Annotated in this window: 48 protein-coding genes and 2 pseudogenes (2 of these 50 cut by a window edge); 37 read left to right on the top strand and 13 right to left on the bottom strand. The window is 65.4% G+C overall.

Annotated elements, in window-relative coordinates; translation table 11 throughout:
- From QX041_RS05140 to QX041_RS05165, 6 genes and pseudogenes are all read left to right on the top strand, one after another.
- Positions 1-62: the end of an enoyl-CoA hydratase/isomerase family protein gene (locus QX041_RS05140; RefSeq protein WP_315827398.1), read on the top strand. Its footprint begins 1,015 nt before the window's first position; 62 of the gene's 1,077 nt are visible here — the last part of the coding sequence; its start codon lies beyond the left edge, outside the window; its stop codon occupies positions 60-62.
- Between the two features lie 10 nt (positions 63-72).
- A pseudogene (gene mmsB / locus QX041_RS05145) lies at positions 73-981 on the top strand (3-hydroxyisobutyrate dehydrogenase); the annotation flags it as partial.
- Complete coding sequence (locus tag QX041_RS05150; RefSeq protein ID WP_316164614.1) at positions 981-2,711, top strand: AMP-binding protein; 1,731 nt, start codon at positions 981-983, stop codon at positions 2,709-2,711. The pseudogene mmsB and the gene QX041_RS05150, both read left to right, overlap by 1 nt.
- 6 nt (positions 2,712-2,717) lie before the next feature.
- A complete protein-coding gene (locus QX041_RS05155; RefSeq protein ID WP_315714434.1) occupies positions 2,718-3,194 on the top strand; it encodes a MaoC family dehydratase in 477 nt (158 codons plus the stop codon).
- A 132-nt stretch (positions 3,195-3,326) separates the two neighbouring features.
- The gene (locus QX041_RS05160; RefSeq protein ID WP_316164615.1) at positions 3,327-4,244 is read left to right on the top strand and encodes an SDR family NAD(P)-dependent oxidoreductase; all 918 of its coding nucleotides are present in this window, start codon (positions 3,327-3,329) and stop codon (positions 4,242-4,244) included.
- 94 nt (positions 4,245-4,338) lie between these two features.
- Complete coding sequence (locus QX041_RS05165) at positions 4,339-5,583, top strand: TIGR03862 family flavoprotein (RefSeq protein ID WP_316164616.1); 1,245 nt, start codon at positions 4,339-4,341, stop codon at positions 5,581-5,583.
- Between the two features lie 427 nt (positions 5,584-6,010).
- Here the strand turns inward: QX041_RS05165 and QX041_RS05170 are convergent, their stop codons facing one another.
- From QX041_RS05170 to QX041_RS05180, 3 genes are all read right to left on the bottom strand, one after another.
- Positions 6,011-7,090: a D-TA family PLP-dependent enzyme gene (locus QX041_RS05170; protein ID WP_316164617.1), complete on the bottom strand. Its 1,080-nt coding sequence runs from the start codon at positions 7,088-7,090 to the stop codon at positions 6,011-6,013.
- Between the two features lie 118 nt (positions 7,091-7,208).
- A complete protein-coding gene (locus QX041_RS05175) occupies positions 7,209-9,020 on the bottom strand; it encodes an ABC-F family ATP-binding cassette domain-containing protein (RefSeq protein ID WP_315714430.1) in 1,812 nt (603 codons plus the stop codon).
- Between the two features lie 4 nt (positions 9,021-9,024).
- A complete protein-coding gene (locus tag QX041_RS05180) occupies positions 9,025-9,528 on the bottom strand; it encodes a YaiI/YqxD family protein (protein WP_315714429.1) in 504 nt (167 codons plus the stop codon).
- Between the two features lie 125 nt (positions 9,529-9,653).
- Between QX041_RS05180 and QX041_RS05185 the strand changes: the two genes are divergently transcribed.
- Positions 9,654-10,454, top strand: coding sequence for a hypothetical protein (locus QX041_RS05185; protein ID WP_316164618.1), 801 nt, complete (start codon positions 9,654-9,656; stop codon positions 10,452-10,454).
- A 374-nt stretch (positions 10,455-10,828) separates the two neighbouring features.
- Here QX041_RS05185 and QX041_RS05190 read toward each other — a convergent pair whose 3' ends face one another.
- Positions 10,829-13,204, bottom strand: a complete 2,376-nt coding sequence (locus QX041_RS05190) for a xanthine dehydrogenase family protein molybdopterin-binding subunit (protein ID WP_315749777.1) — start codon at positions 13,202-13,204, stop codon at positions 10,829-10,831.
- 200 nt (positions 13,205-13,404) lie between these two features.
- On the opposite strand from QX041_RS05190, the gene QX041_RS05195 reads away from it, so the two are divergent.
- The 11 genes from QX041_RS05195 (at position 13,405) to QX041_RS05245 (ending at position 25,632) form a co-directional block, all read left to right on the top strand.
- Positions 13,405-14,478 carry a Ppx/GppA phosphatase family protein gene (locus QX041_RS05195; RefSeq protein ID WP_315714425.1) on the top strand — a complete coding sequence of 358 codons (1,074 nt, stop codon included), beginning with the start codon at positions 13,405-13,407 and terminating at the stop codon, positions 14,476-14,478.
- Between the two features lie 231 nt (positions 14,479-14,709).
- The gene (locus QX041_RS05200; RefSeq protein ID WP_315714424.1) at positions 14,710-15,405 is read left to right on the top strand and encodes an RlmE family RNA methyltransferase; all 696 of its coding nucleotides are present in this window, start codon (positions 14,710-14,712) and stop codon (positions 15,403-15,405) included.
- Between the two features lie 102 nt (positions 15,406-15,507).
- Positions 15,508-15,786 (top strand): DUF3551 domain-containing protein, encoded by a 279-nt coding sequence (locus QX041_RS05205; RefSeq protein WP_316164619.1) that lies wholly within the window; start codon positions 15,508-15,510, stop codon positions 15,784-15,786.
- 81 nt (positions 15,787-15,867) lie between these two features.
- Positions 15,868-16,227, top strand: coding sequence for a hypothetical protein (locus QX041_RS05210; protein ID WP_315739174.1), 360 nt, complete (start codon positions 15,868-15,870; stop codon positions 16,225-16,227).
- Positions 16,228-16,392: 165 nt separating this feature from the next.
- A complete protein-coding gene (locus QX041_RS05215) occupies positions 16,393-17,361 on the top strand; it encodes a Bug family tripartite tricarboxylate transporter substrate binding protein (RefSeq protein WP_315714421.1) in 969 nt (322 codons plus the stop codon).
- Complete coding sequence (locus QX041_RS05220; RefSeq protein ID WP_315714420.1) at positions 17,358-17,852, top strand: tripartite tricarboxylate transporter TctB family protein; 495 nt, start codon at positions 17,358-17,360, stop codon at positions 17,850-17,852. The genes QX041_RS05215 and QX041_RS05220 overlap by 4 nt, the downstream gene beginning before the upstream one ends.
- Complete coding sequence (locus tag QX041_RS05225; RefSeq protein WP_315714419.1) at positions 17,852-19,351, top strand: tripartite tricarboxylate transporter permease; 1,500 nt, start codon at positions 17,852-17,854, stop codon at positions 19,349-19,351. Before QX041_RS05220 ends, QX041_RS05225 begins: the two co-directional genes overlap by 1 nt.
- A 196-nt stretch (positions 19,352-19,547) precedes the next feature.
- Positions 19,548-21,023, top strand: coding sequence for an HlyD family secretion protein (locus QX041_RS05230; protein WP_315749781.1), 1,476 nt, complete (start codon positions 19,548-19,550; stop codon positions 21,021-21,023).
- An 11-nt stretch (positions 21,024-21,034) separates the two neighbouring features.
- The gene (locus tag QX041_RS05235; protein WP_409999261.1) at positions 21,035-22,237 is read left to right on the top strand and encodes a hypothetical protein; all 1,203 of its coding nucleotides are present in this window, start codon (positions 21,035-21,037) and stop codon (positions 22,235-22,237) included.
- Entirely contained in the window at positions 22,237-24,213 is a 1,977-nt protein-coding gene (locus tag QX041_RS05240; protein WP_316164620.1) for a cellulose synthase catalytic subunit, read from the top strand. Before QX041_RS05235 ends, QX041_RS05240 begins: the two co-directional genes overlap by 1 nt.
- A 360-nt stretch (positions 24,214-24,573) precedes the next feature.
- Positions 24,574-25,632, top strand: a complete 1,059-nt coding sequence (locus tag QX041_RS05245; protein WP_316164621.1) for an acyltransferase — start codon at positions 24,574-24,576, stop codon at positions 25,630-25,632.
- On the opposite strand, the gene QX041_RS05250 is transcribed toward QX041_RS05245, so the two are convergent.
- Positions 25,617-27,041 carry an O-antigen ligase domain-containing protein gene (locus QX041_RS05250; protein WP_316164622.1) on the bottom strand — a complete coding sequence of 475 codons (1,425 nt, stop codon included), beginning with the start codon at positions 27,039-27,041 and terminating at the stop codon, positions 25,617-25,619. The two genes, QX041_RS05245 and QX041_RS05250, sit on opposite strands and share 16 nt — an antisense overlap.
- 113 nt (positions 27,042-27,154) lie before the next feature.
- Between QX041_RS05250 and QX041_RS05255 the strand changes: the two genes are divergently transcribed.
- Entirely contained in the window at positions 27,155-28,348 is a 1,194-nt protein-coding gene (locus tag QX041_RS05255; protein WP_316164623.1) for a sialate O-acetylesterase, read from the top strand.
- Between the two features lie 16 nt (positions 28,349-28,364).
- Here the strand turns inward: QX041_RS05255 and QX041_RS05260 are convergent, their stop codons facing one another.
- On the bottom strand, positions 28,365-29,852 hold the full coding sequence (locus QX041_RS05260) for an MDR family MFS transporter (RefSeq protein ID WP_316164624.1): 1,488 nt from the start codon (positions 29,850-29,852) through the stop codon (positions 28,365-28,367).
- Between the two features lie 137 nt (positions 29,853-29,989).
- On the opposite strand from QX041_RS05260, the gene QX041_RS05265 reads away from it, so the two are divergent.
- The 6 genes from QX041_RS05265 (at position 29,990) to guaA (ending at position 37,009) form a co-directional block, all read left to right on the top strand.
- Positions 29,990-30,238 carry a hypothetical protein gene (locus QX041_RS05265; RefSeq protein ID WP_316164625.1) on the top strand — a complete coding sequence of 83 codons (249 nt, stop codon included), beginning with the start codon at positions 29,990-29,992 and terminating at the stop codon, positions 30,236-30,238.
- Positions 30,239-30,501: 263 nt separating this feature from the next.
- Entirely contained in the window at positions 30,502-31,989 is a 1,488-nt protein-coding gene (guaB, locus tag QX041_RS05270; RefSeq protein ID WP_315827414.1) for an IMP dehydrogenase, read from the top strand.
- A gap of 195 nt (positions 31,990-32,184) precedes the next feature.
- On the top strand, positions 32,185-33,207 hold the full coding sequence (locus tag QX041_RS05275) for an NADP-dependent oxidoreductase (RefSeq protein ID WP_316164626.1): 1,023 nt from the start codon (positions 32,185-32,187) through the stop codon (positions 33,205-33,207).
- A gap of 138 nt (positions 33,208-33,345) precedes the next feature.
- Complete coding sequence (locus QX041_RS05280) at positions 33,346-33,687, top strand: MAPEG family protein (protein ID WP_315827416.1); 342 nt, start codon at positions 33,346-33,348, stop codon at positions 33,685-33,687.
- Between the two features lie 13 nt (positions 33,688-33,700).
- Positions 33,701-35,002: an RsmB/NOP family class I SAM-dependent RNA methyltransferase gene (locus tag QX041_RS05285; protein WP_316164627.1), complete on the top strand. Its 1,302-nt coding sequence runs from the start codon at positions 33,701-33,703 to the stop codon at positions 35,000-35,002.
- A gap of 402 nt (positions 35,003-35,404) precedes the next feature.
- Positions 35,405-37,009, top strand: coding sequence for a glutamine-hydrolyzing GMP synthase (gene guaA, locus QX041_RS05290; RefSeq protein ID WP_316164628.1), 1,605 nt, complete (start codon positions 35,405-35,407; stop codon positions 37,007-37,009).
- 13 nt (positions 37,010-37,022) lie between these two features.
- Here guaA and QX041_RS05295 read toward each other — a convergent pair whose 3' ends face one another.
- The 4 genes from QX041_RS05295 to QX041_RS05310 are packed head-to-tail and all read right to left on the bottom strand — an operon-like array spanning position 37,023 to position 39,477.
- On the bottom strand, positions 37,023-37,526 hold the full coding sequence (locus tag QX041_RS05295) for a hypothetical protein (protein WP_316164629.1): 504 nt from the start codon (positions 37,524-37,526) through the stop codon (positions 37,023-37,025).
- A 15-nt stretch (positions 37,527-37,541) separates the two neighbouring features.
- Positions 37,542-38,030 (bottom strand): hypothetical protein, encoded by a 489-nt coding sequence (locus tag QX041_RS05300; protein ID WP_316164630.1) that lies wholly within the window; start codon positions 38,028-38,030, stop codon positions 37,542-37,544.
- A gap of 17 nt (positions 38,031-38,047) precedes the next feature.
- Positions 38,048-39,172 carry a transcriptional regulator gene (locus QX041_RS05305; RefSeq protein ID WP_316164631.1) on the bottom strand — a complete coding sequence of 375 codons (1,125 nt, stop codon included), beginning with the start codon at positions 39,170-39,172 and terminating at the stop codon, positions 38,048-38,050.
- Positions 39,172-39,477 (bottom strand): hypothetical protein, encoded by a 306-nt coding sequence (locus QX041_RS05310; protein ID WP_316164632.1) that lies wholly within the window; start codon positions 39,475-39,477, stop codon positions 39,172-39,174. Before QX041_RS05310 ends, QX041_RS05305 begins: the two co-directional genes overlap by 1 nt.
- Before the next feature lie 1,443 nt (positions 39,478-40,920).
- Between QX041_RS05310 and QX041_RS05315 the strand changes: the two genes are divergently transcribed.
- Positions 40,921-41,067, top strand: coding sequence for a rubredoxin (locus tag QX041_RS05315; RefSeq protein ID WP_409998619.1), 147 nt, complete (start codon positions 40,921-40,923; stop codon positions 41,065-41,067).
- A gap of 70 nt (positions 41,068-41,137) precedes the next feature.
- Entirely contained in the window at positions 41,138-41,782 is a 645-nt protein-coding gene (locus QX041_RS05320; RefSeq protein WP_316164633.1) for an FMN-binding negative transcriptional regulator, read from the top strand.
- A 128-nt stretch (positions 41,783-41,910) separates the two neighbouring features.
- Here QX041_RS05320 and QX041_RS05325 read toward each other — a convergent pair whose 3' ends face one another.
- Both QX041_RS05325 and QX041_RS05330 read right to left on the bottom strand, forming a co-directional pair.
- Positions 41,911-43,446, bottom strand: a complete 1,536-nt coding sequence (locus QX041_RS05325; protein ID WP_316164634.1) for a PLP-dependent aminotransferase family protein — start codon at positions 43,444-43,446, stop codon at positions 41,911-41,913.
- Positions 43,447-43,719: 273 nt separating this feature from the next.
- Positions 43,720-44,655, bottom strand: a complete 936-nt coding sequence (locus QX041_RS05330; RefSeq protein WP_315749806.1) for a LysR family transcriptional regulator — start codon at positions 44,653-44,655, stop codon at positions 43,720-43,722.
- A 136-nt stretch (positions 44,656-44,791) separates the two neighbouring features.
- Here QX041_RS05330 and QX041_RS05335 point away from each other — a divergent pair, with 136 nt between their 5' ends.
- The 8 genes and pseudogenes from QX041_RS05335 to QX041_RS05370 all read left to right on the top strand — a co-directional run bounded on the left by QX041_RS05335 (position 44,792) and on the right by QX041_RS05370 (position 53,379).
- Positions 44,792-46,102, top strand: a complete 1,311-nt coding sequence (locus QX041_RS05335) for a cation:dicarboxylate symporter family transporter (RefSeq protein ID WP_316164635.1) — start codon at positions 44,792-44,794, stop codon at positions 46,100-46,102.
- A gap of 5 nt (positions 46,103-46,107) precedes the next feature.
- On the top strand, positions 46,108-47,139 hold the full coding sequence (locus QX041_RS05340; protein WP_315827424.1) for a PdxA family protein: 1,032 nt from the start codon (positions 46,108-46,110) through the stop codon (positions 47,137-47,139).
- A complete protein-coding gene (locus tag QX041_RS05345; RefSeq protein WP_315749808.1) occupies positions 47,129-48,586 on the top strand; it encodes an MmgE/PrpD family protein in 1,458 nt (485 codons plus the stop codon). The genes QX041_RS05340 and QX041_RS05345 overlap by 11 nt, the downstream gene beginning before the upstream one ends.
- A 17-nt stretch (positions 48,587-48,603) precedes the next feature.
- Positions 48,604-50,040: an MmgE/PrpD family protein gene (locus tag QX041_RS05350; protein ID WP_410051851.1), complete on the top strand. Its 1,437-nt coding sequence runs from the start codon at positions 48,604-48,606 to the stop codon at positions 50,038-50,040.
- A gap of 159 nt (positions 50,041-50,199) precedes the next feature.
- A pseudogene (locus QX041_RS05355) lies at positions 50,200-50,322 on the top strand (MBL fold metallo-hydrolase); the annotation flags it as partial.
- Positions 50,319-51,188 (top strand): transporter substrate-binding domain-containing protein, encoded by an 870-nt coding sequence (locus QX041_RS05360; RefSeq protein WP_315827425.1) that lies wholly within the window; start codon positions 50,319-50,321, stop codon positions 51,186-51,188. The pseudogene QX041_RS05355 and the gene QX041_RS05360, both read left to right, overlap by 4 nt.
- A 265-nt stretch (positions 51,189-51,453) precedes the next feature.
- The gene (locus QX041_RS05365) at positions 51,454-52,752 is read left to right on the top strand and encodes an MFS transporter (protein ID WP_315827426.1); all 1,299 of its coding nucleotides are present in this window, start codon (positions 51,454-51,456) and stop codon (positions 52,750-52,752) included.
- A gap of 246 nt (positions 52,753-52,998) precedes the next feature.
- Positions 52,999-53,379 (top strand): GlcG/HbpS family heme-binding protein, encoded by a 381-nt coding sequence (locus tag QX041_RS05370; protein WP_316164637.1) that lies wholly within the window; start codon positions 52,999-53,001, stop codon positions 53,377-53,379.
- 66 nt (positions 53,380-53,445) lie between these two features.
- Here the strand turns inward: QX041_RS05370 and QX041_RS05375 are convergent, their stop codons facing one another.
- A complete protein-coding gene (locus QX041_RS05375; RefSeq protein WP_315718515.1) occupies positions 53,446-54,417 on the bottom strand; it encodes a LysR substrate-binding domain-containing protein in 972 nt (323 codons plus the stop codon).
- Between the two features lie 156 nt (positions 54,418-54,573).
- Between QX041_RS05375 and QX041_RS05380 the strand changes: the two genes are divergently transcribed.
- On the top strand, positions 54,574-56,028 hold the full coding sequence (locus tag QX041_RS05380; protein ID WP_316164638.1) for an aldehyde dehydrogenase family protein: 1,455 nt from the start codon (positions 54,574-54,576) through the stop codon (positions 56,026-56,028).
- 30 nt (positions 56,029-56,058) lie between these two features.
- Positions 56,059-57,671, top strand: partial view of a thiamine pyrophosphate-binding protein gene (locus QX041_RS05385; protein WP_315718513.1) — the 5' portion only. The gene runs 178 nt beyond the window's last position; 1,613 of the gene's 1,791 nt are visible here — the first part of the coding sequence; its start codon is at positions 56,059-56,061; the stop codon falls past the right edge of the window.

Here is a 57,671-nt window from a genome sequence, read left to right on the forward strand (position 1 = left end):
TGCTGGCGCCATATCTTGCCGAGATTGGCGCCGACGAGCTGACCTTTCCGCAGAGCAGATAACAATCAGGTCGAGGGGAGAGAACGAACCATGGCAACGATCGCATTCATCGGCCTCGGCAACATGGGTGGACCAATGGCCGCCAACCTGGTCAAGGCCGGCCACAGGGTGGTCGCGTTCGATCTGGTCGAGGCCTCGCGCGCCCAGGCCAAGGCCGATGGCGCCGAAATCGCCGACAGCGCCGTCGCCGCGGCCAAAAGCGCCGATGCCGTCGTCACCATGCTGCCGGCCGGCAAGCATGTGCAGGCGGTCTGGAACGAGGTCGTGCCGGCGATGTCCAAGGGCGCGCTGATCATCGATTCCTCGACCATCGACGTCGAGAGCGCGCGCGCCGCGCATGCGCTGGCCACAAGGCACGGCATCGCCGCCGTGGACGCGCCGGTGTCCGGGGGCACCGGCGGCGCCAAGGCCGCAACGCTTACCTTCATGTGCGGCGGCGAGGAGAGCGCGTTCGCTGCGGCCAAGCCGATCCTTGAGAAGATGGGCAAGAAGATCGTCCATTGCGGCGGCGCCGGCGCGGGGCAGGCGGCCAAGATCTGCAACAACATGATCCTCGGCATTTCGATGATCGCGGTCAGCGAGGCGTTTGCGCTGGGTGAAAAGCTCGGCCTGTCGCATCAGGCGCTGTTCGACGTCGCATCGACCTCGTCGGGGCAGTGCTGGTCGCTGACATCCTATTGCCCGGTGCCGGGCCCGGTGCCGGCTTCGCCCGCCAACAACGACTACAAGCCCGGCTTTGCGACCGCGCTGATGCTGAAGGACCTCACGCTGTCGCAGGATGCCGCCAAGGCCGCCGGCGCGGCGACCCCGCTTGGCCAGCACGCGCAGGAGATCTACAAGGCGTTCGAGGCCGCCGGCCATGGCGGCGTCGATTTTTCCGGGATCATTCAGCACGTTCGCAAGCTCGCCGGGACCACCTGATGACGACATTCAAGGACGCACGCGCGTTTCTGCTGGCGCATCGCACCGACTACGATGCGGCCGTGAAGGGTTTCCGCTGGCCCGATGCCGTCCCGTTCAACTGGGCGCTCGACTGGTTCGATGCCGAACTGGCGTCCGATCCGGAGAGCCGCGACCGCACCGCGCTTTGGATCTTCGACGCCGCGCAGGACCGCCAGACCAAGCTGTCGTTTGCGGCGTTGTCGTGCCGCTCCAACCAGGTCGCGAATTTCCTGCGCGCGCAGGGCTTGAAGCGCGGCGACCATCTGCTGCTGCTGCTCGGCAACGTCGTGCCGCTGTGGGAGACGATGTTGGCGGCGATGAAGCTCGGCGTCGTCGTGATCCCCGCGACGACGCTGCTGACCACCGACGAGTTGCGCGATCGTCTGGAGCGCGGCCGCGCCAAGGCCGTGGTCGCGGCGCAGGATCAGGTTGCGAAGTTCGCCGATCTGGGCGCCGATGATCTCGTCCGCATCGTCGTCGGCGCGCCGGCCGCACCTGCCGGCTGGCTGCCGTTCGAGCAGGCGGCGGGCGCGGCCGAGGCGTTCACGCCGGATGGGCCGACGCAGCCGGATGATCCGATGCTGCTCTATTTCACCTCGGGCACCACGGCCAAGCCGAAGCTGGTGCGGCACAGCCATCGCAGTTATCCGGTCGGCCATCTCTCGACCATGTACTGGCTCGGCCTGCAGCCGGGCGACGTGCACCTCAACATCTCCTCGCCGGGCTGGGCCAAGCATGCCTGGAGCTGCTTCTTCTCGCCCTGGAATGCCGGCGCCACGGTATTCGTAGTCAATCAGCCGCGCTTCGACGCCAAGGGGCTGCTCGCGATCATCAAGCGCTGCGGCGTCACGACGCTGTGCGCGCCGCCCACGGTGTGGCGGCTGTTCATCCAGGAGCATCTCGCCGACTTCAAGGTCTCGCTGCGCGAGGCCTGCGGCGCCGGCGAACCGCTCAATCCGGAGGTGATCGATCAGGTGCGTGCCGCCTGGGGGCTGACGATTCGCGACGGCTATGGCCAGACCGAAACCGCGGCGATCGTTGGCAACTCGCCGGGCCAGAAACTGAAGATCGGCTCGATGGGGCGGCCGCTGCCGGGCTATCGCGTCGAGGTCGCCGACATCGACGGCAATCTCTCCGGCGAAGGCGAGATCACGCTGGCGCTCACCGGCGAGCGTCCGGCCGGCCTGATGCAGGGCTATCAGGGCGACGACGGTCAGCTGTCCGGCGCCGATGGCATGCGCTACCGCACCGGCGACGTCGTGTTCCAGGACGATGACGGCTATCTCACCTTCGTCGGCCGCTCCGACGACGTGTTCAAATCGTCCGACTACCGCATCTCGCCGTTCGAGCTGGAAAGCGTGCTGCTGGAGCATGAGGCCGTCGCCGAGGCTGCCGTTGTGCCGTCTCCGGATCCCATCCGTCTTGCTATACCGAAAGCCTATGTGTTGCTGACGGCTGGCGCGGAGCGCTCGCGCGCCACGGCGCTGTCGATCTTCACCCATTTGCAGGCGCGCCTGGCGCCATTCAAGCGCATCCGCCGGCTCGAGCTCGTGAGCGAGCTGCCGAAGACGATCTCCGGAAAAATCCGCCGGGTGCAGCTGCGCCGGCTGGAGCACGAGGACAACCGCACGGACCATCTGCGCGGCACGGAATTCAAGGAAGAGGATTTCCCGGAGTTGAAAACGAGGCCATCCGGGCACGAGGTGTAGGAACGCATGAACAAGATCTGGAAGAAGCCGCCGATTTCGCTTGCAGCCTATCAGGCTATGGTCGGCCAGGAGATCGGCGTGTCGTCATGGCACGTGCTCGATCAGAAGCGCATCGACACCTATGCCGACGTGATCGAGGATCATCAGTTCATTCACGTCGACCCCGAGCAGGCCAAGGCGACGCCGTTCGGCACCACGATCGCGCACGGCTTCCTGACGATGTCGCTGCTGTCGGTCATGTCCTATGAGGTCATGCCGGCGATCGAGGGTACTGCGATGGGCGTGAACTACGGCTTCGACAAGCTGCGCTTCATCTCGCCGGTGAGATCGGGAAAACGCGTGCGCGGCCGCTTCGTCCTTGCCGAAGCCACTCTGCGCAAGCCGAAGGAGCTGCAGTCGCGCACCAACGTCACGGTCGAGATCGAGGGCGAGGACAAGCCCGCGCTGGTCGCCGACTGGATCGGACTCATCTATCTGAGCTAACTCACCTCGTCACAACCCACCCTTCGTCATCGCCGGGCTTGACCCGGCGATCCATCAAGTCCGAGAGTCTTTCGAAGTGGATGGATGCCCGGGTCGAGCCCGGGCATGACGAGCGACAAATAGGAACGACACATGGCAATCAGATTCGACGGGCGCGTCGCCATCGTCACCGGCGCAGGCAATGGTTTGGGGCGCGCGCATGCGCTGGGGCTGGCGAGCCGCGGCGCCAAGGTCGTGGTCAATGATTTCGGCGGCGCGCGCGACGGCACCGGCGGCTCGATGACCGCGGCGGAGACGGTGGTCGAGGAGATCCGCAAGGCCGGCGGCACCGCGATGGCCGACGGCGCCGACGTCTCGAATTTCGAGCAGGTCACCGCGATGGTGGAGCGCGCCAGCAAGGAGTGGGGCAGCGTCGACATCATGTGCGCCAATGCCGGCATTCTGCGCGACAAGTCGTTCGGCAAGATGGAGGTTGCCGATTTCGCCAAGGTGCTGGATGTGCATCTGGTCGGCACTTTCTACTGCTGCAAGGCGGTGTGGAACGGCATGCGCGAGCGCAACTACGGCCGCATCGTCATGACGACATCATCCTCCGGTCTGTTCGGCAATTTCGGCCAGGCCAACTACGGCGCGGCCAAGACCGGCATGGTCGGCCTGATGAACGTGCTGGCGGAGGAGGGCCGCAAGACCAACATCCGTGTCAACATCATCTCGCCGACGGCCGCGACCCGCATGACCGAGGAGCTGCTGCCGCCGCAGGCTCTGGAGCTGATGAAGCCGGAATCGATCACGCCTGCGGTGGAATATCTGCTCAGCGAGGACGCGCCCACGCGCACCATCATGGGCGCCGGCGCCGGCTCCTTTGCGGTGATCAAGATCCTCGAGAGCGAAGGGATCAACCTGCCGCCGGAGGAGTGGACACCGGACGCGATCGCCGCGCATTTTGCCGAGATCAGCGACATGTCGAGGGCGCGGGCGCTGCAGGGTGCGTTCGAGCAGACACAGAAATACGTCGGTCAGGCCGCAGCGCGGCTGGGGATCAAGCTGTAAGGCAGCATACATCGCACCCTCCGCCGTCATGGCCGGGTCAAGCCCGGGCATGACGACCTGTTGTGTGGTGACGCCATGGCCCTAAACTCCAGTCATGACCTTATCCAAGCAAGTTGCCGTCATCGGAGCCGGGCCGGCCGGGCTGATGGCGGCCGAGGTGTTGGCTGAGCGCGGTGCCGCCGTCACCGTCTACGACGCGATGCCGTCGGTCGCGCGCAAATTCCTGATGGCAGGGCGCGGCGGCCTCAACCTCACCCATAGCGAAGAGCTGTCCGCCTTCCTGTCGCGCTATCGCGAGGCGGCGGCGTGGCTGGAGCCGGCCATCCGCGCTTTCCCGCCGCAGCGGCTGCGCGACTGGTGCGAGGCGCTCGGCGAGCCCACGTTCATCGGCTCCTCGGGCCGCGTGTTTCCGACCGCGATGAAGGCCTCGCCGCTGCTGCGCGCGTGGCTGCGCCGGCTGGCCACGCAGGGTGTGCGCTTCGAGCTGCGGCATCGCTGGACCGGCTGGGACGAGGCAGGGCGGCTGATATTCGAGACACCGGCAGGACTGCGCGCGATCACGGCCGATGCGACCGTGCTCGCGCTCGGCGGCGCCAGCTGGCCGCGGCTCGGCTCCGACGGGGGCTGGGCATCGCTTCTCGCCGCGAAGGGGGTCGCGATTGCGCCGCTGCGGCCGGCCAATTGCGGCTTCACTGTCGCCTGGTCGGACATCTTCCGCGGCCGCTTCGAAGGCCAGCCGCTCAAAGGCATCGCGCTGTCGTTTGCTGATCGCAGCGTCCGCGGCGAGGCTATCGTCACGCGCGACGGCATTGAAGGCGGCGCGGTCTATGCGCTGTCCGCCGAGTTGCGCGAGGCAATCGCTCTGGAAGGCGCGGCCATTCTTGACGTCGCGCTGCGACCCGATCTTGCGACCGCCGATCTGGTCAAGCGGCTGTCAGCGCCCCGCGGCAAGCAGTCGTTCTCGAATGTCCTGCGCAAGGCGCTGCAACTGTCCCCCGTCGCGATCGGCCTGCTGCAGGAGGCGGCAAAAGCGCAAGGCCTGTCGCTGTCATCGCTGTTGCCGGACCGTCTCGCTGCACTGATCAACGCCGTGCCGATCAAGCTGACGGGCACCGCCGGACTGGCGCGCGCGATCTCCAGCGCCGGCGGCATCGCGCGTGACGAACTCGACGCCGACTTCATGCTCAAACGCCTGCCCGGCGTGTTCGCCGCCGGCGAAATGCTCGACTGGGAAGCCCCGACCGGCGGCTACCTGCTGCAGGCGTCGTTTGCGACCGGGGTCGCCGCGGGGAAGGGCGTGTTGAAGTGGCGTGCGGGGGAAATGGCAGGCAATGTCTGACCAGCTTCCCGAGCCCTGGTCTTGGATGACGGACGATCAGCTCCGCGCCGCGTTCGAAGAAGAACTTGCGCGCGAAGTAGGTCCCAATCATGCGCTGGCTAATCGGTCCCTCAGGATCGTCGCCCGACGCGAGGACTGCGACGACGTTCTTGTAGCGCTCGGGGGAGGCTGCGTGGCTCAAGTCCATTTGACGTGGACACGGCGCCGCGAGCTTGATCCTCGCTGGCCCGAGGCCGTCATCTACGATTCCATGGAAGATTGGCGGAACAGCTGCAGTGAATAGCCGAGCGGGCGGCCACAAACACCGTCGTCATTCCGGGGCGCCCGGAGGGCGAGCCCGGAATCCATAACCACGATCGGGCGTATGGATTCCGGGCTCAGCCGCTAGTGCGGCTGCCCCGGAATGACGCTGCGAGAGAGTTTCGCCCTACCGCAGCTTGCCGCGGGCGGCGACCGGCAGCGTGCCCAGGATCTCCTCGCCGCGGACCATGACGACCTCGTCCATCATGTTGACGACGACGCAGACGTGGTTGGGGATGATGCGCACGACGTCGCCGACATTGGGACGGGTATTGCTGCGCGACAGGTCGAGGAAGCCGTGCTCCTCGGCGAAGCGCGCGATCTTCGCTTCCGGGTGCTCCAGGATCAGTCCGTGGCCGTCGAGGCCGCCGGTATCCGTCGTCAGCGTCTTAGAGCCGGCGTCGAGGATACCGCGCTCCGGTGCGGCGCGGCTGACGACGGTCGAATAGATGTGCAGCGCGCAGTCGTCCCAGGTCGCGACACCGGCGGCGACCTGCATGCGGTCGTTGTAGATGTAGGTGCCGGGCCGATGCTCGGTGGCGCCCTTGAGCTTGCCGAGATTCTTCAGGTTGGGCGAGCCGCCGGTCGAGACGATGGCCGCGTCCAGCCCGTCGGCGCGGACGCCGGCCAGCGCCTCGTCATAGAACCGCTGCGCCTCGTCCCAGCCGGTCTCGGTCGGATACAGCATGAAGCCGGCGAAGCGCAGGCCGTCTGACGCTGCGATCTGGCGCGCGAGCTGGATCGCTTCCGTCGGCGTCTCGACGCCGGCGCGCTTGCGCCCAGTGTCGCATTCGACCACGACCGAGAGCGTGCGGCCGGATTGTTTTGCCGCCTGCGGCAGGCCGGCGATCACGGTCGCGTTGTCGGCGGCGACCGTCATGTCGGCCTTGGCTTGCAGCGCGGCGAGGCGTGCCATCTTCTCCTCGCCGATCAGGTTGTAGCTGATCAGGATATTGTCGATGCCGGCACCCGCCATGATCTCAGCCTCGCCGATCTTCTGGCAGGTGATGCCTTGCGCGCCCGCCTCGATCTGCAGCTTCGCGAGCACCGGGCTCTTGTGCGTCTTGATGTGCGGCCGGTTGGCGACGCCCGCGGCCTCGCACTGGGCCTGAATGCGCGCGATGTTGCGCTCGACCCTGTCCATGTCGATGACGGCACAGGGCGTGCCGTACTCCCGGGCGATCCTGGCGGCGAGCGGGGTGGTCATGTCATTTACTCCATGTTGCCGTCATTGCGAGGAGCGAAGCGACGAAGCAATCCAGAGTCCGGCTGCAGCCCCGGATTGTTTCACGTCGCTCGCAATGACGAAGTGATTTCGATGAACGTTACGCGCCCTCGATCTCCTCGCGCAGCACTTCGAGCTCGAGCCAGCGGTCCTCGGCGGCGGTGAGCTCGGCTTGCGCAGTGGCGATCGCGAGGGAGGCGGCGTCGAATTTCTTGCGGTCTTTCGCATACAGCGCGGGGTCGGCGAGCACGGCCTGCTGCTTGGCGATCTCGGCTTGCAGCTTGGCGATCGTCTTCGGCAAGGTCTCCAGCGCGTGCTTCTCGTTGAAGGAGAGCTTGCGCTTCGGCGCGCTCGCAGGCGCCGTGGCCGCGTGCTTGGTTTCCTTCTTCTCCTCAGCCGCCTTGGCATGCTGGCGCTTTAGGTCGGCGCCGCGTTGCGCCAGCATGTCGCTGTAGCCGCCGGCGTATTCCTGCCATTTGCCGTTGCCCTCGGGGACGATCACCGAGGTGACCACGCGATCGAGGAAGTCGCGGTCGTGGCTGATCAGGATCACCGTGCCCTCGTAGTCGCCGAGCATGTCCTCGAGCACATCGAGTGTCTCCAGGTCGAGATCGTTGGTCGGCTCGTCCAGCACCAGCAGGTTCGATGGCTTGGCCAGCGCGCGCGCCAGCATCAGCCGGCCGCGCTCGCCGCCGGAGAGCACTTCGAGCGGCGTGCGCATCTGCTCGCGCGAGAACAGGAAGTCCTCCATGTAGCCGACGACGTGCTTCGGCTTGCCGGCCACCATGACGTGATCGCCGCGGCCGCCGGTCAGCGCTTCGGCGAGCGTCGTCCGGGGATCGAGGCTCTCGCGGTGCTGGTCGAGCGTCGCCGTCTCCAGATTGACGCCGAGCCGGATGCTGCCGCTGTCCGGCTCGCTGCCGCCGGTGAGCAGGTTGACCAGCGTGGTCTTGCCGGCGCCGTTCGGGCCGACGATGCCGATGCGGTCGCCGCGCTGGATGCGGATGGAGAAGTTGTCGACGATCTTGCGATCACCAAAGCTCTTCGAAGCGCCCTTCGCTTCGATCACCAGCTTGCCGGACTTGTCGGCCTCGGCCGCGGCGAGGTTGGCGGCGCCCGCCGTGCCGCGATAGTCGCGGCGCTGCTGGCGCAGCGCATGCAGGTTGGCGAGCCGCTTGACGTTGCGCTTGCGGCGGCCGGAGACGCCGTAGCGCAGCCAGTGCTCTTCGTTGACGATCTTGCGGTCGAGCTTGTGCTGCTCGCGCTCTTCTTCCGCCAGCACCTCGTCGCGCCACGCCTCGAACGCCGCAAAGCCGCGGTCGATCTGCTTGATCTGGCCGCGGTCGAGCCAGGCGGTCGCGCGCGACAGATTGGTGAGGAAACGGCGATCGTGACTGATCAGCACCAGCGCCGAGCTTCGGCCGTCGAGCTCGTTCTCCAGCCATTCGATCGTGGTCAGGTCGAGATGGTTGGTCGGCTCGTCCAAGAGCAGGATGTCGGGGTTGGGCGCGAGCACGCGCGCCAACGCCGCGCGGCGCGCCTCGCCGCCGGAAACATGCGCCGGATCTTCCTCGCCGGTGAGGCCGAGCTGCTCGACGAGATAGCGCGCCTGATAGTGATCGTCGCCGGGACCGAGCCCGGCCTCGACATAGGACAGCGTGGTGGCATGGCCGGAGAAGTCCGGCTCCTGCGGCAGGTAGCGCACGGTGGCGCCCGGCTGCACGAAGCGCGTGCCGCTGTCGCACTCGACGAGGCCGGCGGCGATCTTGAGCAGCGTCGATTTGCCGGAGCCGTTGCGGCCGATCAGGCAGACGCGTTCGCCCGGCGAGACCGACAGCTCGACGCCCTGCAGCAGGGCGGTGCCGCCGAAGGTCAGGCGGATGTCCTTGAGTTGGATGAGAGGCGGCGCCATGGGTCTAGCCTTGCTGCTGCATCCGCGCGGCGCGCTGGCGCTGCATGCGGCGGATGGTCTGATCGAGGGTGGAGAGGAAGGTGGAGCGGTCGCGCGGCGTGAACGAGCGCGGCCCGCCGGTGACCTCGCCGGACGAGCGCAGATCGGTCATGAGGTTGCGCACGGCGAGCGTCATGCCGATCGACTCCTCGGTGAACGCCTTGCCGTTCGGCGCGATCACCGCGCTGCCGGCCTTGACGCAGCGGCTCGCCAGCGGAATGTCCGCTGTGATGACGACGTCGTCGGCGCCGGCGCGCTCTGCGATCCAGTCGTCCGCGGCATCCATGCCGCTGCCCGCCGCCACGCGCGTGATCAGGGGATCCTCGGGCACGCGGATGAAGCCGCCCGCGACCACGATCACTGGCAGGCCGTGGCGGATCGCGACGCGATAGATCTCGTCCTTCACCGGACAGGCGTCGGCGTCGACATAGATCGTGACAGGGGCGAGCTCGGCGGTTTCGGTCGTCATCTGGCGTTCTGCTGGGGGTGGCCGGTTGGTACCCCATCGCCAGCCAAATTGCGAGCCAAACGCTGGCCTTGCCAGGACCTTTCCGGCCGTTACCATCGCCCGAAAAGGGTCAAAGGGAGGCAAGGATGGCAGACGGAATCGCGACCTATGCGGTCGAGGCGTTCAACACGGCCAAGCAGTCCGAGAACAAGATGCACGATGACAGCGTGGCGCGCCGGTTCGGCTTCGCGGGCGGCCTCGTGCCCGGCGTCGAAGTGCTGGCCTATATGCTGCATCAGCCGGTTGTGCGCTGGGGCCGGGCATTCCTGGAGCGCGGGCTGATCGAGGCGCGGTTCACCAAGCCGGTCTATGACGGCGAGATCGCCGAGGTCAGGGCGGAGGAGGTCGGCGACGGGCTCAGCCTGGAGGTCGTGAGTAAAGGTGAGATCTGCGCCACCGGTTCCGCGTCGCTGCCCGCGTCAGCGCCCGACATCGCTCTGGCCGAATATCGAGAGGTTCCAGCCGCGGCGGTGCGGCCGCTCGTCAGCGCGGAGTCGTTCGCTGTCGGCAGCTGGCTCGGCACGGCGGCACGCGCGTGGCCAGGGCAGGCGGCCACCGCCTATCTCTCTGAGATTCGCGAGCGCGATCCGATCTATGCAAACGAGCGGCTTGGTCACCCGGGCATGTTGCAGAGGGTGATGAACCGGCTGCTGGTCGACAATGTCGTCCTCGGCCCCTGGATTCACGTCGGCAGCCGAATGCAATTGCTGTCGGCGATTGCAGAAGCCGAGGAGATCACGGCGCGTGGCCGGGTGGTCGCGAACTACGAGAAGAAGGGCCACCGCTTCGTCGAGATCGATGCGCTGGTGGTCGCCAATGGCGACCGCCCACTCGCGCATTGCCATCACGTGGCGATCTATCAGCCGCGCGCGCAGGCGGCCGCCTAGCGGACGGACTTGGCAAGAGGCACGCGGCATCCAAAAGACAGCTGTCATGCTCCGCCTGCGCGGACGATGACGGCGAAGTTCTGGGTACGCTGCTTGCCCCACACTCCCGTCATTGCGAGCGCAGCGAAGCAATCCAGAGTGTTGCCGTGGAGGCAGTCTGGATTGCTTCGCTACGCGCTACGCTCGCAATGACGTGGAGAGGACCCGCGGCCCAATCTCGACAGTCCGTAGCCCGGATGCGCGCACGCCGGCGCCCAGCGGGTGCAGGCGGGAGCGACATCCGGGTTCACCGATACAGCCCGTGAGACCCCGCATGCGGGCTACGGGCTTTTCGTTTGGCAATGAGAGTTTTCGCCTCATCGCGAGCGAAGCGGCTACGCCGCGGTCCTCGCCTTGCCGTCCTGGATCGCGCGCCAGAGCTTTTCGGTGGTCAGCGGCATGTCGAGATGCTTCACGCCGTAGTCGGACAGTGCGTCGATCACCGCGTTGATCACGGATGCCATCGAGCCGGCGCAGCCGGCTTCGCCGCAGCCCTTGGTGCCGAGCGGGTTGGACTTCGCCGGCACCGGATGGTTGTCGACCGTCATCATCGGCACGTCGGAGGCGCGCGGCAGCGCGTAGTCCATCAGAGATCCCGTGATCGGCTGGCCGCTCTCGTCGTAGCGTAGATGCTCCATCAGCGCCTGGCCGATGCCCTGGGCGACGCCACCATGGAGCTGGCCGGCGACGATCATCGGGTTGATCACCGTGCCGAAATCGTTGATCGCGGTGTAGGCGACGATCTGCGCGACGCCGGTGTCCGGTTCGATCTCGACCTCGCAGACATGACAACCATTGGGGAACGTCGATTCCGTTACTGTCGAGTTGTGGTCGACGTCGAGCGAGGCTGGCACGCCGTCGGGCATCTTGCCCTCGCGCAGGCGGCGCGCCAGCTCCATGATGTCGATGCTGCGATCGGTGCCGGCGATGGTGAACTGGCCGCCCGCGAACTCGATGTCGGCTTCCGAGGCTTCGAGCAGATGCGCGGCGGCCTGCTTGCCCTTGGCAATGACGAGCTGTGAGGACTCGACGATGGCCTGGCCGGTCGCGGTGATCGAGCGCGAGCCGCCGGTGCCGTTGCCGAACCGCACGAGATCGGAATCGCTCTGCTCCAGCCTGATCTTCTCGAACGGCACGCCGAGTTGCGCCGACAAGACCTGCGAGAACGGAGTCGCGTGGCCTTGGCCGTAGTCCAGCGTGCCGGTCGTCAGGGTCACGCCGCCATCGGCGTCGAAGGTGATCTTGCCGAGCTCGCCCGAGGGCGGCGCGGTCACTTCGAGATAAGAGCCGACCGCGATGCCGCGCAGCTTGCCGTTCTTGCGGCTCTCGCGCTTGCGCTTGGCGAAGCCGGCGTAGTCGGAGACCTGCAGTGCCTTCTCGAACACCGCGGCGAAGTCGCCGGAGTCGTAGGTGACGCCCGACGCCGCCGGGAACGGCATCTGGCTCGGCTTGATGAAGTTGCGCTTGCGGATGGTGAGACGGTCGATGCCCATCTCGCGCGCGGCGGTGTCGATCAAGCGCTCCATGAAGTAGTTGGCCTCGGGACGGCCGGCGCCGCGATAGGCGCCCATCAGGGTGACGTTGGTCAGCACGGTCTTGATATCGACGCCGAGCAGCGGCGTCTTGTAGACGCTGGCGAGGTTCTTGCCGGTGTTGAGCGACAGCGGCAGCGGTGCGACGCCCATGATGTAGGCGCCGAGATTGCCGTAGCCGGACAGTCTCACAGCGAGGAACCGGCCGTCGGCGTCGAGCGCCAGCTCGCCATGGATGATCTGATCGCGGCCCTGGCTGTCGGACAGGAAGGCGGTGGTGCGCTCGTCGCGCCATTTCACGGGGCGGCCCAGCTGTTTGGCGGCGTGCAGGATGCAGACATATTCGGGATAGGAGACGTTCTTCATCCCGAAGGAGCCACCGACATTGGTGGTGAGGATGCGGACCTTGTCCGGCGCGACGTTCAGAATCTTCGCCAGCGTCGCCTTGTTGCCGGACACGCCCTGGGTCGGCACCTGCAAGGTGAAGCGCTCGGTCTTGCCGTCGAACGCCGCGAGCGCGACGCGCGGCTCCATCGACACCACGGCGACGCGGGTGTTGACGATGTCGAGCTTGGTGACGTGCGCGGCCTTGGCGAAGGCCTCTTCGATCTTGGCCGTGTCGCCGTAATGATAATCGAGCGCGACGTTGTTGGGGATATGGTCATAGAGCTGCGGCGCGCCGGGCTTGGCGGCTTCCTCGGCATTGGTGACCGCGGGCAGGGGCTCGATATCGAGCTCGACCGCCTCGGCCGCGTCGCGGGCCTGGGCCGCGGTCTCCGCGACTACGAACGCAACGGGGTCGCCGACGAAGCGGACCTTGTCGGTGGCGAGCGCCGGCCGGTTGGTCTGCAGCAGCGGCGAGCCGTCCCGGCCCTTCAGCGGCAGGCCGCAGGTGAACGGACCATAATTGGCTCCGGCGAGGTCGGCGCCGGTCCACACCCCGAGCACGCCGGGCATCGCCTTTGCGGCCGCGGTATCAATTCCCTTGATGATGCCGTGGGCGTGGCTGGAGCGCACGATCCAGGCATGGGCCTGGCCGGGCAGGTTGAAATCGTCGGTATATTTGCCGTGACCGCGCACCAGCGTGTCGTCCTCCTTGCGCCGGACCGGCTGCCCGACGCCGAATTTCTGCAGCGCGATCGCGTTTTCGAGGGAGGCCGGGGAGGTGTGATCTTGCATGGATGAGGACCCAAGGGGCTGAATTGGTCGCAAATGCGGGCTGTTCCCAGATAGTGCAGCGCCCGCGGCCGGACAACGGTTGATTAGGAATGGTGCATCACGCCTGATGGAGGGGCTGTTGCGCCGGCGCTATCCACTGATAATGTCTCACGAAAGAGAACTTCCATCTGGGCCGGTTCGGCCAGCGGAAAGACATTTGAATGATCAATGACACGCGGCTGCGGGAGAGTCCCGCGCCGCGCGGGAACTTGGAGCCCGGCTTGCGTCCGGGTCTGGACGTCGCGACGCCTTCCTGCGCCAGCAATGGCAGCAGCGTCTACGCGGCCCTGGACCTCGGAACCAACAATTGCCGGCTCCTGATCGCCTGTCCTTCGGGCGACAGTTTCCGCGTGGTCGACTCCTTCTCGCGCATTGTCCGGCTGGGCGAGGGCATCTCGACCACCGGCTGCATCAGCGACGCGGCGATGGATCGGGCCATCGCGGCGCTCAGCATCTGCCGGGACAAGATCCAGTCGAAGAAGGCCAGGCGCCTGCGGCTGATCGCGACCGAGGCCTGCCGCGCTGCGGCCAATGCCGAGGGGTTCCGCAGCCGGGTTGCGGCCGAGACCGGCATCGAGCTCGAGGTGATCGACCGCGAGACCGAGGCGGCACTGGCCGTCAAGGGCTGCGCGCCGCTGCTCGATCCCGGCGGGCGAGGGGCGATCCTGTTCGACATCGGCGGCGGCTCCAGCGAGTTGGTCCGGATCGAGCGCGATGCGGGCGACCGCAACGCCGAGCCGCGGATCAAGGCCTGGATGTCGATCCCGCTCGGGGTCGTGACGCTGGCCGAACGGTTCGGCGGCCGTGACGTGACGCCGGAGATCTATGCCGCCATGGTCGAGGCCGTGGCCGAGCATGTTGGCCCGTTCGCGGCCGAGAACGGCGGCGATCTCGCCGGCATGCATCTGCTTGGAACCTCCGGCACCGTGACGACGCTGGCGGGCATCCATCTCAACCTCGCGCGCTACGATCGGCGCCGGGTCGATGGCATCTGGATCAACGACGCCGACATCACGACGACGATCGGCAGGCTGCTGGCGATGAGCTACCAGGAGCGCGCCGAGAACAATTGCATCAGCATCGACCGCGCCGATCTCGTTCTGGCGGGCTGCGCCATTCTCGACGCCATCCGCCGGTCCTTTCCGCTGCCGCGGCTGCGCGTCGCCGATCGCGGCCTGCGCGAGGGCATGCTGGTCGAGATGATGCGCGAAGACGGCGCGCTGCGCACGGCGTAGCGACTTCACCCTCCCCTGGAGGGGGAGGGTCGTCTCACATGGAGCGCAATGTGAGACGGGGTGGGGTGAGTTCCACGAGCGGTCTTCGTGCGGCTCACCCCACCCCGATCGCTCGCTTCGCTCCCGATCGACCCTCCCCCTCCAGGGGAGGGTGACCTTTGTAGTTCCGCCAGACCTCGAGCGTGGATGGATTTTCGCCTCCCGCGTCTGGTCACGACGACCGAGAAACACATGGCAAAAGACACCACGGGCCGCATGCATGTGCAGGTCAAGACCGGAGGCAAGCGCAAGCTGTCCTCGAAACTCTGGCTGGAGCGCCAGCTCAACGATCCCTATGTCGCGCAAGCCAAGCGCGACGGCTATCGCTCGCGCGCGGCCTACAAGCTGCTCGAGATCGACGACAAGCATCATCTGCTCAAGCCCGGCATGACGGTGCTCGATCTCGGCGCTGCGCCCGGCGGCTGGAGCCAGATCGCGGCGCGCCGGGTCGGGGCCGAAGCCGGGAAGGGCAGGGTGATCGCGATCGATCTGCTGGAGATGGGCGAGATCCCCGGCGTCACCTTCACCCAGCTCGACTTTCATGCCCAGGATGCGCCCGAAAAGCTCCGCGCGATGCTCGGCGGGCGTGCCGATGTGGTGATGTCGGACATGGCGGCCAACACCACCGGCCACCGCAAGACCGACCAGTTGCGCATTGTCGGTCTCGTCGAACTCGCCGCGCATTTCGCCAGCGAGGTGCTCAAGCCGGGCGGCAGCTTTCTCGCCAAGACGTTCCAGAGCGGCGCCGATGCCGACTTGATGGCGCAGCTCAAGCGCGATTACGCCAGCGTCCGTCACGTCAAGCCGGCGGCGAGCCGGCAGGATTCGTCGGAGCGCTACGTGCTGGCGATGGGGTTCCGCGGCGGAGAGCAGGCCGACCTGTTGTAATGGCGTCATTGCGGCCTTGACGCCCTGGCGATACAGAGCAGGGGCAATCACCGTCTCGGGAATCGGCCTGGGCCGGCGAGACGTCGATTCCGGAGGTCCTGCATGCGTGTCCTCAACTGGAGCGCCCTCGCGCTGGGTTTGGCGGTCGGGTTCGTCCTATCGGGCTCTGCTCACGCCCAGGCCTACGATCCGCGCTATCCCGTGTGCATGAAGGTCTATGAAGGCGGCCGGTTTGGCGGTGGCGAGTGGATCGACTGCAGCTATACGTCGCTGCCGCAATGTCGCGCGACGGCGTCGGGCCGTGCGGCGATGTGCGATCTCAATCCCTTCTACGCCCCACCGTCGCCTCCGCCGCGCCGCGCGCATCGGCGGCATCGCTGAAACATTTCATGACGGAACGGCCGTTGCCATGCCGCAATCGAACTGAAGATTCGAGACCCTCGTATCCATCGGGCTGCCGTGATGCCGCATCGTTTCATCGTCGCGATCGTGATGCTTCTGCTGCTGGTGCCCGCGATCGCGACCGCGGCGCCGTCGCACAAGCGCAAGGCGCACCGTTGGCAGGGCTATGGCTTCCTGCCCGGCTACAAGCAGCCGCCCAACAACAGCCTGCCGCTCTATGCCGACAAGGAGGCCATGCGCAACGGGCCGCGCGGCAGCCGCCGCCATTGGTATATCGACGGTACGCCGAAATACATGCTCTACAACGGCGAGTGGCATTATTTCGGCCAGCCCGGCTTCTATCGCGGCCATTACAATGGCGGCAGCTTCGGCCCGTGCTGGACGCGGACGCCGGTGGGGATGGTCTGGACTTGCGGTTAGGCCGCTCCTCCCACAACCGTCTCGTTCTCCCAAGGCTGCTGCTGCAACGCGGGCGACGGCGCGAGCAATCCCGTCTGGACAGCGGCCGCATTTCCCGCTGAAATGCCGTTCCTCAGAGGCAAAAGAAACGCGAGCCGTTCGTTCGGCCGACCGTGGAGGACCGCTTTGAATTCGTTCTGTACGCGCCTGTTCGGCGCGGTCGTCGCTTTGACTGTGCTTGCCGGTACTCCAGCCTTCGCCCAGCAACTCGAGTTGAAGGTCATGGCGCCGGCCGCGCCCGGCGGCGGCTGGGACCAGACCGCGCGGGCAATGCAGCAGGCCTTCGTGGCGTCGGGCGTGGCACGCAGCGTCCAGGTGACCAACGTCGCCGGCGCCGGCGGCACCGTCGGCATCGCGCAGTTCGTCACCGGCGCCAAGGGCGACGGCAACCAGCTGATGGTCAACGGCTTCGTGATGGTCGGCGCGCTCGCCATGAACAAGTCGCCGGTGACCCTGGAGCAGGTGACGCCGATCGCGCGGCTGACTGAGGAGATCCAGGTCATCGTCGTGCCGGCCGCATCGCCGATCAAGACCGCGCAGGATCTCGCCGCGGCGCTGAAGGCCGACATCGCCAAGGTCACCTTCGCCGGCGGCTCGGCCGGCGGTGTCGATCACGTCATGGCCGCGCTGTTCGCCGGCGCCGTCGGCGCCGACGCCAAGAAGGTCAACTACATCCCGTTCTCAGGCGGCGGCGAGTCGCTGGCGGCGATCCTCGGCGGCAAGGTCACCGCCGGCATTTCCGGCCTGTCCGAGTATGACGGGCAGATCAAGAGCGGCAAGCTGCGCGCGATCGGCATATCCTCGGAGAAGCGCATTCCCGGCGTCGACATCCCGACCTTCAAGGAGCAGGGCATCGATCTCGTGCTCGCCAACTGGCGCTCGGTCGTCGCTGCGCCCGGCATTACGCCGGAGCAGAAAAAGACGCTCAGCGAGGCCGTCGAGAAGATGGTGAAGTCGGATTCCTGGAAGGAGATCCTGAAACAGAAGGGCTGGGATGATGCCTATCTTCCGGGTGACGCCTTCGCCGAGTTCCTGAAGAAGGAGAACGTGCGCGTCACCGACGTGCTGAAGTCGGTCGGCCTCGTCAAGTCATGACGACGGAGCGCGCCGGCACCGAGACACCCGCCTCGGGAGGCGTCGACAAGGCCGGCATCGTCATTGCGGCGCTCCTGGCGGCCGTCGCGCTCGTGCTGGTCTACGACGCCAATCAGATCCCGGCGACCACGATGTACGGCATGGGCCCGCAGGTCATGCCGGTCGTGATCGCGATCGGGCTCGGCATTCTTGCACTGGCCAATCTGATCGATGCCGTCAGAGGCAACCTGCCGCCGCGCGAGAGCTCCGATCCGGTCGCGGTGCTGCTCATTCTTGTCGGACTTGCGCTGCTGATCGCCATCATCGGCTTCGGCGGCGGCTTCATCCTGGCGACGACGGCGCTGTTCGTGACGACGTCGGCGGCGTTCGGCCGGCGCGCCTTTGTCACCGATTTCGTCATCGGCGCGGTGCTGACGACCACGATCTATCTCGCCTTCGACCGCCTCCTGACCTTGAGCCTTCCCGCCGGTCCGCTCGAAAGACTGCTCTGATGGACACCTTTGCCGCGCTCGCGCATGGGATGGCGATCGCCGTCCAGCCCATGAACCTGCTCTATGCGCTGGTCGGCGTGTTCCTCGGCACCGCCGTCGGGGTGCTGCCGGGCATCGGGCCGGCGCTCACGGTCGCCCTGCTGCTGCCGGTCACCTACAAGCTCGATCCCGGCGGTTCGCTGATCATGTTCGCCGGCATCTACTATGGCGGCATGTATGGCGGATCGACCACCGCGATCCTGATCAACACGCCTGGCGAGAGCGCCTCGATGGCGACCGCGCTCGAGGGCAACAAGATGGCCAAGGCCGGCCGCGGCGGCCCGGCGCTGGCGACCGCGGCGATCGGCTCCTTCGTCGCAGGCACCATCGCCACGATCGGTCTCGCCTTCCTGTCGCCTTACCTCGTCGACATCGCTGTGCGCTTCGGGCCGGAGGACTACTTCGCGCTGATGTGCGTCGCCTTCGTCACGGTGTCCGCGACCTTCGGCGATTCACCGATCCGCGGCCTCACCAGCCTGTTCATTGGTCTCACGCTCGGCCTCATCGGCATCGACAAGCTCACCGGGCAGGCGCGGCTCGCCTTCGGCGTGCCGGAGCTGCTCGATGGCGTCGAGGTGACGACCTTGGCGGTCGGCCTGTTCGCGGTCGGCGAGGCGCTCTACGTCGCCTCGCGCCGGCATCATACCGAGGAGAAGATCGAGGCCATCAAGGGCTCGTTGTGGATGACGCGCGAGGACTGGAAGCGGTCGTGGAAGCCGTGGCTGCGCGGCACCATGTTCGGCTTTCCAATCGGCGCGCTGCCGGCGGGCGGGGCGGAGATCCCGACGTTCCTGTCCTATTCTGCCGAGCGGCGCCTGACCAAATATCCCGACCAATTCGGCAAAGGCGCGATCGAAGGCGTCGCCGGCCCTGAGGCCGCCAACAACGCTTCTGCCGCGGGCACCTTGGTGCCGCTGCTGACGCTCGGCCTGCCGACGTCGGCGACCGCCGCGATGATGCTCGCCGGCTTCCAGCAGTATGGTCTCAACCCGGGCCCGCTGTTGTTCGCCGAGCGGCCCGACCTGGTCTGGGGCCTGATCGCGAGCCTGTTCATCGCCAACACGATGCTGCTCGTCCTCAACCTGCCGCTGGTCGGCCTGTGGGTGAAGCTGCTCGCGATCCCGACACCATGGCTCTACGCTGGCATCCTCGTGTTCGCGACCATGGGCACGATCGCGGCAAAACCGTCGGTCGTGGAACTGTCGATGCTGGCCGGCTTCGGCGTGCTCGGCTTCCTGATGCGCCGGTTCGATTTCCCGATTGCGCCCGTCGTGGTCGGGCTCATCCTCGGGCCGATCGCCGAGAGCCAGTTGCGGCGGGCGCTCGCGATCAGCCTTGGGGACCCCATGACCCTGCTGCAGTCGCCGATCTCTGCAACGCTTCTGGTCGTCGCGCTGATTGCTCTGATCGCGCCGTTCATCTTGAAGGGACTCGGACGCTTCAAGGCGAATGAGGATTGAGTGCGGCCGCAAGCGGAAACCGCGCCATCGCACTGCAACATAACGTGACCGGAGGTGAGCGCGGAGATCGGGCGCAGCTTGAAACGATGTGCCCGCGATCTGGTTTGGGTTGAGCCATCGAGACCGGAGCCTGGAACTCCGGATCAGCCGAGGAAGCGTCTTTCGGGGCGTGTCACCCCAAACCGAAAGAGACCTGATGACCGATCGCTTCGATGACGGTTTCAAGCCAGCCCCCGCGCAACGTCCCGCCGCTCCGAAGACCGCAACCCAGCCACAGCGCCATCCCGTGATCCTCAGGGTGTCGGCGCTCGGCGTGGCCGGCATCCTCTCGGCGCTGATGCTGACCGCGGTGGTGCCGCCGATCGTGGCCGACCAGTCCGATCGCGCCGTGGTCGATGCGCCGGTGATGCTGCTGACGTCCCCGATCGCGGGCCAGGTCGATTCGCTCACGGCCAAGCCGGGTGGCGAGGTTCGGTCCGGCGACCGCCTCGCAGAGATCACCAATCCGCGGCTCGACCGCGCCACGCTCATCTCGCTGGAAGAAAAGGCGGGCGACGCGCGTCAGAAGCTCGACGCCACCCGCGCCAAGCATCAGTCCGACGTCGCTTATGTCAGCTCGCTCGATCGGGAGATCGCGAGCCAAGCCGGTCAGTTGAAGGCGCAGTTGCAGTCCCAGATCGAGGAGCTGCGTGCCCGCGTCGCGCAGTCGAACGCGCAGAGCAGCGAGAAGAAGGCCATCGTCGACCGCCAGAACCGCATGGTCGCGCGCGATGCCGCCAGCGTCGAGATGCTGAAGCCGACCGAGCAGCAATATGCGGCGGCGCTGCACGACACCGATGCGCAGACTGCCAAGCTGAACCAGAAGCTGACACAGCTGAAGGCGCTCGACGCCGGCGTCTATGTCGGCGAGGATCTGGTCGCGCTGAACATGCTCAGTCAGAAGCGCCGTGACATCGATCTCGATGCAAGGCGGATGGAGATCGAGGAGAAACAGCAGGCGGCCGTGCTCGATGATCTCGAGGGCCTGATCAAGTCGGAGCGCGCGCGGCTGGCGCGGCTCGCTGCCGCGGACGTGCTCTCGCCCGGTCCCGGCAAGGTGCTGGCGGTGGGCGCCGACACCGGACGCCACGTCAGCGCCGGCGATACGATCGCCTCGGTGGTCGATTGCGACAAGCGTTTTGTGGTCGCGATCTTCTCCTATCGCCAGGGCGAAGCGATGAAGCCGGGCACCAAGGTGCGCATCGATGGCGGCGGCTTCCATAGCGGCATCGTCAGCGCCGTGCTGCCGAAGACCAGCGACAAGGTCGACGAGCGCTTTGCCGTGCCATTTCCGCAGACCGAGCGGCGCGAGCTCTATGTCATGATCACACCTGATGCTGCCGACGAAAAACCGGCGGCGCAGCCGACCTCCGCGGCGACACCGGCCTGCACGGTGGGGCAGTGGGTCACCGTGACGCGCGACAATGGCATCGTGCCGTCGATGTCGGTGACATGGCGCCGGCTCGGCCACCTCGTTGCGTCGCTGACCGACCTGGACCCGTCTGAGCCGGACGAAGCGACGCGCCGTGCCGGTGTCACCAAGCTCGACTCCGCCTTGCGGTCGCACCCGGCGCAGCAGCCGGTATTGGACGAGCAGTGGCTTCCGACGGCGCGCGCGGTCTCGGCACAATGAGGCTTCTCTCCATGATGATGGCGGTGATCGCTCTGCTCGGCGGCGCATCGCCGATGCGGGCCGAGACTTCGCTCTGTGCGGGACTGGTGCAGGCCGTCGAGCCTGGCCTCGCCGGCCGTGACGCGGCGTTCATTCGCAGCTACGAGCCGGGTGCCGACGAGGAGGGGCTGCCGCTCGGCCTTTCGACGACGGCGTTCACCTATGACAACGCTCTGGCAGCGATCGCGCTGGTCGCATGCGGTCGCACCGACGAGGGCCGCGTGATCGGCAACGCGCTGGTGCATGCCGCCGCTCATGATCGCACCTTCGGCGATGGGCGCCTTCGCAATGCCTATCGCGCCGGTCCTGTCGGCCCCGGGGCGGCGCTGCTGCCGGGCTGGTGGGACGACCAGAAGAAGATCTGGGGCGAGGATGCCGCGCAGGACGGCACCGCGACCGGCAACGTCGCCTGGGCAGCGCTGGCGCTGCTGACGCTGCATCAGGCGACCGGCGAGGAGGACTACTTGTCCGGCGCGCGGCGCCTGATGGACTGGATCATTGCCAGCGCATCGAACGGAGCGGACGGCTTCAGCGGCGGTTATCACGGTTACGATCCGCAGCAGGTGCGCCTCAGCTGGATGTCGACCGAGCATAATGCCGATGTCTACGCCGTGGCCTCCTGGCTCCATCGTATCACATTGGAGCCGCGCTATCAGGATGCCGCGCAGACGGCGCGCCGCCTGCTCGATCGCACGTTCCGCGGCGATCGCTTCCTGCTCGGCACCAAGCCCGACGGCCACCTCGCCGACGACAATCTGCTCGCGCTCGACGTGCAGCTCTGGCCGTGGATGGCGGTGACGGATGCGCCCGACTGGCGCAGGGCGCTGCGCTTTGCCGAAACTCATCTTGCCGTCGACGGAGGCTTCGATTTCAACGGCGATCGCGACGGCGTTTGGGTCGAGGGCACCGCGCAGGCGGCGCTGGCCTATCGCATGGCCGGGGATGCCGCTGCCAGCGAGGAGCTGCTTGCAGGGTTGCGTGCCGACCGCACGGCAACGGGACTGCTGAACGCGACGCGCAACGCGCGCCTCACCACGGGTCTGTCGATCGACCCGACGGGCGCGACCACCATCCAGGACTTCTTCTACTACAAGCGCCCGCATCTCGGTGCTACCGCCTGGGCCGTGCTCGCCGAGACCGGCTGGAATCCTTTCACCGGCGCAAGGGTCCCCTGATGTTTCCGCTCCCCAGCAATGACGCCTCGGTGTTGACCACCGATCTCGGAGTCCTGCTCGGGCTCCTCGTGATGGCGCGTCTGCTCGATCCGACGCGCCGGCGCGACCGCCTGCTGTTCGGCGCTACCGCAGCGTCGTTCCTCCTGATCTACACGCTGTGGCGCTGGCACGACACGCTGCCGGTGTTCGACCTGACCCTGCAGGCGCTGTGGCCGCGGCTGTTCATCACGCTCGAGATCGTGGCGATCTCCTACACGCTGATGTCGATTCTGATCTTGACCCGCAGCGTCGACCGCTCGGGACAGGCCGACGCCGCGCAAGCTGCGTTGGCCGCACGGGGCGAGCAGCCGGCCGTGGACGTGTTCATCTGCACCTATGACGAGCCCATGGAGATAGTCGAGCGCTCGATCCTCGCCGCGCTCGCGCTCGACTATCCCAACAAGACCGTCTGGGTGCTCGACGACACCAGGCGCGATCGGCTCCGCGCCTTCTGCGACGAGGTCGGCGCGCGCCATCTGACGCGGCCCGACAACAAGGGCGCCAAGGCCGGCAATCTCAACAACGCGCTTGCGGCGACGGCGCAGCTATCGAACGCGCCGGTGATCCTGGTGCTCGATGCCGACTTCGCCCCGCGCCGCGACTTCCTCCAGCGGACGGTCGGCCTGCTGCTGTCCGAGCCCGATATCGCCGTCGTGCAGACGCCGCAATTCTACTACAACCCCGATCCGATCCAGCACAATCTGCTGGCGTCAAGCCACTGGGTCGACGACCAGCGCTTCTTCTTCGACGTGTTCCAACCGGCGAAGGACGCCTGGGGCTGCGCGTTTTGTGTCGGCACCTCCTTCGTCGTCCGCCGCGAGCGGCTCATGGAGATCGGCGGCTTCCCGCACGCGGCGATCTCCGAGGATCTCAACCTCACCTACACGCTGCTCAAGCGCGGCCATCGCACGGTCTGGCTGAACGAACCGCTCAGCTTCGGCCTCTCGGCGGAAGGCGTGCCCGAATACATCACCCAGCGCGCCCGCTGGTGCCTCGGCACGATCCAGGTCGCGCTCTTGCGCGATGGTCCGCTGCGCAGCCGCGGCTACAGCTTCACCCAGCGCTGGCACTTCCTGCATGGCGTGCTCAACTGGGCCTGCAAGCCGTTCATGGTGCTACTTCTGATCGCGCCGCCGATCTACTGGTTCGCCGGGCTGCCGGCGTTCGAGGCCGACTATCTGTCGTTCCTGCGCTACGGCGTGCCGGCGCTGCTCGGGACGATCATCTACATGGGCTGGATCTCGCGTTCCAAGACCCTGCCGCTGTTCATGGAAGCGACCCATGCAGTGACCTGCTTTGCCGTCACGGCCACCTTGCTCAGCGCGCTGGTCCGGCCGTTCGGCCGCCCCTTCAAGGTGACCGACAAGGGCGGCGACCGCTCCAAGCCGCGCGTCCACGGCAAGCTCGCCGCGATCTTCGGCGCGATCGCCGCGAGCTCGGCGGCGGCCATCGTCTGGGCGTTCGTGTCGCCGAATGCAGCCAGCGAGATTTCGTCGATCGACTACTTCAATCTGTTATGGGCCGGCATCGCGATGCTGATCGCCTTCATCGCGTTTCTCGTCTGCTTCGAGCTGCCGCGCGGCGAGGACCTGTTTCCGAGCGGCGAGGCGGGCTGGCTGGCGCAGAGCGGCGAGGTCGTGCCGTGCAAGATCGAGGCGCTGTCGCTGTCGTCGGCCCGCGTGGCCGGTCCACCGCATCATCGCATGAACCGGCCGGGCACCCGATTGCCGCTGCATCTCGACGGCCTCGGATGGCTCGAGGCGTCGGTCGAGGCCGTCTCCAGGACGACCACGCATCTGCGCCTGCAGCCCGACGAAGCGCAACGGCGGCAATTGGTGGTCCGCCTGTTCAGCTCATCCCGCGGCGTCATCACCGATCGCGCCCGCCTGCGCGGTGCGCTGGCAGGGCTGGCGCGACGCGGTTTCGTCGGGCGGTGACGTTCCCGATCGTGCTGTCGGGTAGGCAGAGAGGCCGCCGCAGGCGGCAGCGGGCCCGCCGTCGAACCTCGCACTTGTACGCGCGACGGTGGCACGGCGTCACCTCGAGCTCGCCTCGGAGAAGCATCACGGCAGCGCCTTTGCCTCCAGCTCGGGCCTGGCTCCGGTCGCGATCCCCGGCGTAGGCGCAGCCATCCGGCAGAGGCTTATCGGTTGGTTAAGACTAACGCGAGAATACCTCCGATGTCCTGGCAGGCGCCGACGGCGCTGCAAAGCCGGCTGCGATATGACTTGGGGCGCTGACTTCGCAGCATCGCGGACCGGACGCGGGCTGCGCGACAGAGGCAGGACAAGTCGGGCATGGATGCTGGAACGCAGAGGGCAACGGCTGACACCGCGCGCACGGCGTGGATCGATTTCGCGCGCGGCCTCGGTGTCATCCTGGTGGTGTACGGTCATGTGCTTGGCGGTCTGGTGCGCCCCGGCATCTTCCCGGATGGAGCCGTCGCGCGCTGGATGGACTACACGCTCTATACGTTCCACATGCCGCTGTTCTTCTTCCTGGCCGGCTTGAACGTGCAGCACAGCTTGCGGCGCGGCGCGCGTCCTTTCCTCACCTCCAAGCTCTGGACCATCGCCTATCCCTACGTGCTGTGGTCGCTGATCCAGGGCGGGATCACGATGCTGCTGGCGCGGGATGCCAACATCCCGATTCATCCCGGCGATCTCGCCGCGATCTGGTATCGTCCGATCGCACAGTTCTGGTTTCTCTACGCGCTGATGATCTGCCACGTGATCGCGGTGCTGGTCCCGTCGCGGACGGTTTTGACCACGCTCGCGCTGGCCGGGCTCGGCGTGTTCCTCGCGCTGCCGATCCGGCCTGACCTCGCGCTCACGCTGCATCATCTGCCGTTCTACGTCGCGGGCGTCTACGGTGTCAGCGTCGTGGCGGAATGGCGGCCGTTCGGCTGGTCCGCGTTGGCCGTGATCGGGATCGCGTTTGCGGCCGCAGTGGCGCTGGGCGGCCAGCTGTCCGGCATGGACGCCAACGGGCTCGCCTCCCTGCCGGCCTGTGTGCTCGGGATCGCCGGCACGGTCGGGCTCTGCAAGCTGCTCGCGCCAACGAGCCATCGCTGGCTGGCGGCCGCAGGCGTCGCGTCGATGACGATCTATGTGCTGCACATCCTTGCCGGCTCGGGCATGCGGATCATCATGCTGAAGCTGCACATCCCGCCATCGCCATGGGTCTATCTGCTGGCCGGAACGGCGGCCGGCGTGGTGCTTCCTCTGATCGCACATGCCATCCTGCGGCGGCTCAATCTGCTGGCCGTCTTCGGGCTCGCACCGCCGGCCTCCCGCAAGCCCCAGACTGCGGCGATCACGCCGCGCGCTGCAACGTCCGATCAGGCGCCGGCCTGATGCTGCCGAGCGGCGACGGTGCGCCGTGCTCCGTCGGCCATCTGGTCGAGCGGACAGGCCATCGCGACGAGCATCCAGAACAGCGCCGAGACCTCGCCGGAGGAGATGCTGGTCAGCGGCAGCTGAATCAAGAGCGCACTGATGGCGAGCGCCCCGAGCACGGCGCCCTCGCGCGTCGGTATCCGCCACGCGGCGCCGGTGGCGGCGAGCCCAACCCAGACATAGGCCGCGAGGCAGATCAGTCCGACCGGAATGCCCATCGTCACCCAGCTTGCGATGATCTGCCCGTCGATCGGCATCGCGCCGGCGACGCCGACGTCGGTGATGGTGAAGCCCGATCCCAGGACCATGCTGTTCGGCGCATTCCACAGCGTGACGAACTCATCCAGCCGCTCGCTGCCGCTGCTGTCCTGCGACACGCTGCCGAGCGATTCCAGACGGGAGGTGATGACCTCCGCGAACGGCGTGAACAGGACGGTGACGATCACCGCGCCGACCAGTCCGACCGTGATCGATACGGCCCGACGCCGCGTCGCGGGGAACAACATGCAGAACAGCACGCCCACCGCGAGCGTGATCCAGCTGGTGCGGTAGAGCGACAGCAACAGGCCGAGCGCCGCGGGCGCCATCGCCGCCATTGCCGGCCATCCCGGGCGCAGGAAGCCCACCAGCAGCAGGCCGGTGGCCGTGAAGGTCGCGTAGCTGGCCGGGCCGTTCATCGTGCTGAACACGCGCACCATGTAGGGCAGCGGATAGCCGGCCGAGGTGATGCTGGCATTCACCATCCAGAACCGATCCCATCCTTGCGGATCGACATATTGCCAGATGCCGTAAAGGCCTGTGACCGGCAGCACCAGCAGGAACACGCGCGTGATTGCATCGAGCAGGGCGCCGTCGGATCGCGCCCGCTGCTGCAGGGCGATCGCATAGAGTACGGGCGCGGCCCATTTCATTCCGCCATTGGCGGCGTTGAACCAGTCGTTCTGGAAGATCGACAGCGCGCCGCCATAGACGATGCAGGCGAGGACGATGAAGGGCGCCACGAGCCAGGGATTGCCCGGCCTGTCCTTGTCCGCGGGCGAAAGCACCAGACTCGGAACTGGCGCGATGATGAACAGCAGCGGGCCGCTCAGCATGACGCCGGACGAATCGAATCCTGCGGAGATGTCGACCAGGCGGCGCACGAAAGGAGCAAAGGCGAACATCAGGATCGCCGACTGCACGTGGGCCGCGGGGCTGCGACGCCACGCGAACCAGCCGGCCACCGCGCAGCCGAGGATGAAGGCTGGTCTGACGATGCCCCCGAGTGCCGGGGCGGCAAGCGCCGTCGCTGCCAGGAGAAGCGCGGACGGCCAACAGTTCATCGCCATCGCCGCGAGCGGCTGCGGATCGATTCGGCTCTCTTTCATGAAGTCGGACTATAATGGAAATCCGGTCTCCTCAGGCATGTTCGAGGCTGGGAGGCAGATGCCCGACGCCTGAGGCGGCCGTCAGCCGAGGCGACGAAAGAAGTGATGCGAGCATGATGCGACGCGCAATCGTGGCCACGCTTGTCGCAGCGTGGTTGGCCGTCTCGTTGACCGCGACGGCAGGAGCTGCGGAGGTGCTGCCGGCCCGCGACGTCTGCCAGCCGACCACCTCGGCCAAATCGCGCGACGGCAATTGCGTTCCCTGCGCCGTCGGACCCATCTCGACCGCCCCTGGGTTCCTGGCACTGCTGGAGCAGGTGCGCACGCGGCGCGCCGCCTTTGCTGACATCGACCGTCGTATCGATGGCGCGAGCGGAGACCCGGAGGTGCAGAGCCTGCTGCAGGGACGCAACCTGGCCCGTGCACTGTACGGTTCTGACGCGGATTTCATCGCGGGCGGCAACGCCTCGCGCTGCCTCCTGCCGGACAACGAGGCTGTGCGTGCCAGGGCCACGCCGATCGCCTGCGACGCGATTCCGCGCGAGGGGCTGGTGGTGCTTCTGACCGCGGGCCAGTCGAACATCTCCAACACCGGCGCGCCCGATCAGAGTGGCCGGCTCTATCAGCCTCACAACCGGTTCTACAATTTCGACCGCTTCGACGGCCGCTGCTACGTGGCGCGCAATCCATTGCTGGGAACGCCGGGCGAGGGCGAGAACGTCGCCACCCGGTTGGGCGACGAATTGATCGATCGCGGGCTGGCGAAGACGGTCGTGATCGCACCCGTTGCGATCGGCGGGACTTATCTCGAGGAGTGGCGCGCCCGCGGCGGCAAGTATTTCGAGGTGCTGCTCGCAACCGTCGCCGGCCTGCGCGAGGCCAATCTCGAACCGAGCGCGGTGCTCTGGCATCAGGGCGAGTACAACGCCTTCGCGTTCTCCACCAATGGCGCGGAGGACGGCGCGTCCCTAGACGTCACTGCGAAAATGAAGGAAGCGGGACGACTGTCCTACTTGCGCAATTATCTTGAGATCGTTGCCGGCCTGCGGGCGGCCGACGTGACGGCGCCGATCTTCGTCGCCACGGCGACGCTCTGCGGCAGTGTTCCCGACGAGATCATCCGTTCAGCCCAGGCCGCCGTGCCGAACCCGGCACTCGGCGTTTATCCTGGCCCGGATACCGACCAGATCGGGCTCAAGCTGCGCCACGATGGCTGCCACATGAGCCATGCCGGCACCGAGCTGCACGCGCGGATGTGGGCCGATCGCCTAGCCGACTACTGGAAGTCCGGGGCGAGGCGTCCTTGAGCCGGAAGCGGGACGATCAGCCGAGCTTCTGATCCCGCGCATCATGCGTGGTCTCGCTCGCCGATTTCCTGGCGGCCTTCTCGGCGCCCTTCTCGGCGCCCTTGCGGCTCGCGATCGCGGCCACCTTGCGGCCTGAGATCTCGCTGCCGGCGTCATCAGGCATCTGCCAGAACAGGATCGACGACAGCGCCGACGTGATCGCGACGACGATGAAGGCGGGCGCGAAGGACGCCGCGGTGAGCTGGCTCGCGCCGTGCATCCACATCGTGGTCTCCACCGAGAACGCACCGACCGCGACGCCGGCGGAGATCGCGAGCTGCTGGTTGACGCTGGTGAGCGTCGTGGCGCGGCTCATCTGCGCAGTCTCGACCTCGGCATAGGCGACGGTGTTGATCGCGGTGAACTGCAGCGAACGGAAGAAGCCGCCGACCACGAGAATGATCAGGATCAGCAGCAGCGGGGTCGCCGGCGTGAACAGCGCGCAGGCGGCGAGGAAGACCGAACTGACGACGGCATTGATGGTCATCAGATGGCGGAAGCCGAAGGCGCGGATGAGGCGCGCGGCCAGCGCCTTCATGCCCATTGCCCCGGCGGAGGAGCCGAAGGTGACGAGGCCGGACTGGAACGGCGACAGCCCAAAGCCGAGCTGCATCAGCAGCGGCAGCAGGAAGGGCAGGGCGCCGATGCCCAGGCGAAACATGAAGCCGCCGACGATCGAGGCACGCAGGGTCGGCAGCCGCAGCAACGAGAAATCGAGCACAGGAGAGTTGGTGCGCCAGGAGTGGCGGACGTAGAGCGTCATCGAGATCGCGCCGATCGCAACGAGACTCGCGACCACCGGCCACGGCAGCAGGTTGAGACCGGCGACCGAGAGGCCGAAGGCGAGGCCGGCGAGGCCGATGCCGGCCAGCACCATGCCATAGAGATCGAACGGCTCGGGATTGTCGCTCTTGATCGGATCGATGAAGCGCAGCGCCATGATGATGCCGACGATGCCGATCGGGATGTTGATCAGGAAGATCCAGTGCCAGGAGAAATAGGTGGTGATGAAGCCGCCGACCGGCGGTCCGATCACCGGACCGATCAGCGCGGGGATGGTGACCCAGGCCATCGCGCCGACCAGGGCGCTCTTGTCGACGGAACGCAAGAGAACGAGACGCCCGACCGGCGTCATCATCGCCCCGCCCATGCCCTGCAGGATGCGCGCGAACACGAAGTTCTCGACGGAGTTGGCGAGCGCGCAGCCGATCGAGCCGATCATGAACACCGCGACCGCGCTCGAGAACACCCGACGCGCGCCGAAGCGATCGGCGGTCCAGCCGCTCGCTGGGATGAACACCGCAAGCGACAGCAGATACGAGGTGATGGCGAGCTTGAGCGTCAGCGGGCTGGTGCCGATGTCCCTGGCGATCGCCGGCAGCGAGGTCGCGATGACCGTGGAGTCCATGTTCTCCATGAACAGGGCGGTGGCGACGATCAGCGGAATGACGCGTTGCTTGTTCATCGGAGGTCGGCAGCGGGAGGAGGAGGGCGGGCGCCGGGGCTTTAACACCCTGCGACGAACGAGGCCATTGCGCTGCTGGCATGGCCCCCTAGATGCAGCGTGACGCTGCCGCGTCCCGTTTTGTTGGAGATGTGCCGATGATCTACCTGCTCGCCGCTTTGGTGCCGCCGCTGGGTCTGCTGCTCAACGGGCAGCCGTTCGCGGCGATCTTCAACCTGCTGCTGTGTCTGGTGTGTCTGGTCCTCGGCCTGTTCTTCCACGTCATGCTGCTGGTGCCCTCGGCGCACGCGCTGATCGCCGTGCACATGCGGCGGGAGGACCGGCGGCACCGCGAGGTGGTCGAGGCCATCCGCCGCTACGGGCCACCGCCGGGCGCATGGCGCTAGAGGCGCAGAACTTCTGCTCCGGAATCGGGGGCTCGGCGACCTTTTGTTGCGCGTTTCGGACCTGATCAGGGCCGGTCTGGGCCGTTCTTCGCAATCGCGGGAGGACAGCGGATCGGCCCTTTGATTCGTCACAGGCCCATGCTATCGACCCGCGTCAACCCCACCGATGGGCACCGATTCGACGGCGAGGCATGGTCTCGACGGCGGCGTCGCTCATCCGTACCCGCATCGCGGCCGTTTTGGCCGCAGACAAGGAGTTGACGATGGCGACCGTCCAGACACTTCGCGAAGCCTTCACCTTCGACGACGTGCTCTTGAAGCCGGGCCTGTCCGATGTGCTGCCCTCCGAGGTCGACATCCGCTCGCGCGTGACGCGCGAGATCCCGCTCAACATTCCGATCATGGCCTCCGCCATGGATACCGTCACCGAGGCGCGCATGGCGATCGCCATGGCGCAGGCCGGCGGTATCGGCGTCATCCACCGCAATTTCGATCCCGAGGGCCAGGCCGCCCAGGTGCGCCAGGTCAAGAAGTTCGAGTCGGGCATGGTGGTCAATCCGCTGACCATCGCGCCCGACGCCACGCTCGCCGACGCGCTGGCGCTGATGAAGGATTACGGCTTCTCCGGCATCCCGGTGGTCACCGGCGGCGGCAAGGGCATCCCCGGCAAGCTGGTCGGCATCCTCACCAATCGCGATGTGCGCTTCGCTACCGATCCGCGCCAGAAGATCTCCGAGCTGATGACGCATGAGAACCTCGTCACCGTGCGCGAGGGCGTCGGCCAGGACGAGGCCAAGAAGATCCTGCACAAGCACCGCATCGAGAAGCTGCTGGTCGTCGACGACCAGTATCGCTGCGTCGGCCTGATCACCGTGAAGGACATGGAGAAGGCGGTCGCGCATCCGCTCGCCTGCAAGGACGGCCAGGGCCGCCTGCGCGTCGCCGCCGCGACCACCGTGGGCGAGGGCGGCTTCGAGCGCACCGAGAAGCTGATCGAGGCCGGTGTCGACCTCGTCGTGGTCGACACCGCGCACGGTCATTCCTCGCGCGTGCTCGAGGCGGTCAACCGCATCAAGCGCATCTCCAACGCGGTGCAGGTGATCGCCGGCAACATCGCCACCCGCGACGGCGCGCAGGCGCTGATCGATGCCGGCGCTGACGCGGTCAAGGTCGGCATCGGCCCGGGCTCGATCTGCACCACGCGCATTGTCGCCGGCGTCGGCGTGCCGCAGCTCACCGCGATCATGGATGCGGTCGAGGCCGCCAAGAAGGCCGACGTGCCGGTCATCGCCGACGGCGGCATCAAGTTCTCCGGCGACCTCGCCAAGGCGCTCGCCGCGGGCGCCGATGTCGCCATGGTCGGCTCGCTGCTCGCCGGCACCGACGAGACCCCAGGCGAAGTGTTCCTGTGGCAGGGCCGCTCCTACAAGGCCTATCGCGGCATGGGCTCGGTCGGCGCGATGGCGCGCGGCTCGGCCGACCGCTACTTCCAGCAGGACATCAAGGACACCTTGAAGCTCGTGCCCGAGGGCATCGAGGGCCAGGTGCCGTACAAGGGCCCGGTCGGCAACGTCATGCACCAGCTCGCTGGCGGCCTCCGTGCCGCCATGGGCTATGTCGGCGCCAAGGATCTCGGCGAATTTCACTCCAAGGCCGAGTTCGTCCGCATCACCGGCGCCGGCCTGCGCGAAAGCCACGTCCACGACGTGACAATCACCCGCGAAAGCCCGAACTATCCGGGTGGGGCGTAAGCCATACCCACGTCATTCCGGGGCAGCGCGACGCGCAACGCGCGGCGTGCTGAACCCGGAATCCCGATATTGTCTTGCATCATCACCTGCGCACCTCACCTCTGGATTCCGGGTTCGCGCTAACGCGCGCCCCGGAATGACGGAGGAGAGGGCACCGCTCCCTCAGCAAGCATAATAACATCAGGAGGAAACACCATGTCCCAAGCCAAGCGCATCGTTCTCGCCGCCCGTCCCGTCGGCGAGCCCAAGCCGACCGACTTCCGTCTCGAGGACTACGCCGTTCCGACGCCCGGTGCTGGCGAGGTGCTGCTGCGCACGATCTGGCTGTCGCTCGATCCCTACATGCGCGGGCGCATGAGCGACGGGCCGTCCTATGCCCAGCCGGTGCCGGTCGGCGGCGTGATGGAAGCGGGCACCGTCTGCGAAGTCGTGGCCTCGAACAATCCCGGCTTCAAGGCCGGCGACATCGTGCTGGCGCGCGCCGGCTGGCAGACGCACGCGATCTCCGACGGCAAGGGCCTCGCCAAGGTCGACCCGAAGCTGGCGCCGATCTCGACCGCGGTCGGCGTGCTCGGCATGCCCGGTATGACCGCCTACACCGGCCTGCTCGACATCGGCCAGCCCAAGCCGGGCGAGACGGTGGTGGTCGCCGCGGCCTCCGGCGCGGTCGGCTCGGCGGTGGGGCAGATCGCGAAAATCAAAGGCGCCCGCGCCATCGGCATCGCCGGCGGCAAGGACAAATGCGACTATGTGAAGAACGAGTTCGGCTTCGACGACTGCCTCGATCACCGCGATCCCGATCTCGCCGCGAAGCTGAAAGAGGCCTGCCCGAAGGGCATCGACGTCTATTTCGAGAATGTCGGCGGCCCGGTGTTCGAGGCGGTGTTCCCGCTGTTCAACGCCTTCGCCCGCATGCCGGTCTGCGGCCTGATCGCGCATTACAACGACACCCAGTCGGTGGCGCCGAAATGGGCCGGCGCCCTGATGCGCAACGTGCTGACCAAGCGGCTGACCATCCGCGGCTTCATCGTCAGCGATTTCGCCTCTCGCCATGGCGACTTCCTCAAGGACATGTCGACCTGGGTCCGCGACGGCAAGGTCAAGTACAAGGAGTTCGTCACCGAGGGCCTGGAGAACGCGCCGTCCGCGTTCATGGGCCTGCTCAAGGGCGCCAATTTCGGCAAGCAGCTGGTGCGGGTCGGACCCGACAAGGCCTGAGCACACCTGATGTAATTCTTAAGCCTGTCTGGAAAAAAGCGGGAACCACGGGCGCTTATCGGGAGTCCTGAGGGAACCGGTTCATCCACGAGGGCCCGGCATCATGCCGGGCCTTCGACTTTCTCAAGGGGGATTTCCATGTCGCTGACCATGGTGCTACTGCCCGTCTTCGTGCAGGTCGGGCTCACCTTCGCGCTGCTGTTCTGGAACAGGACACGGGCACAAACCGCTGACGTCGCCGACGAATTCGGCCTGCCGACGCTGTTCTACGCGCTGATCGCGATTGCGCTGCCGCTGCGGCATGCCGATCTGGTCATCGTGCTGCTGTCCTGGGTGTTCGTGGTGACCCGCTTCGTCAATGCCGGCCTCGTCAGCGGCGCCAAGGACAGCCGCCAGCGCGGCCTCGCCTGGACCGCCTCGGCGCTGGTGCTGCTGGCGATGTGGCTGTATTTCGCCCTCAAGATCCTTCTCCTGATCTAGAACTGGACCCCCAATGACCCCCGCCGCCCGGCTGTCCGCCGCCATCGACATCATCGAGACCATCGAGGCCCAGAGGGCGCCGGCGGCCAAGGCCTTGAAGGACTGGGGCACCAGCCACCGCTTCGCCGGCTCCGGCGACCGCGCCGCCATCGCCGGGCTGGTCTGGGACGTGCTCCGCCGCCGCGCCTCCAGCGCCTGGGTGATGCAGGACGACACCGCGCGGGCGCGGGTGCTCGGCATGCTCAAGCTCGAGCGCGGGCTGGACGTGCCGACCATCGCCGCGATGTGCGACGGCAGCCGCTTCGCGCCGCCGCCCTTGACCGCGCAGGAGGAGACGGCGCTGGCCTCGCGCACGACCGAGGGCGCGCCGCCGCCGGTCGCCGGCGACTATCCCGACTGGCTCGACCCTTATCTCACTGCGGTGTTCGGCGACGACCGCGTCGCCGAGGCCATGGCGATGGCCAGCCGCGCGCCGCTCGATCTGCGCGTCAACACGCTCAAGGCCAAGCGCGACAAGGTGCAGGCCTCGCTGAAGCATCTCGGCGCGGTGCCGACGCCGTGGTCGCCGATCGGCCTGCGCATCACGCTCGGTGCCGACGCCCGCAATCCCGGAATCCATGCCGAGGAGGATTTCATCAAGGGCGCGATCGAGGTCCAGGACGAGGGCTCGCAGCTCGCGGCGCTGTTCACGGCCGCCAAGCCCGGCGAGCAGGTCATCGACCTCTGCGCCGGCGCCGGCGGCAAGACCTTGGCGCTGGCCGCGATGATGGGCGGCAAGGGCCGGCTGATCGCCACCGACCACGACAAGCGCCAGCTCGCGCCCATCCACGAGCGGCTGTCGCGCGCCGGCGTCCACAATGCCGATGTGCGCAGCCCCAAGGGTGACGCCGATCCGCTCGCCGACATCAAGGCCTCGGCCGATCTCGTCGTCATCGACGCCCCCTGCACGGGCACCGGCACCTGGCGCCGCAATCCCGACGCCAAATGGCGCATGCGCCCCGGCGCGCTGGAGATCCGGCTGAAGGACCAGGCCGAAGTGCTCGACCGCGCCGCCTCCCTGGTCAAGCCCGGCGGCCGCATCGCCTACATCACCTGCTCGGTGCTGCAGCCCGAAAATGGCGACCAGGTCCGCGCCTTCGTGGATCGGCACCCGGCCTTCGCCATCCAGCCCCCAGACCAGACCGCCACCGTCCTCTGGGACAAGGCCGAGGCCTTCGCCGAGGCCGCGCTGAAGACGCCGGAGGGCTGGCTGATGACCCCGCGCCGGACGGGTACGGACGGGTTCTTCGTGTCGGTATTGAAGAAGCAGGCCTAAACTCCACCCACCGCCGTCATTGCGAGCGCAGCGAAGCAATCCAGGGTTGCGCGCGAGACTCTGGATTGCTTCGCTGCGCTCGCAATGACGGAGGAGGCAGCCGCGGCATCCTCCACCGTCGTCCTCTGCGAAAGCGGGGGACCCAGTAATCCACCCGCCGGTCGTGGCCGACCGAGACGCCGCGGCGTACTGGATACCCCGCCTTCGCGGGGCATGACGGCGTTGCCACAAGCACGCTGTCATTCCGGGACGCGCCCCTTGGCGCGGGCCCGGAATCCATACTCCCGGTCGTGGTTATGGATTCCGGGCTCGCGCTCCGCGCGCCCCGGAATGACGGGGAGGAAAGGGCGTCAACCCCGGCGAAGGGTTGCGGGACTCGTGCTCTCGGCGTAATTCCTTGCCATGACAGCCCAGCCCAACACCCCCGCCAGCGCCGCCACTGACACCTCCGTGGCCGCGCTCCACGACAAGATCCTGATCGTCGATTTCGGCAGCCAGGTCACGCAGCTGATCGCGCGCCGGGTGCGCGAGGACGGCGTGTATTGCGAGATCGTGCCGTTCCAGAAGGCGGAGGCCGCCTTCCGGCAGATGCAGCCCAAGGCCGTGATTCTCTCCGGCGGTCCGGAATCGGTCCACGAGGAAGGCTCGCCGCGCGCCCCGCAACTGATCTTCGAGAGCGGCGTGCCCGTGATGGGCATCTGCTACGGCCAGATGACGATGGCCGCCCAGCTCGGCGGCACCGTCGAGGGCGGCCACCACCGCGAGTTCGGCCGCGCCGACGTCGAGGTCAAGACATCGAGCCGCCTGTTCGACGGCGTCTGGCAGCCGGGCGAGCAGCACCAGGTGTGGATGAGCCATGGCGACCGCATCACGCAGATGCCGCCCGGCTTCTCCGTCGCCGGCGTCTCGCCGAACGCTCCTTTCGCCGTGATCCAGGACGAGCAGCGCAAATATTACGGCCTGATGTTCCACCCCGAGGTGGTGCACACGCCCGACGGCGCCAAGCTGATCCGCAACTTCGTCCGCAACATCGCCGGTCTCGGCGGCGACTGGACCATGCACGCCTTCCGCGCCGAGGAGATCAAGAAGATCCGCGCGCAGGTGGGGAAAGGCAAGGTGATCTGCGGCCTCTCCGGTGGCGTTGATTCCGCTGTCGCCGCGGTGCTGATCCACGAGGCGATCGGCGACCAGGTCACCTGCGTGTTCGTCGATCACGGCCTGCTGCGCCTGAACGAGGCCGAGACCGTCGTCGATCTGTTCCGGCACCACTACAACATCCCGCTGGTGCATGTGGACGCCTCGAAACTCTTCCTCGGCGAGCTCGCAGGCGTCACCGACCCGGAAGCGAAGCGCAAGACCATCGGACGCCTCTTCATCGACGTGTTCGAGGCCGAAGCCAAGAAGATCGGCGGCGCCGATTTCCTGGCGCAGGGCACGCTCTATCCCGACGTGATCGAGAGCGTCTCCTTCACCGGCGGCCCCTCGGTGACGATCAAGTCGCACCACAATGTCGGCGGCCTTCCGGCGCGCATGAACATGAAGCTGGTCGAGCCGCTGCGCGAGCTGTTCAAGGATGAGGTCCGCGTGCTCGGCCGCGAGCTCGGCCTGCCCGACGTGTTCGTCGGCCGCCACCCGTTCCCAGGCCCCGGCCTCGCCATCCGCTGCCCCGGCGAGATCACCGTCGACAAGCTCGACATCCTGCGCAAGGCCGACGCCATCTACATCGACGAGATCCGGAAAGCGGGCCTCTACGACACCATCTGGCAGGCTTTTGCGGTGCTGCTCCCCGTCAAGACCGTCGGCGTCATGGGCGACGGCCGCACCTACGACTACGTCGTCGGCCTGCGCGCCGTCACCTCGACGGACGGCATGACCGCGGATTTCTATCCGTTCGACATGAAGTTCTTAGGCAACACGGCCACGCGCATCATCAACGAGGTGAAGGGCGTGAATAGGGTGGTGTACGACGTGACGAGCAAGCCGCCGGGGACGATTGAGTGGGAGTAGGGGGCGCATCAGGTCAGCCTTTTTCAGGCTTTTCCAATCCTTTTTCCAGATAGATCGTGTGGAATAAGGAGATTACTTTCTCTGCATAGTCGTCAATGTCATTGGCAGCTTCGGTCAGCCGCTCCCTAGTCGATGAGGCTTGCATTAACTCAAACTGCCCCTCGCTCTTGCGCTCGTATAAGCGCAGTGAGAATCGATGATTACCTTGACGATCGACTTCCAAGTCTGCCCATCCGTGTGCCATGAACTTGCGGATGTAATCAAACTGAGCAAGGGCCTCGCAGGCTTGGTCTAGTTCAGCCTTGTATTTTTCATACCCCTCGCGCTCTGCAATCCGCTTTGCTGCCTTAAGTCGCGCCTCTATCCTGTATGGGAACTTCAGCTCAAGCTTGACGGCGATGTCGGCAAGCAAAAATTCCACCTGCGAGTAGGAGGTTAGTATGCGGCCGCGCAGATAGATGATGTCATCCACTAGCTGCTTATGTTCGGTGGTCACGGCCTTTGAATTGAGAGCCATTGAAACCTCAATAATCTACGCAGCTTCATCGGCGTCTCGGTCGTAGAGAGCGGAGGCTTCCATTTCAGCGACGTCGTCAGTGAAGTCGAGGATAGTTGGTATGGGTCTATCCGAGGGACTCACGTCGTTAAAATGATCGACGTCCTGCTTAAATTGGAAGCAATCGTCTGCGATCGATTTTCGGCGTTGACTGAATGATTTTTCCATAAATGATCGCGGCGCGCTGTCTATGTCGGCCCAAAGGCTGAGTTGGACGCCGCCGCTGCTGGTTCGGACTGAATGCTTGGCGCGATACCGGCGTCCCTTTTCGTCAACGCGCTTCTCTTGCCGCAGACTATCTGCAAGGGCTTCGCGACAAATTTTAACGACGTCGCGTGGGGCAGGACTATAAAGCCTTTGTTCAAGCGCCCAAGTCGCAACTTCATCTAGCGATACTGGAGAGGAGCTGACTTCGTTGGTATAGCGGTCGAATATCGCTTGCATCTGTTCAGTAAAGGTTGCCATTCTCTTGCCGTTGTTTGCTAGAGTTCAGTAGTAACTGCAGTGCCCCATCCGTCAGAGATGGCTTCTTGTGTAAGATAGCGACGTACAGGAACTTGATGCTTGCGAAGATAGTCGTATCGCTTCATCCGCTTCTGTAGCTGGCCGACTACAATGCCGGGATGAACTCCCATTAATGACGCAAAGCCAATCACGTCTCTCTCAGAGAAGTATGGATGCTTTCGCGCATAAAAAGAATCCATCTTTTTCAGTGGCACGCAGAACTCAGCTGCGGCAGCATTTGCTATAGCTTCTTCATTATTGCCCGCAGTCTCAAGGCTATTCTCTCCGCTGAGATCGTCGATCATCCCGATCGAGTTTTTCCCGTGTCCCTGAAGGATGTGTTCGATCTCGTGCCGCAGAACAAACCAAAAATTGTCGATACGGTCGTAGAGTGTTGACATGCCAATGACAGGCGATTGATCGTCGAGCCATGTGCAAACGCCATCAATTTTTGCGTTTGGAAGAACCTCAACCAATGCAAAACGTACTCCACATTCTGCCAACGTAGCCGGAACGAGATGGACAGCCTCGGGATCAATCATTAATGAGCGAAGGCGAGGAAGTCTGTCGCGAAGCTGTTCGGATTTGAATGGGCCTACAGATATCTGCTTAGCTAACTGCCGTACCCGATACACCCACGCTAACTGATGCGGGGGCGTTTGATCGTAATGGGTACGTTTCGCGGCAAACGCAATCTCGCGGATCTCAGCATCGCTAGAGATATCAAAAAACCGCTTCATTTGTAGTTGAAGTAATGATGCCTCTCCATCTTTGATCCAGCCTCTACGGATCATATCGCGAACGGGAAACTGAGATTGAAGTTCGGCTCGTTTCTTCACGGCCGGATCAGGACGCTTTGCATTTTGCAGGTCGTGCTCAGCTTGCAGATTTAAGAAGAACTGAGGCGCCACATCAAAGGCGTCGCCTAGCAGACGCGCCATGTCCGGCGTAATCGCTCGTTTGCCCGACAGAAGTGGATTGAGCTGCTGTTCGGTCTGGCCGAGAATGAAAGCGAGATCGCGTTGAGACCACCCGCGTGCATCCAGTTCTTGTTTTATGAACACACCAGGAGAGTCGACGGGAATGTTGGAGCGCGCCAACATCACGCCGCTCCTCGGACGGGTTGGTCAATCGCAATCACGGTAACGTTCATGGCGCCACTATCTTCTTCGATTTTCAAGACCAAGATCCATCCGGCAGAGAGATTAACTAGGTGCTCGCAAGCGGCTTCCGAACGTGCACGTAAGCCGAGGCTTTTCCAATTTTGAAGCGTTCGAATATCGGGGGCCGCACGAATAACGCTCAGCCGATGCCGAGCAAGCTGAATAACAGCCACCGGAAAATTGGTGTCTGATGCTCGCTCCGTTTCGAGAAGCGCTAATCGGCGGTCCGCAAACTCGATCTTCATGAAATGCAGCGTATCCGAGTCGCGTAAGACGCGAAAGCGTAAACTTAACGGCCGGCGTTAAGTTATGAAGTAATAAAAAAGTGAATAATATCAAATATTTGGCTTGGTGCAAAGATTGGAATTACGGTGAGCACTTTAACTAGTGCGCCCGGGGTGACAGTGCACGAAACTCCTCGGCTCGCTCGCTGCGACTGAGCAGGTTGATCGCGACGTAGGGCAGCAGGCCTCCACGAACTGTCAATTTCTGAAGCCGTGTATCAAACTGACCACGTACCCGACGGGCAATCCCCGCATGCCCCGCATGCGCCAACTGCCCGTCGTGCCAGTTTGTCGCGGACTCCTCCCTTGCCATGTCGGGCAAATCACCTCCACATTCTCGCGCATCCCGGCTCGCTGAAGAGGGACGTTTCGCGATCGTCATGAAGCGTCGAGCCGGAGAGGCGACGGGCGCGTTGCTCTGCAGCCGGGTGTCACAGCCCGCGCCGACGAACGGAGCGAGGCGACGGCGAAGTGGTGTGGTCCTGGTCTCCCGACGCTGAGACCAAGCCGGCGGGGATGATGATCCGCTGGCGACGGGGCAAGACAGCCGGTCCCCGGGGAGAGCGCCTATAAGCCGTCAAACCGTCGCGCAGGGAAGGCCGGATATTGGGCTGAACCTGTGGTTCTGCCGCGTGCTTTTTGCTGCACGCGGACCGCGGGTATCAGCCGATACCCGGTCTTCCCTGCGCCTCTTCTTCGGACGAAGAGGTTCATTCAGGACACAACTCGGGCGTAGACCGCCGCGAGACGGCTCAGCCATACCCGCTGTTTGAAACGTATACAACGCACCCGTGCCATGTCCTGATCAGGTGGACAGTCATAGGGTGATCTGCCGTCTATCCAGTGGCGTCAAAAGCACTGCGCCGCAGCGTCGCCAGGACACGCCCGCGCCACCGATCGTGTCTGCATTCGCGGGCATTGCGGGATTGTCGATCAGTTGAGGTCGGCCCGGCCGTCGGGGCGACGTTTGAGCACTCCACCGAGAGCGGTCCGGCGAGGGGATCATGCAGGAAAGCTCCCGCTCGGCAAATCGACAATGGCGACGAGCAGCTGATCTTCAGGCAAAGCATCGAGTCTGCCGCCCGGCCGGGTACAATCCTGAGGGCTGTGATCGGTTCTAATCGCGTGGCACCGCAGCCTGGAGGACTTTACCCGCCGCTCGTGGAGGCCGGTAGCTGCCGTGTTGGACCGGCCGGCCCGCACGGAGCTGGCGAGCCGTCCCATCAAGGACAATTCTGGTCCAGTGATAATGCCAAGAACTGGCCCTGTTGAATGGGGCAGGCCTGGCCTAAATCGCTTGTGAACCGCCTCCTGACACAAGGGCAAGCCATCATGAGCAGGGACAGCGCTCACCCGAACTCCGAAACGACCGCTGAGGCGCCCGTCTACAAGAGTTGGACATGCGTGCTCTGCGGACTCGTCTACAATGAACGCGACGGATGGCCCGACGACGGCATTCCACCCGGCACGCGTTGGCAGGACGTGCCCGAGGATTGGATCTGCCCCGACTGTGGTGCAGGCAAGAGCGACTTCGCGATGGTCGAGGTCTGAACAAATCCCGACAATGGCTGCGTGACCGTCAACGGTGACGTGGCGTTCTCTTCCTGCCGAAGGAGTTGCAATGTACATTCCCTCGCACTTCGACGAAGCCCGTCCTGAGATGCTCTGCGATCTGATCGAAAAGAATCCGCTTGGCATTTTGATCACGCACGGCAAGGGCGGCTTGGACGCCAATCATATTCCGTTCGAGCTGAACCGAGCGCAGGGGCAGTGGGGAACGTTGCACTGCCACGTGGCCCGCGCGAACCCGGTGTGGCGGGATCTGGACACTGGCGCTGAGGTGCTCGTGGTGTTCCGCGCCTCTGACGGCTATATCTCCCCTCAATGGTACCCGAGCAAGCAGGATTTCCACAAGCAGGTGCCGAGCTGGAACTATCTCGTCGCGCATGCGTACGGGCGCGTGACCATTCACGACGACGAACGCTACGTGCGCGGCAATGTCGCCCGTTTGACACGGAAGCATGAAGCGTCTCAACCGGTCCCTTGGAAGATGACTGACGGTCCGAAGGACTATATCGACACGATGCTCAAGGCGATCGTCGGGCTGGAGATCGCAATCACGAACCTGGTCGGAAAATCCAAGCTGAGCCAGAACAAGGAGGTGCGAGACATACGCTCCGCAGGCAACGCCTTGAAAGAACGAGGCGAGCATGTCATCGGAGACGCCATGCTGGCGGCCGCAGCCGTCAAGGCAAGCCAGGAGTAGAGACGCGGCAATCAGGCGATAAGAGCAGCGCGCGAGCGATCCAGCTTTCGTATTTGTCAGTATTTGTCAGCGTCCCCATGCGGGGCGAGGAGACGTCCGGCGCGCCGGTGTGAGCATGAGCGACTGTCTCACGATCTGACCGCCGTCAGCGGCGCGGGCTTGGATGGGCGAGCCGTCCCCTTGGCTGCGACGCATGCATCGAGGACGCCTCTGAGGCGGACGACGGCGGACTGTAGCTCCGCAATCGAAAAGCCGCCGAACCCGAGCATGAGTCCGCCACGAGGCGGGGTCGCATGGTACATGGGCGAGATCGGTCGCACCACCAGCCCCGCTTTGTGCGCCTGCTCCGCGACCGTGACATCGTCGAGGCCGGGCGGAAGCCAGAGTAACAGGTGCATGCCCTGGTCGCTCGGCTGCAGCGTTGCCCAGGACGGTAGGTCCTTGACAAGGGCGGAGATCAGGGCGGCGCGTCGTTCTGCGTAAGCGCCGCGAATGCGCCGGATGTGGGCTTCGAAATGGCCTTCGCGCATGTACTGCGCGAGGACGTGCTGGTCGACCGCCGGCGAATGGCGATCGATGAGGGCGCGCGCACCAGCGAACGCGTCGACCAGGGGAGGGGGAACGATCGCATATCCGATCCTCATCGAGGAGAACAGGACCTTACTCATCGTCCCAAGGTAAACGACGCGCGCGGGATCGAGTCCCTGCAACGATGGAAATGGATGTCCGGCGTAGCGAAGTTCGCTGTCGTAGTCGTCTTCGACGATCCAGGCATTGTTCTGCCGCGCCCACGACAGCAACGCGGTGCGTCTCGCCATGCTCATGGGCATGCCCAACGGATACTGATGCGAAGGTGTGACGAAAGCGACCCGGGCGTTCGGGCACTGGACGAGACCGTCTTGGACGTCGATGCCCTGATCATCCACGGGAATCCGGAAAGTCCGGACATTGAAGTTTTCGAGCACGGCGATGATGCCGGGGTAGGCCGGGTCTTCGGCCCACACGGCATCGCCGTCAGAGAGAAGGACGGTCGCCGATATGAAAAGCCCCTGTTGCGTGCCCGCCGTAACGATGACCTGATCGGGCTCGCATTTCACGCCCCGAGCCTTCCGTACATATTCGGCAATTGCGATCCGCAAATCGGGTAATCCTTTCGGATCAATGTAGCCCGACGGGGCGGCTGCCCGCAGAGCCCGGACACGATTGCCAAGCCGTCGCCATTGGTCGCCGGGGGCAACTGCACCCGCGGGATGAGCGATCGCAAACGGCGCCGGGTCTTGAGGCCGGAGAGTCCGCGCGACCTCAGCAAGACGGGCGACTTTCTCCGGCAACAGAGGACTGGGGTCTGCGCGTTCGATCAACGCCGGAGCGCGGGTCATCAAATCGGTGTCGGCATTGACGTTCGCGACGATCGTGCTGCCTCTGGCCCGGGCCTCGAGGTAGCCTTCTGCATGGAGCTGATGAAACGCCTCGATGACGGTTCCTCTCGCGAGCTGCAATGAATTGGCAAGGGCGCGAGTGGATGGCAGTCGCTCGCCAGGCTTCAAGATCCCCTTCGATATCGCCTCGCGAAGCGCTTGAGTCAGTTGGTATCCAACGCGGCCGGCAGTCCGGTCGAGCGAGCCCAGCGAGGGAATTGCGATGATGGTTCGGCGTCGTGCCATCGGTTCTCTGGTCCAACTGTTCTCCCGAATCTTGGACCAAACAATAGATCAGTTCCAGACGCCGGTGTCGGATTCGTTCCAATTGCGAGGGTTTGCGTAGGTCTGAACTGAGAAAGAACCTCGATCAGGGTATCGGGCTACGAATTCGCATACCGGAACCTGCCGCTGGTAGCGGGTCGAAGAGGCGCTGGACATGCGGAGATGGAGCGCGACGCCGAAGCCCTGCGTGGGCTGACCAGCAACGCTGGCTATGCCGCCATCTTCGCCAATTGGCTAAGTCGCTGCCAGCTTCCTTGCCGTGCTCCAAAGACTCTCAGCGGCATGGATCATCCGCGCCCGCGCGCGGATGAGGCATATGCTGATCTTGATGTCCCAGTCCTTGGGGCCGGCTCTCACCAATCGGCCGCTCTGGAGATCGAGCTCGACCAGGCTGCGTGGAGCCCAGGTGATCCCGCGGCCTTCTCGGGCCATGTTGATGAGCAGCATCACCGGTGCTGAGAAGCTGGGGAGCAACATGGCGCTTGGCTGCTTCGTCGCGAGGAAGGCGGTCACGATGCGGCCCACGCCTGAACCCGGATGATAGGCGAGATAGGGCAGCGGTTTGTCCGCAGAGCCAGGCAGCGCAAACCGCGGCATCGATTGCCGCCGGCGACCGCTGCGCGTGACGGCCTTGTAACCGGTCGCGCTGATCGGGACCAGGACGTCGTCGGCGAGATCGATGCGCTGAAAGCGATCGTTATTCAGACGGCTGGCGAGCGATGGATGGTAATGCGCCAGCATGAAATGCGCATGGGCCTCGAGCAGGAGCTTCTCACACCCGGCGAAGTTCGACGCCACGAGCTGAACGGCGGATCCGGATCGCGCGCGGTCGACCCGGCGGATCCAGTCCGGAAAGAACGTCTGCGACAGTGCGTGGGTGGCGACGAATTGAACCGTCTCGGCCTTGAGGCGCGCCGCTTCCAGGGCCTCCTCGCGGCCGTTTGACAGCCTGCGAATGACGTCCTCCGCCACCGGACGAAAACTCTCCCCCGCCGGCGTCAGCTTCACGACATGCGTGCTGCGCTCGAACAGAGGCGCTCCAAGCCACGCTTCCAGCGACTTGATCCGCCGGCTCAAGGCCGGCTGCGTCACGTGCCGGCGCAGCGCTGCGCGGGAGAAGCCGCCGTCCTCCGCAATGGCGAGGAAATCCTCGATCCAGCTCAGGTCCATGATGCCAGCTCGTTATTGAATTATTCCAATACGGCATTAGCACCGCGGCACCGGCTGGTCCAATGTCAGGCCAAAGATAAGGGCCGCGGAGACGCTGTTTGCAGCGCCAAAGAGCGCGAGGCGGGAGGACACGGAATTGACGATCACAACGACTCCTTTGTCCGAGGCGCTCCCGACGCAGGCCGCTGCGCCCCGTGCCGGCTCGCTTTGGCGGGAGCCTTATGTCCTGATCGTGGCGGGCGCCGTGCTCGGCGCACTCGTCGGCGCGCTGTTTCCGGCTGCAGCACTCGAATTCAAGCCGCTCGCCGACGGCTTCATCTCGCTCATCAAGGTCACGATTGCGCCGCTGGTGTTCCTGGTCGTGGTGACCGGCATCGCGCAGGTCGGCGACATGAAGGCGGTCGGGCGCATCGGACTCAAGGCCTTCCTGTATTTCGAAATCGTCACGACGCTCTGCCTGCTGTTCAGCTTCATCGTGGTGCGATGGGTCCAGCCCGGCGCGGGTGTGGCGCACGCCACCCCGCAACAGGCCGAAGCCGTGGCCCGCTATGCGCAGACCCATGTCGGCTCGTTGTCGGCCTATGTCCAGCACATGATCCCCGAAAGCTTCTTCGGCGCCTTTGCCAGCGGCGACGTGCTTCAGGTTCTCGTGCTCGCGCTGCTGTGCGGCATTGGCCTCCTGATGCTCGGCGAAAAGGCGCTGCCGTTGCGCTCGGGCATGGAGCGGTTGACCGAGCTCGTGTTCAGCGTGGTCCATGTCGTCGTCATGCTAGCACCGATCGGGGCCTTCGGCGCCATGGCGTTCACGGTCGGCAAATTCGGCGCCGCCACATTGTACGCCCTCGCGCTCTTGGTCGGGACGGCCTGGGCGATGATGGCGTTCTTCATCTTCGTCGTCCTGGGAACGATCTGCCGTCTGGTCGGCATCCGGCTGATGGACCTGCTCCGGCTGTTGCGCCCCGAGCTTCTCGTCGTGCTCGGAACGTCGTCGTCGGAGACGGCGATTCCCGGAATGATGGAGAAGCTGCCAAGGGCGGGGGTGGGACGCGCCGTGACCGGTCTCGTCATTCCGTCCGGCTACTCCTTCAATCTCGACGGCGTGGCGCTGACATTGCCGCTGAGCACGATCTTCGTGGCGCAGGTCTACGGCATCGAGCTGAGCACGGCGCAGCAGTTGAGCCTGTTTGTCGTGATGCTGTTCACCAGCAAGGGCGCAGCCGGTGTCACGGGCGGAGCGTTCGCCGCGTTGGCGGCGACCGTCGTTGCGGCCGGGCTGCCTGTCGAAGGCCTCGCGCTATTGCTCGGAATCGACCGCTTCATGTCGCTGGCGCGCGCGGTCACCAACACCATCGGCAACGCAGTGGCCGCGATCGTGGTGGCGAAATGGGATGGTGAATTCGACCGCGACGATTGGGGGCGGGTCGTCCAGATGAAAGCAGCAAAGTAGGATCCATGGTTCTCAGTGAAGACTTGCCGATCGTGGCGCTGGTTCCCGGTGATTGCACCGGTATCGGTCCTGAGCAGACCGCGCGAATCCTCTCCGATCACCGCCTGGCCGATGCGGCGCGCCTCGTCGTGGTGGGCGATGCCCGCGTGCTGGAGATGGGAATGGCGCATGCCGGCGTGAGCTTCGATATCGAGCGGATCGGCTCACCCAGCGAGGCTTCCTGGGTTTCCGGCAAGATCCAGCTGATCGATCTCGGCAACACCGACCCGTCGAGGCACCCGATCGGAAAGGCCAGCGCCGAGTCCGGGCGGCTCACCGGAGAGACGCTGTCGCGGGCGATCGATCTTGCCAAAGACGGCGCGATCGATGCCATCACCTTCGCGCCCTTGAACAAGCGCGCGATGTTCGACGGCGGCTGGAGGTACCCGGACGAGCACAAGATGTTCGCGGACCTGCTCGGGCACCGTACGTATTTTTCTGAAATGAACGTGTTGGATGGACAATGGATGTCGCGCGTCACCGGGCACCAGTCCCTGCGCGAGGCGCTGAACGACATCAGCCCGCCGCGGATCACCGATGCGGTGGTCCTCGTCGACAGGATGATGCGGAGATCCGGAGTCGCCGCGCCGCGGATCGCCGTGGCCGCACTGAATCCGCATGCCGGCGAGGGCGGCTTGTTCGGTCGCGACGAGATCGAGATGATCAAGCCGACGGTGGAGGCGATTGCGAAACAGGGCATTGTCTGCAGCGGTCCGTATCCGGCGGATACGGTTTACATTCGCGCCTTTGCCGGCGAGTTCGACAGCGTCGTCGCGATGTATCATGACCAGGGGCAGATCGCGACGAAGCTGCGCGGCTTCAATCGCGGAGTGACCGTCACGGCCGGCCTCGAGACCGTCTTCACCACGCCCTCGCACGGCACGGCGTTCGACATCGTCGGCAAGGGCGTCGCAGACACCGGCGCGCTCGAAAGCGCGGTCCGGCTCGCCGCGCAATTGGCCTCGTTCAAAGCCCGGGAGATGTCACATGCACACTGATCGCAGGACCCTGCTTCAGGCCGCCGCCGCTCTTCCCTTGTCCGCGGTCGGCGCGACTACGGCATTTGCACAGGCTCAGGCACCGGCGGCGCCCGCCGCGGCGCCGCCCAAGGAGATCACGCGTACGCTTGCGCGGTACATCGTCTCGGCGGGATATGATGTTCTGCCGGTCAAGGTCCGCAAGGAAGGCGTGAGGACGCTGCTGAACTGGGTCGGCGTCGCGATCGGCGGGTCGCGACACGAAACGGTCGATATCGCGGTCGCGGCGTTGGCGCCGTTCTCCGGCCCGCAGCAGGCGTCGCTGTTCGGCCGGCGCGAGCGGTTCGACATCATGAACGCCGCCTTCATCAACGGCGTGTCCAGCCACATCTTCGATTTCGACGACACCCATCTGAAGACGATCATCCATCCGGCCGGTCCGGTGGTTTCGGCGATCATTGCGCTCTCGGAAATGCAGCCGGTCTCCGGAAAGGAGTTCTTGAATGCGCTCGTCCTCGGTGTCGAGACCGAGTGCAGGATCGGCAACGCCGTCTATCCGAACCACTACGATGTCGGCTGGCACATCACCGGGACTGCCGGGGTGTTCGGTGCGGCTGCGGCTGCCGGCAAGCTGTTGAAGCTCAGCGAGCAGCAGATGACCTGGGCGCTGGGCCTCGCCGCGTCGCAGCCGGTCGGCCTGCGCGAATCGTTCGGGTCCATGAACAAGAGCTTCAACCCCGGCCGTGCGGCGTCAAACGGCATATTTGCCGGCCTTCTGGCGTCGAAGAACTTCACGTCGTCGGACGGGATGATCGAGGCGAAGCGCGGCTGGGCCAACACGATCAGCACGAAGCAGGACTATGGCGAGATCGTCGGCGATCTCGGCAAGCGTTACGAAGCCGCGCTCAACACCTATAAGCCGTTCGCCTGCGGCATCGTGCTGCATCCGGCGATCGATGCCGCGATTCAGCTGCGCAACGAGAACAGGCTGACGGGCGACCAGATCGATCACGTCGATCTCAAGGTCAATCCGCTCGTGCTCGAGCTGACCGGCAAGAAGACGCCGCAGCAGGGGCTCGAGGGCAAGTTCAGCATCTTTCATGCGGTGGCCGTGGCGATCGTGGAAGGCGCGGGCGGAGAGAAGCAGTTCAGCGATCGCGCGGTAACCGATCCGACGGTGCTGTCGCTGCGTGGCAAGGTCATTCCGGTCATCACGCCCGAGATCAAGCCGGAGCAGGTCGAGATGATGATCGTGCTGAAGGATGGGCGGAAGCTCAGCCGCCGCATCGAGCACGCCGTCGGCAGCGTGGAAGTGCCGATGACCGACCAGCAGCTCGAGGCGAAGTTCGTGGACCTCGCCGACGGCATCGTTCCGGCGGCGTCGATCCGGCGGATCATGGACGCCTGCTGGAATGTCGAGAGTCTGTCGAATGCTGCCGACATCGCGAAGATGTCGGCGTCGGCCTGACGATGGCGAGGAGGGCCATGTCGTCGCGCCGCCGTCTGCTGCAATCGGCGGGGGCGTTTGCTGCAATCTCGGCGACGCCGATCCGTTTCTCCCGGGCCGCCGGCCCGGGCGTGACCGAGCGCCTGGCGCGCTACATGGTTGCGGCGCGTGACCAGGAGCTGCCGGAGCAGGTGATGCTCGCATGCAAGCACCGCATTCTCGACACGCTCGGTGCGATCGTCTCGGGTGCGCGTATGCATCCGGGCGAGATGGCGCTGAGATACGTGCGCAGCCTCGGCGGCGAGCCGCAGGCGTCCGTCGCCGGCTCCGACGTCCGGACGACGGCCGTCAATGCGGCGATGGCAAACGCCATGTGCGCTCACGCCGACGAGACCGACGATTTCGAACCGGTCACCAAGGCGCATCCGGGGTGCGCGGTCATCCCCGCCGCGCTCGCTATGGCTGAACGGGAGCATCGCAATGGGCGCGACGTGATCCGCGCCGTTGTGCTCGGCTATGACCTGACCTGCCGCCTTCTGATGGCGCTCGGGCCGGACCTGGTGCGCGGCTCGCATCGCAGTGCCGAGGGCACGTCGTCGACATTCGGCGCGCTCGGCGCTGCGGCCTCGCTGGCGCGGCTCGATGAGAGGGGCATGCGTCACGCCATTTCCTATTCGGCGCAGCAAGTCTCGGGGCTGTGGAGCTGGGTCAAGGACACGGACCACATCGAGAAGGCATTCGATTTCGCCGGAATGGGCGCGCGCAACGGTGTCATGGCGGTCGACATGGTGATGGCCGGGCTCACCGGCGTCGATGACGTGCTCGATGGCACCCACAACCTGTTCATCGCGCTGTCGAGCGATCCGAAGCCGGAGGAGATGGTCAGGGATCTCGGCAGCCGCTTCTACGTCACGGAGACGGCCATCAAGACCTTTTCGGTCGGCGATCCGATCCAGTCGCCGCTGGATGCGCTGCTCACGCTGCGCCGACAGCAAGGGCTCACTCCAGACAACGTCCGCAGCATCCTGGTCAAGCTTCCGACCGACGCGATGGGCATCGTCGGCGACAGCGCCATGCCCGACGTGAACTGTCAGCATCTCGTCGCGCTTGCGTTGGTCAAGGGGGCGGTCTCGTTCGGAGACAGTCATGATGTCGCGCTGATGCGCGACCCGACGATCCTGGAGCAACGGGCGAAGGTGACGCTCGCAGGCGACAAGGGCTTGATGGATCCGGCTGCGCCACGCGGTGCGATCGTCGAGGTGACTCTGGTCGATGGCCGCAAGGTCGATCATTTCACCAGACACCCGCCGGGCACCAAGGAGAATCCGCTGGGCACGGAGGCCGTCAACGTCAAGACCAGGGATCTGATGACGCCCGTTCTGGGGCGTGAGAAGACGGAGAAGCTGATCGACATGGTTGGGCGGCTCGAAGAAATCGACGACATCGGCCGGTTGCGCGCACTATTCGCGGCGTGATCGGCTGTCACGGCGATGAGAAGCGACGGAACATCATCGTCTGATCCATTCCCTTGGCGGCGCGGCGGGCGGCTCGTCGGCTCGGTCTTCTCCGGTGCATTCTGCGGATTGACGAAAAAAGAAGACGAAGCGGGAGGGACGAGACATGAAGCTGAGGCTGATGCGGCAGCGGAGAAGGCGACCGTGATCGGATTCCACTTCGCGTTCCCGTCGGTCGGACGCGTCGAGAAAGACGGCGCCGGCTATCGGCTGATCCCATCATCGTGGAATCCGACGCTATGAAAGACCGGCACATTGTCAGCACGGCGGTACCGATGTCGGATCGCGCCAGACCACGCATGAAATCGACCGGTCCGCTCGCATCGCTTGGCTTTGCCATCGCAAGCCTTGGCTTGGGCTTCTGGGCCATGATGGCGGGAGCAGCTGCGCAGGATGCGCGCGAGATCGCTCCGACCGGCGTGCTGCGCGTCGCTGTTGCGGTCGGGCCGGCCGCCTCCGCGTTCTGGACGACACGCGATCCGGCGACAGGCAAGCCTGTCGGCGTGACAGTCGAACTGGCCAAGGCGGCCGCGGGCAAGCTCAATGTGCCGCTTGAGCTCGTCGAATATCAGAGCTCGGACGAAATCGCGGCCGCCGGCAGCAAAGGGGCGTGGGATCTGTCCTTCATGCCGGCGGATCGCAAGCGGGAGCAGTTCGTCGATCAAGGACCTGCCTATGTCGCCTACATGAGCGGGTATCTCATTCGCGCGAACTCGGACATCACGGCCGTCGCCGATATCGACCGTCCGGGAATCCGGGTCGGCTGCATCGAAGGCACCTCGACGTCCAGAACGGTCGAGGCGAGCATGAAAAGTGCCAGCGTGACGAAATTCATCAAGCCTGAAGAGGCCGCTGAGCTGATCGGCCAGGGTCGGCTCGACGCCCTCGCCATGGGCATGGAAGCCTTGGAGGAGCTGTCGCGGCGCCTGTCGGGCAGCCGGGTCTTGAACGAGGTCATCCAATCAACGGGCGTCGTCGTGGTCGTCCCGAAGGGCAAAGTGACGGCGCGGGAGTGGGCGGCCCGATTTCTTGCAGATGCCAAGGCGAATGGCACGGTGCGCCGAGTGCTCGATCAAAGTGGATTTGTCACCGCCAAGGTCGCCCCGTGATGCCGTGGTGAACTCCGGCCAAGCCATATCTTTGGCTTATGAGCGCCAACGCCAAATCGTATTTTGGCTGTGCTGGAATTCCGTCTATCTCCAATCGGCGGGCGATGAAGCTGTCGGCAATCATGATGGACACGACCGGCAGGCACGCTCGGAAAGTGCGCCTGCATGGTCCATGCGGCCACCCGATTGTACTGCACTCGCGCTTGTTCTCCCGGCCAACGAAGAAGCGCATCTGGTTCGAGTCCTGGCCTGAAAGTGAACGATCATGAAACTGGGCTGGTATTCCGAACTCGACGAGGTCGAACGCCGGACGTATTGGGCTTGCTTCGCGGGCTTTGGTCTCGACTCGCTGGATTCGACGATCTACGCGCTGGTCATCCCGGCGCTGATTGCAACAATCGGACTGACGCGCCCTGAAGCCGGCTATCTCGCGACCGCAGCCCTCGTCGGTGCAGCCATCGGTGGCTGGGGCGGGGGGATCCTTGCCGATCGCATCGGCCGCATCAAGGTCCTGCAACTGACGATCCTCTGGGTTGCCCTGTTCACGCTCGCATCGGCTTTCGCGACCGGCTTCAACTACTTGCTGATCGTGCGTTTTCTCCAGGGCCTCGGCTACGGCGGTGAGGCGGCCGTGGGTGGCGTCCTGATCAGCGAGGTCGTCAGGCCCGCGCTTCGCGGCCGGGTGGCCGCGTCGGTGCAGAGCAGCTACGCGGTGGGTTATGCGATTTCCGTCGCGCTGCTCCCCGTCATTTCATCGCTGTTTTCTGAAGAGCTCGGCTGGCGCGTGTTCTTTGCGGTCGGCATCGCGCCGGCCTTTCTCGTGTTCTTCATCCGCCGCCTTGTGCCGGAGTCCGGGCTTTATCGTCAAAGCCGCGCGGACGAGACAGCCGGACTGCCCGCCTGGACGATCTTCACCAGGGCCCATGTGCGGCGTACCGTGGCGGCGGTCACGATGGCCACCGGCATTTTCGGCGGTGCCTATGTGATGATCACGTGGCTGCCGACCTATCTGCGCACCGTCCTCAACCTGACCGTGGGGAGCAGTGCAGGTTATCTTGCCATGAACATCCTGGGTTCGTTGGTCGGACCGTTGCTCTATGGCTGGCTTTCGGATCGCACGGGCCGGCGTCCCGCGTTCATGATCTTCCTGCTATGCCAGGCCGTGAACGCGAGCATCTACCTGCTTGCTCCGATCGGCGCCAACGCGACGATCCTGCTCAGCTTCTTTCTGGGCGCGTTCCAGGGTGGGTTGGCATCAGGAATGTTGCCGACCTTTGCCGAATTGTTTCCGACCGAGATTCGTGCGAGCGGGCAGGGTTTCTGCCTCGGTGGCGGGCGTGGGTTTGGCTCGGTCGTGCCTGCGACCGTGGGCGTGCTTGCTGCGTCGCATCCTCTTGGCTTGTCGATGGGCCTTTGCGCGCTCGCCGCCTATGGACTTGCTTTCATCGCCGCGATGGCTTTGCCCGAGACGAGCGGCGCTGACCTGCAGCGTATGACTCCGTTGGAGATGCAAGCAGGGCAGCCGGGAGATCTCGGCAACCTCCAAGCACGGCCGTCGGAATGAGGAGGCTGAGAACGACACGCCTCGTCGAGCGAAACAAGGCGCCCAGGCTGGCCGACGAGAGCACGGAGAAGGCAACAGGGTCGGGAGGAAGACATGCACTATCGGACCATTTTGAGCGTCATCGCATGCGTCGCAGCTCTGCACTTATCGAACAGCCTCGCCCAGACATCGAACACCGACAATCCCAACGACGCGGTCGCGGATGCACTGACGCCGCCTCCTTATGGCGAGCCGATCAGCCTGGAGATGGCCAAGAAGGTGGCTGCTGCGGCCGTTGCCGAAACGACGAAGCGCAATTGGAACGCATTCTGCATCTCCGTGGTCAATCCGAGCGGCGATCTGGTCTATTTCGAAAAGCAGGACAATTGCCAATATGCGTCGATCGGCCTGTCTCAGCACAAGGCGCGCACGTCGGCACGTTATCGACGCCCCACGCTGGTGTTCGAGACGTTGCTGGGCAAAGGTGCGTATTTCGCCTATCTCGCCACGCTCGATGACATGATCGCATCGCGAGGCGGCAATCTGCTGGTCGTGGATGGCAAGATCATCGGTGCCGTCGGTGTGAGTGGTGGGTCGGGCGCCCAGGACAACGTCGTATCCCTGGCCGGGCAAGCGGCGCTGAAGTAGACGAGACCGGGCCGGAGGCGGGGCGTGATGCAGTCGCGACCGCCGGTCAGACGGTCGGCGCGTGCGCTAGGCCGCCGGCGGGATGGCGGAAGACATGGAGTCGTCGACCAAGCTGACGCCGCGCCATTGTCCGGATGTGACGAGCGTTCGCGCAGTATCCTGGAGTTCCTTGGCGACGGCGAGGGCTGCAGGCGCCAGCAGGTCCGGCTTGATCGAATAGACATAGTTGCGTCGCGTGATCCGGGCGTCCGAGATCGGCAGGGCGCGCCAGTCCTCGCTGCTTCGTCCTCCTGCCTGCAGCGCCGACATCGGCTTGATGGTGACCCCGATGCCCTCACCGACGCAGCTCATCACCAGCGAGAGCGAGTCGATCTCGGCGACCACATTCGGCGTGATGTTGCGCCGCTCGAACTCCGCAGCTACACGCCGGCGCAGGCCATGAGTTCCCGTCGGCAGGATCAGGGGCAGCTCTGCAACTTCTGCAACTGTGATGCTGCAACGGTGGCGCGGCACCAGCGGGCTGTCGGCAGGGAGAAGCACGAACAATTCCTCGTCGAGCAGCGGAATCGCGTCGAGCTTGGATGACACGTCGTTGTTGAACAGGATGGCCAGGTCGAGCTGGCCAAGCCGCATCATGTGGGCGATGTGGCCGCTCATTCCCTCGACGACGTTGAGCAGGATGCCGGGATATTTGGCGCGGATGCACTTGGTGAGCGGCAGCCCGATCGCGAGCACGGTCGTCGCGGGCAAGCCGACCGATACCATGCCGCTGACCTCTGCCGAATCCTGGCGGGCAATCGACAGCGCATGGTCGAGCTGCCGCAGCATGAACCGGGCGTGATGGTAGAGCGCAAGGCCGTTCTCGGTCGGGATCACGCCGCGCGAGGAGCGCTGCAGCAAGGGCCTGCCCACTTCCTCCTCGAGCTTTGCGATCTGCTGGCTCAGTGCGGGCTGCGCAACGAACAGGCAGCGCGACGCCTTCGACAGGCTGCCGCTCTCGACGATCTGGGCGAAATAGCGCAACTGACGCAAATCCATGAGCGGGAACCGCACTGCTTGGGAAGAACGAGACCTTGCCGCCGGGCTATATGCTCAGCTTATGGCAACTAATCCAAAACAGTATTTTTGCTAATGTCAATTTCTCTCTAAGGACGAGGGTAACAGGTGTGAAGACCCTTTGGGAGGAACCAGACGATGGCGGACGCTGCGGTTCAGGGACAGGCGTCGGCCGGTCTGCCATCGTGCCGCCTCTTGATCGCCGGGGAATGGGTGAATGGTCCGCACACCATCGCCGTGCTCGACAAATATCGCCTGCGGCCCGCCATGTCCGCGCATCTGCCGTCGCGCGAGCAGGTCCGCAGCTGCATTGTCGCCGCGGAGCGGGCGTTCGAAGCCAATGTACTGACGCCCTATGATCGCGGCCTCATCCTCGATCGCGCTGCGGTCGAGCTTGAGACGCGTGCGTCGGAGCTGGTGGAGGTGCTGCGCCAGGAGGCGGGCTTTCCACGCCGCGATGCAATGGGCGAAGTCCAGCGTTGTGCGACGACGTTTCGGCTCTCCGCCGAAGAGGCGCGGCGGCTGGCCGGCGAGATGGTGCCGATGGAAGGGGCCGCAGGCCAGAAGGGCCGCATCGGCTTCACCATCCGCGTGCCGCTCGGCGTCGTGGCCGCGATTACGCCGTTCAATGCTCCGCTCAATACGGTGGCGCACAAGGTTGCGCCTGCGCTGGCGGCTGGTAACGCCGTGGTGCTGAAACCGTCGCTGCATACGCCGATGACGTCCTGCATCATGGCGGAGTGCCTGATCGCGGCAGGTCTGCCATCGGGCCTGATGTCGGTGCTGCATGGCGATAGCGAGGTTGCCGATTGGCTGATGAGCGAAGCTGCCGTGAAGTTCATCGCTTTCACCGGCAGCACGGACATCGGCCGCATCATCCAAAGCAAGGCGGGACTGCGCCGCACGCAGATGGAGCTCGGCTCGATCTCGCACTGCGTGATCTGCGAGGACGCCGATCTCGATATTGCGTTGCCGAAGGTCGTCAACGCGGGCTTCCGCAAGGCCGGCCAGGTCTGCACATCGATCCAGGTGCTGCTGGTGCAGCGTTCGCTGATCGGGCAGGTGGAGCAGAGACTTTCAGAGCTCGTTGCCGGGCTGCCCTACGGAGACCCCGGCGAGGACGACACCGTTGTTGGGCCGGTCGTCAGCGAGGCCGCCGCGCAGCGCATCGAGTCCTGGATCGCGCTGGCCGAGCAGAGCGGCGCGCGGCGTCTGGTCGGCGGCGCGCGGGTGGGCGCCGTGGTTCCTCCCACGCTGCTCACGAATGTCGACAAGGCGACCCCGCTCGGCTGCCAGGAAGTGTTCGGGCCTGTGATGTGCGTCGCGCCCTTCGATGTGCTGGACGAGGCGATCGCGCGCGTCAACGACACACCTTATGGACTTGCCACGGGCATCTTCACAAAACGCCTGGACGAGGCTCTGCAGGCCGCGCGGCAATTGCAAGTCGGTGGCGTTCACATCAACGAGACTCCGAGCTCCCGCGTGGACCTTATGCCGTATGGCGGCTCCAAGGATTCCGGGTTCGGCCGCGAAGGGCCGCATTACGCGATCCGCGAAATGAGCGAAGAGCGTATCGTGACGATCCTCGCATGACGCGAACCGTCACCTGACAAGGATCTGACCATGACCAAGATGAAGGGCGGCGAAGTCATCGCCGAATATCTCGTCAAGCAGAAGGTGCCCTTCGTAATCGGCATCTGCGGACACGGCAATGTCGGCATTCTTGATGCGCTCTACCAGGTGCGTGACCGCGTCAAGCTGGTCTCGCCCCGCCACGAGCAATGCGCCGGCCACATGGCCGACGCCTATTTCCGCGTCAAACACAGTCCGGTCGCGACCCTGACCTCGACCGGGCCGGGCTCGGCCAACATGGTGATGTCGCTCGCAACTGCGTTGTCGGACTCCTCGAGCTTCCTTGCGATCACCGCCAATGTTCCGACGTCGCAGGCCAATCGCGCGCCGTTCCAGGAATTGTACGCGCACAACCAAGCCGATTTCGCCCAGGTGCTGCGCCCGGTGGTGAAACGCTCGTTCCAGCCGAGCCGCGTCGACATGCTGCCGCTGGCGCTGCGCCAAGCCTTCGACACCATGGTCACGGGACGTCCCGGCCCGGTCAATCTCGATATCCCGTACAATGTTTTCCAGGAGGAGGCCGACGTCGAGCTGCCGGCGCTGTCGCATGTTCACGGCAGTCACCGGCCGAGTGCGAGCGAGGCCGACGTCACCAGGGCGCTCGATCTGATCGAAGCCGCCAAGCGGCCGGTGTTCTTCATCGGGCAGGGCACGACCCTCTCCGAGGCCGGTCCCGAGATCGGCGCGCTGCAGAGCCGCCACGGCATTCCGGTCATCACCTCGCCCAATGGCATGGGCTGCGTGCCGGCGGATGATCCGTTGACGCTCGGCTTCATCGGCCGCAACGGCGCCTATCCGGCCAACCAGGCCGGCCGTCACGCCGATCTCGTGCTCTGCATCGGAACGCGTTTCGACGATCGCTCGTCCTCGAGCTGGCACCAGGGCTACTCGTGGAATTTTCCGTCGACGAAGCTGTTGCAGATCGACATCGATCCGGCGGAGCTCGGCCGCAACTATCCGCCGACGCTCGGCATCATCGCCGACGCCAAGACCTTCGCCGCGCAATTGCTCGCGGCGCTGGAGCGTCGCCCCGCGATCCGCCGCGAAAATTTCGCGGCGTGGCGCGACCAGATCGGGACCTGGAAGGCGGAGTGGGAGGCGTTCGTGCGGCCGCACTTCAGCGCCGACACCACGCCGATCCGGCCGGAATATGTCGTCGGAGCCCTGCAGGACGTGCTGCCGGACGACGTCATCCTGTCGCTCGATTCCGGCGTGCATCACAACTGGTTCATGCAGTTCTGGCAGCCGAAGCGGCCGCAGAGCATGCTGAACAGCTGGGGCTTTTCGTCGATGGGGTTCGGCGTCTGCGGCGTGCTCGGCGCGCAGCTGGCCGCGCCCGACCGTCCCTGCGTCGCCGTCGTCGGCGACGGCGGCTTCATGATGGCGCCCTATGTCGTCGCCACGGCCGTCGAATATGACCTGCCGTGCATCTGGATCGTCTGGAACAACTTCGCCTGGAGCGCGATCCGCGATCTGCAGTATGGCCTGTTCGAGGGCCGCGAGCTCGGCACCGCGTTCTATCGCGGCAATCAGGGGCCCGGCGGAGATCGCTACAACCCCGACTTCGCGGCCTGGGCGCGCGCCTGCGGCGCTGACGGCGTGAC

The sequence above is a fragment of the Bradyrhizobium sp. SZCCHNRI2009 genome, assembly GCF_032485115.1.
Taxonomy (GTDB): Bacteria; Pseudomonadota; Alphaproteobacteria; order Rhizobiales; family Xanthobacteraceae; genus Bradyrhizobium.

Bases quoted from the DNA above. Each gene is read 5' to 3' on its own strand.
- QX041_RS05380 (WP_316164638.1), top strand. From the start codon at position 54,574: ATGGCGGACGCTGCGGTTCAGGGACAGGCGTCGGCCGGTCTGCCATCG.
- QX041_RS05180 (WP_315714429.1), bottom strand. From the start codon at position 9,528: ATGACGACCGAAACCGCCGAGCTCGCCCCTGTCACGATCTATGTCGAC.
- QX041_RS05190 (WP_315749777.1), bottom strand. From the start codon at position 13,204: ATGCAAGATCACACCTCCCCGGCCTCCCTCGAAAACGCGATCGCGCTG.
- QX041_RS05320 (WP_316164633.1), top strand. From the start codon at position 41,138: ATGTACATTCCCTCGCACTTCGACGAAGCCCGTCCTGAGATGCTCTGC.
- QX041_RS05155 (WP_315714434.1), top strand. From the start codon at position 2,718: ATGAACAAGATCTGGAAGAAGCCGCCGATTTCGCTTGCAGCCTATCAG.
- QX041_RS05225 (WP_315714419.1), top strand. From the start codon at position 17,852: ATGGACACCTTTGCCGCGCTCGCGCATGGGATGGCGATCGCCGTCCAG.
- QX041_RS05195 (WP_315714425.1), top strand. From the start codon at position 13,405: ATGATCAATGACACGCGGCTGCGGGAGAGTCCCGCGCCGCGCGGGAAC.
- QX041_RS05205 (WP_316164619.1), top strand. From the start codon at position 15,508: ATGCGTGTCCTCAACTGGAGCGCCCTCGCGCTGGGTTTGGCGGTCGGG.
- QX041_RS05210 (WP_315739174.1), top strand. From the start codon at position 15,868: ATGCCGCATCGTTTCATCGTCGCGATCGTGATGCTTCTGCTGCTGGTG.
- QX041_RS05185 (WP_316164618.1), top strand. From the start codon at position 9,654: ATGGCAGACGGAATCGCGACCTATGCGGTCGAGGCGTTCAACACGGCC.
- QX041_RS05250 (WP_316164622.1), bottom strand. From the start codon at position 27,041: ATGAAAGAGAGCCGAATCGATCCGCAGCCGCTCGCGGCGATGGCGATG.
- QX041_RS05245 (WP_316164621.1), top strand. From the start codon at position 24,574: ATGGATGCTGGAACGCAGAGGGCAACGGCTGACACCGCGCGCACGGCG.
- QX041_RS05160 (WP_316164615.1), top strand. From the start codon at position 3,327: ATGGCAATCAGATTCGACGGGCGCGTCGCCATCGTCACCGGCGCAGGC.
- QX041_RS05305 (WP_316164631.1), bottom strand. From the start codon at position 39,172: ATGTTGGCGCGCTCCAACATTCCCGTCGACTCTCCTGGTGTGTTCATA.
- QX041_RS05310 (WP_316164632.1), bottom strand. From the start codon at position 39,477: ATGAAGATCGAGTTTGCGGACCGCCGATTAGCGCTTCTCGAAACGGAG.
- QX041_RS05325 (WP_316164634.1), bottom strand. From the start codon at position 43,446: ATGGCACGACGCCGAACCATCATCGCAATTCCCTCGCTGGGCTCGCTC.
- QX041_RS05300 (WP_316164630.1), bottom strand. From the start codon at position 38,030: ATGGCAACCTTTACTGAACAGATGCAAGCGATATTCGACCGCTATACC.
- QX041_RS05230 (WP_315749781.1), top strand. From the start codon at position 19,548: ATGACCGATCGCTTCGATGACGGTTTCAAGCCAGCCCCCGCGCAACGT.
- QX041_RS05275 (WP_316164626.1), top strand. From the start codon at position 32,185: ATGTCCCAAGCCAAGCGCATCGTTCTCGCCGCCCGTCCCGTCGGCGAG.
- QX041_RS05255 (WP_316164623.1), top strand. From the start codon at position 27,155: ATGATGCGACGCGCAATCGTGGCCACGCTTGTCGCAGCGTGGTTGGCC.
- QX041_RS05280 (WP_315827416.1), top strand. From the start codon at position 33,346: ATGTCGCTGACCATGGTGCTACTGCCCGTCTTCGTGCAGGTCGGGCTC.
- QX041_RS05200 (WP_315714424.1), top strand. From the start codon at position 14,710: ATGGCAAAAGACACCACGGGCCGCATGCATGTGCAGGTCAAGACCGGA.
- guaA (WP_316164628.1), top strand. From the start codon at position 35,405: ATGACAGCCCAGCCCAACACCCCCGCCAGCGCCGCCACTGACACCTCC.
- QX041_RS05295 (WP_316164629.1), bottom strand. From the start codon at position 37,526: ATGGCTCTCAATTCAAAGGCCGTGACCACCGAACATAAGCAGCTAGTG.
- QX041_RS05345 (WP_315749808.1), top strand. From the start codon at position 47,129: ATGCACACTGATCGCAGGACCCTGCTTCAGGCCGCCGCCGCTCTTCCC.
- guaB (WP_315827414.1), top strand. From the start codon at position 30,502: ATGGCGACCGTCCAGACACTTCGCGAAGCCTTCACCTTCGACGACGTG.
- QX041_RS05265 (WP_316164625.1), top strand. From the start codon at position 29,990: ATGATCTACCTGCTCGCCGCTTTGGTGCCGCCGCTGGGTCTGCTGCTC.
- QX041_RS05150 (WP_316164614.1), top strand. From the start codon at position 981: ATGACGACATTCAAGGACGCACGCGCGTTTCTGCTGGCGCATCGCACC.
- QX041_RS05350 (WP_410051851.1), top strand. From the start codon at position 48,604: ATGTCGTCGCGCCGCCGTCTGCTGCAATCGGCGGGGGCGTTTGCTGCA.
- QX041_RS05360 (WP_315827425.1), top strand. From the start codon at position 50,319: ATGAAAGACCGGCACATTGTCAGCACGGCGGTACCGATGTCGGATCGC.
- QX041_RS05240 (WP_316164620.1), top strand. From the start codon at position 22,237: ATGTTTCCGCTCCCCAGCAATGACGCCTCGGTGTTGACCACCGATCTC.
- QX041_RS05235 (WP_409999261.1), top strand. From the start codon at position 21,035: ATGATGATGGCGGTGATCGCTCTGCTCGGCGGCGCATCGCCGATGCGG.
- QX041_RS05330 (WP_315749806.1), bottom strand. From the start codon at position 44,655: ATGGACCTGAGCTGGATCGAGGATTTCCTCGCCATTGCGGAGGACGGC.
- QX041_RS05170 (WP_316164617.1), bottom strand. From the start codon at position 7,090: ATGACCACCCCGCTCGCCGCCAGGATCGCCCGGGAGTACGGCACGCCC.
- QX041_RS05365 (WP_315827426.1), top strand. From the start codon at position 51,454: ATGAAACTGGGCTGGTATTCCGAACTCGACGAGGTCGAACGCCGGACG.
- QX041_RS05175 (WP_315714430.1), bottom strand. From the start codon at position 9,020: ATGGCGCCGCCTCTCATCCAACTCAAGGACATCCGCCTGACCTTCGGC.
- QX041_RS05220 (WP_315714420.1), top strand. From the start codon at position 17,358: ATGACGACGGAGCGCGCCGGCACCGAGACACCCGCCTCGGGAGGCGTC.
- QX041_RS05370 (WP_316164637.1), top strand. From the start codon at position 52,999: ATGGCCAAGAAGGTGGCTGCTGCGGCCGTTGCCGAAACGACGAAGCGC.
- QX041_RS05285 (WP_316164627.1), top strand. From the start codon at position 33,701: ATGACCCCCGCCGCCCGGCTGTCCGCCGCCATCGACATCATCGAGACC.
- QX041_RS05165 (WP_316164616.1), top strand. From the start codon at position 4,339: ATGACCTTATCCAAGCAAGTTGCCGTCATCGGAGCCGGGCCGGCCGGG.
- QX041_RS05260 (WP_316164624.1), bottom strand. From the start codon at position 29,852: ATGAACAAGCAACGCGTCATTCCGCTGATCGTCGCCACCGCCCTGTTC.
- QX041_RS05375 (WP_315718515.1), bottom strand. From the start codon at position 54,417: ATGGATTTGCGTCAGTTGCGCTATTTCGCCCAGATCGTCGAGAGCGGC.
- QX041_RS05340 (WP_315827424.1), top strand. From the start codon at position 46,108: ATGGTTCTCAGTGAAGACTTGCCGATCGTGGCGCTGGTTCCCGGTGAT.